Below are 57,671 nucleotides of genomic sequence, written 5' to 3' on the forward strand. Positions count from 1 at the left end.
ACATCTATCAACTGCAATAAAGGCAAGCCGAAAGCAGCCGTTTTTCCGGTTCCTGTTTTTGCTAAAGCAACCAAATCTTCTTTTTGTTGCAATACAACAGGAATCGATTTTTTTTGAATATCTGTAGATACTGTAATTTGTAATGCAGCTAATCTTTCTGTTATACTAGCCTCTATTCCTAAATCGGAAAAACGTTTTGACATAAAAAAATATTTTTGCAAAGATAGTTACACTTTTATTGCTTGTACTACCAATTGACATATATTAATTAGGTGTTTATAGAATCAACCAATCATATAAATATTTTGTATCAAAAGAAAGTTATCTTTCTTTTAAATGCTTAAATACAGCCCTAGTTAAAGGGATGTACATAAAACCACCTATAATAAGTACAATAAAAGCCCTTTGCAATCCAAAATATTCTGCCAAATACCCAATTAAAGGCGGACCTAAGAACATACCCACAGTAGCATAAGTACCTACAATAGCAATAACAATACCTGTTGCATATTTTTTTGCTTTCCCTGCCATGATAAAAGTCATCGGAAACAGACTTGCTACCCCAAAACCTGTCAAACAAAACCCAATTAATGCAATCCAAAAGACAGGAAATAAAACCACTACAGACATACCAGACATAATTAAAACAGCGCTAAAATAATATAGCTTTTTAATACCAAAACGCTCCATTAGCTTGTCTATAATAAATCGAGAGGCAGACATGCAAATCATAAACAATAAATATCCGTAAGTAAATACTTCTACTTTTACCACGTCTTTAAAGTAAACACCATTCCAATCATAAATACCACCTTCGCAAATAGAAGCAAAAAACAACATTAACCCCAGTAACATAATAAACCGATTGGGCTTGCCTAGTTTAAATTTGGTGTTGTTGGTAGATTTATCATTTTTAATTAAATATGGATAAGCTATAAAAACACTTACTAAAGACAACAGTGCTACTATTAAAAAATGAATTTGAACAGAGATTTTTAATTGTAACATTAAAGTAGTAATTAAAACTCCTATAACTCCACCAATGCTCCACAAACCATGAAAAGAGCCTACTATGCGTTTTTCAAACTTTTCTTGTACAGAAATAGATTGCGTATTTATGGTGATGTTGATAATTCTTAAACAAAGAGCGAACAAAAAAAGTGAGAAAATCAACAAATACAAATGACTAGAAAAACCTATCAAAAATAAAGAGATAAAATATCCAATGTATGCAAATTGCTGGGGAATTCTACTATCGTATTTAGAGACTAACCAGCCAGAAAGCGGAATACCAATAATAGCACTTACAGGCATAACCATTAACAAACTACCCAATTCTTGTTCGTTTAATAAAAACTTATCTTTAATGGTTGGTATTCTAGAAGCCCATGAAGAAAAACAAATACCCGACAATAAAAAATAAACTGATAAGGAAATACGCTGTAAACTTCTTTCTTGCATTGTTGCATTTTTAAGGTAGCAAAAGTAATTTTTTTTACATACGTAAACGCTTTTTAACACTAAATATATCAATATAAAAATGCTTTTTAAGCGTTCTGCAAAAACACTATCCTTTTAAAAAACAACAACTTATTTATTTACATTTTAATAATTAAATTTAAAAGTCTGATTTCAAAAAATTAAAATATCTTCGCGCCCGTTATGTGGATGTATTTAGGACTTTTAGCAGCCTTATTTTTAGGCTTGCACAATTTATGTAAAAAACACGCCGTACAAGGCAATGAGGTTTTTCCGGTATTATTAGGTACTATTTCTGCTGGTTTTTTAGTATTATTACCTTTATATGTAGGTTCTCTTTGGCAACCAGATGCCATGAAAGAAATGCAATTATTTGTAGAAAATATTGCTTGGCAAACTCATGGATTCATCTTTATAAAATCGGCTATTATGGCGTCTTCTTGGGTATTGGCTTATCAAGCTTTAAAGCATTTGCCTATTACCATTGTAACGCCTATCCGTTCTGCGGGTCCGTTTTTTACTTTTTTAGGAGCCATTTTTATTTATCAAGAAAAGCCAAATTTTTGGCAATGGATTGGTTTTTTTCTGATTATTTTTTCGGTGATGTTGTATTCTAGAATCGGTAAAAAAGAAGGCATCAATTTTAAAAGAAATAAATGGATTTTCGCTATTATTGGGGCAACTTTTTTAGGAGCTTCTAGTGGTTTGTATGATAAGTTTTTGATACAAAGCTTAACTTTAAATCCGCAAACGTTGCAATTTTGGTTTTGCTTTTATACGGTTTTAATTTTATTGGTGATTTTAAGCATTACTTGGTTTCCTAAAGCCGAAAAACGCAAAGCTTTTAAATGGCGATGGTCCATACCTTTAGTAGGTATTTTATTACAAATTGCCGATTACTTTTACTTTAGAGCATTGCAAGATCCAGAGGCTTTAATTATGTTACTTTCTGCCATAAAACGTAGTCAAATTATTATTGCTGTGGTTATTGGCGGACTTATTTTTAAAGAACAAAACAAGCGTAAAAAACTGATTCCTTTAGCTGGAATTTTAATTGGTGTTTTCTTGATTTTATATACTAAATAAGGTTTGTATATTTTGATAAATTCTGTCAATTCGAGTGAATTTTACGATAGAAAGGAGTAAAATTTATATCGAGAATAAGAATTTTATCTTTTAAATTAGTTCTCGATACAATTTTTCGTTCCTCAAAATCACTCGAACTGACATTGATTTATATTTTCACCTTAAAACACGCAACATATTAAAATTCTTTTAATTACACTTCTTTTCTTAAAACTTCTAAAGGCGGACTCTTTAAAACGGTTCTAATATTGCTCAACCCAATCAATAACACCAATAATGTAATCCCAGGTAAAAACACCAAAAACGGAATTGCAGACGGCATAAAGGGTTCTTTAAATAGCAACGTTGCTAACAATTGACTGCTTATGAGTGATAATAAAATTCCGATTAAACTACCCAACAAGCCTAAATACACATATTCTAACGCTGTTATTTGTACTATTTGTTTGCTTTTGGCTCCTAAAGTTCTTAACAAAACGCTTTCTTTTATTCGTTGATATTTACTATTTCTTACAGAACCAATCAACACTATAATTCCGGTTAAAATGCTAAAAAATGCCATAAAATTGATAATCCAAGAAATTTTATCTAAGATATCTTCTACAATGGTAAAAATCTGACGAATGTCTAAAATAGTGATATTAGGATAATGTTTTACCAAATCTCTTTGTAAATCTGCCGAACTTTCTGCGTCTGGTACATAGGTAGTAATTACGTTAAATTGCGGTGCATTTTCTAAAACACCCTCCGGAAAAACAACCGAAAAATTCAATTGAATATTCCCCCAATTTACTTTACGAACGCTACCAATGGCAGTTTTCATTAAAACCCCTTGTATATTAAAAACAATTTCGTCTCCTACTTTTAAATTGGCATCTCTTGCTATATTATCTGATATTGAAATTAATACAGGTTGATTGGCAGTTACTTTTTCTACCCAATCTCCCTCTAACAATTCTTCTGAGTCTAACAATGTACTTCTATAAGTAGTTCTAAATTCATGATTTAAAATCCATCTTTTTCCTCTAGTTTTAGAAACGGTGTCTTTACGCATATCATTAACCAACTGATCTTTAATTTGATGCATGCGCATGGTAACAATTGGTATGTTATCTATAATTTCTAAATCTTTAGTTGTAATGGTATTTACCACGTCTTCTTTTTGATTGTTTTGTACATCCATTAAAATGATATTGGCATCATTTTTATTGCTATCAATAGATGTCTTTGCCAATAAAATATCTTTTGTAAAATACAGCGTACTAATTAAAAAAGTACCCAAACCAATGGCCACAATTAACACCATAGTTTGGTTGTTAGGTCTGTATAAATTTAACAGACTCTGTCTTTGGGTAAATCCCCATTTTTTAGGAAAATACGTTTTTATTAGTTTCATAAACAAAGTAGCAATACCTGCTAAGATGCCAAAAGCCACCAAAATACCACCTGTAAACACCAAACCATTTACAGCGTCTTTTAACAACCAAAAAGAAAATAAAAACACAAACACTAAAATAGTAGCAAAAGTAAATAAACGTGCTTTTTTAGGTTTCTGTAAATAATCGTCTGTACCTCTTAACACTTCTAACGGAGACACATACCAAGTGCCCAACAAAGGCAATAAAGCAAATAAAACCGACATTAAAACCCCTAAAGTAATTCCCATTATTAAAGGTTGTATGGTAATGGCAATTTGTACATCAAATGGTAAAAACTCTTTTAATATATACGGAAAAGCATATTGCAAACCAATACCGATACTAACACCAATAAGACCACCTACCAAACCAACACCTATTATTTGTAGCAAATAAATGATGAAGGTTTGCTTTCTAGAAGCACCTAAACATTTTAAAACAGCTACGTTTTTTAATTTTTCTTTGATGTAAATATGCACAGAACTGGCAATACCAACACATCCTAAAAGCAAGGCAATAAATGCAGCTAAATTTAAAAAACGACCTACATTATCATACCTTCTACCCAAACGAGCACTTGTACTTGTGTGTGTATCTATATCAGCATTTTCTTTATCTAAAATTGGGTCTAATTCTTTATCTAATAAATCTAAATCCATTTCTGGTGGCGCTACAAAAAAGTATTGATACTCTTTTCTACTCCCCAATTGCAACAATTCTGTTTCTTCTATAAATCGATACGGAATTAAAACTGTAGGTGCTACAGAGGTAGAAATAGCCGTACTACCCGGAATCGATTTTAAAACCCCAACAATCGGAAAAGTGGTTTTACCTAATTTGATAGAATCGCCCGTTTTTAAATTGAATTGTAACAACAAAGTAGCATCTACCAATGCGCCACCTAATTGCTGATACTCTTGTCCTGCCGTTGTTGGGTCTGTTTCTAAAGTTCCGTAAAAAGGAAAATTTCCTTCTATAGCACGTACTTTTACTAATTTGGTTCCTTCGTTTTTTGGAAAAGCCGCCATCGACACAAAATTCACTTCAGAAGCACCAACATTTAAAGAATCGATAATATCCATCACTTTTTTAGAAGGCAACTTTTTACTGTCGATGATAAAATCGGCACCCATTAAAGCTTTAGATTGGCTTTTAATATTGTCTTTTAAATTTTGACTAAATAACTGAATGGAAACCACAGCAGCAATTCCTAAAATGATAGATGCCATAAATAACAGCAATCTAGAAATACTTGCTTTACCATCTCTCCAAGCCATTTTAAAAAGCCATTTTACCGGAGTTTTTAAAGTAGAATTAGGCATGTATTGCGCTTGTTTTTTCGTTTGAAATAATTTTACCACCTTTTAATTTAAGAATTTGCTGGGTTCTGTTGGCCAATTCTAAATCGTGTGTAATAATGATTAAAGTTGTACCAGCTTCTTTGTTTAAATCGAACAATAATTGAATGACTTTTTCGCCAGTTTCTTCGTCTAAATTTCCAGTTGGTTCATCTGCAAATAACACAGAGGGTTTGTTAGAAAAAGCCCTTGCCAATGCCACACGTTGTTGCTCTCCACCAGATAATTGCGATGGATAATGATCAAAACGAGCCTCTAACCCTACTTTTTCTAATAGCTCTTTTCCTATTTTAGTCGCATTCTTTGCTCCTTGTAATTCTAAAGGTACAATTACATTTTCTAAAGCAGTAAGTGTTGGTAATAATTGAAAATTCTGAAAGATAAACCCGACTTCCTTATTGCGTAATTGTGCCAATTCATCTTCATTTAAATCTTGTAAATTGCTACCACATAACTCTATATTACCCGAAGTTGGATAATCTAAACCTGCACACAAACCTAATAAAGTTGTTTTACCGCTCCCAGAAGGCCCAACAATAGAAAAGATACTTCCTTTTTCTACCTCAAATGAAATGCTAGATAGTACAGTTAGTTTTTTAGAACCACTTGTATATGTTTTCTCTAGTTCGTTAATCTTTAATATCTTTGTTACTGTATCCATTTAACCTTTATATTTTACGAAGAATGATAAAACTGAAAAATAAACAATTGCTTTTAAATGCTAAAGGAAGCTACTTAAAAGTTTTCTTAAAGTTTAGCTATCTCTTTTTATTTGTTTTGTTTTCTTGTGGAAATGGAGATACAACTAAGAAAAAAGACACAACCAAAACAAATGTAGAAGAACCAACTAAAACATCTGAAAATAGTACTACAAAAACTATTTTATTTTTTGGTGATAGTTTAACAGCTGGTTATGGTTTAAAGGATGTAAATGATGCATATCCGGGATTAATTCAACAAAAAATAGATTCACTTTCCTTAGATTATACTGTGATAAATTCTGGTGTGAGTGGAGAAACTACTGCTGGCGGTAAAAGCAGAATTGATTGGGTGATAAAAAACCAGAAAGCTGATATTTTTATTTTAGAATTAGGAGCAAATGATGGTTTAAGAGGTGTGCCTTTACAAGAAACTAGAGAAAACTTACAAGCCATTATTGATGCGGTTTTGGTACAAAACCCGGCAACAAAAATTGTATTAACCGGTATGCAATTGCCACCTAATATGGGGATTGATTATACTACGGAATTTAAAACCATTTTTCCGGAATTGGCAAAAAAGAACCAATTACTATTAATTCCGTTTTTACTAGAAAATGTAGGTGGTATTCCTTCTTTAAATCAAGGGGATGGCATTCATCCTACTGCAGAAGGACATCAAATATTGGCAAAAAATGTGTGGGACGTTTTAAAACCGATGATTTTGTAACTTCTAAAAAAAAAACAGCTAAAATACAAAAGCAAATTAATCCCTTACCAATCAGAAATCCGATAAAGCTTTTACCTACCAATCAATAGGAAAATAATCTTTTAAGAATTTACCAGACCAATGTTTCCCTGTGTTAATTCCGTCTATTAACGGATCCATAACCCTGGCTGCACCATCAACAATATCTAAAGGTGGTTGAAAATCGTGTGTTTCTGCTTTCTTTTTAGATAGCTCAGCAGGATCTTCATCGGTAACCCAACCAGTATCAACGGCATTCATATAAATACCAGATTTAGCAAACGTAGAAGCCGATGTATGTGTTAACATATTTAAAGCCGCTTTTGCCATATTGGTGTGCGGATGCCTATCTACTTTTTTAAATCGATGGAATTTCCCTTCCATCGCTGTTACGTTGATAATGTGCTTTATACCCGTATTTTCTTTCATCATTAAATTAGACAAACGATTACACAGTACAAACGGAGCAACCGCATTAACCAACTGTACTTCTACCATTTCTGTAGTTTCTATTTGTCCTAATTTTAAACGCCAACTATTGGTTTTTCTTAAATCTACTTGTTGTAAATCTGCATCTAATTGTCCTTCTGGAAAAACTTCTGACGTTTGTAACGAATTGTCAAAACTATACGGAATTTGAGACAATTCAGCCGAATTACGCAAGCCAATTCCTGGTTCTGGTCCGTGCCAAGTAACTGGCAATACGTTATTTTTATCTGTTTTAGAAGGACCAACACTTAAGCTAGACAATTCTTCTAAACAACTTTCGTGATCTTTTAATAAAATCTGCGCTAATTTTGGTAATTGATCAATCGGCTTCTTTTCATTTTCCATTAAATGAAAATAGAAACCAGACGGACGCCTTACCGTTTGTGCAGCATTATTGATTAAAATATCTAATCGATCGTATTTCTGTTCTATATAATTACAGAAAATTTCTACACTTGGTATGTGTCTTAAATCCAATCCATGAATATGTAATCGATCAGACCAATCTTTATAATCTTCTTCTTTTGCAAATCGGATAGCAGAATCTGCTGGGAAACGTGTAGTTGCCACCACGGTTGCACCAGAACGCAACAACATTAAGGTAATATGATATCCTATTTTAAGACGAGAACCAGTAATTACAGCAACTTGACCTTTTAAATCTGCCGTTTGAAAACGTTTTGCATAATTTAAATCGCCACATTCTTTACACATGGTATCATAAAAATGATGCAGTTTGGTAAAAACCGTTTTACATACGTAACAATTTCTTGGCGATTCTAATTCTGGCGTATCTTCTGGTATGGCTGCTGCACCTAATAATTTAGGAGCCACAAATAAAGCAGCTTCTCTTGCAGAACGAATTCCGGTAGATTTTCTTGCGTGTTTATCACTTTCAATCATTTTACGTTTTGCCGCTTTTTTAGCATCTTTACGTCTGCGCTGAAATTCATCACGATTTGGGCGAGATAATTCTCCTGCAACTTTAAAAAGTGCGACTCTTTGCGCTTCTGGCAACTCAAATAATTGGTTGGTATCCGCTAACAACTTTTGAAGTGTTTGAATACAGTTTTCAACTTCTAGATTCTGTTTTTTATCACACATGGCAAAACAACTTGTATATTTATTAAAAGCTTATTTAAAACAAGCGTTTTATGATAATGCGAAACTAGTTCTTTTTTAACAATTTTAAGTTAAAAATAATCGAACTAATCAATACAAAACCAATAAAATTACATTTATCTTTATAGGTAAAATAAAGATCATTTCAATTCTAAATTACATCAACAAACATATTTAAAATTGAGAAAACAGTTTTTTGATAAAAAATAGTATTATGAAACAAAAAATTGGAATTATTTATGCTTCTGTAGATGGGCAAACAAAAGAAATTTCAGAAAAATTAAATAAAAAATTGAAAGAAGAACACATTAAAACAAAACTCTGTTCTATTGAAAATTTTAATGATGATCTTGCTCAATTTCAAATGTTAATAATAGGTGCAAGCATAAGATATGGCAAACATAACAACCGTGTTTTAGAGTTTATAAACCACAACAAAAAACAACTTAGCCATATTAAAACGGCTTTTTTTTCTGTAAATCTTGTTGCCAGAAAAGCCTCTAAAAATTCACCAAATACAAATCCTTACCTCTGCAAGTTTTTAAAGAAAACAAATTGGACTCCTGATTTTTTAGAAGTTTTTGCCGGTAAATTAGATTATCAATCTTACTCTTGGATGGATCGAATTATGATTCAACTAATTATGAAATTAACAAATGGTCCTACAAAATCTAAAAAACCTATTGTTTATACAAATTGGGATAAAGTAAATCGTTTTGGTTTAAAAATCTGTAAAACTTATAAAACCACCTAAAAACCATTATCAACCACATTAAATTTCCTCAACATTTCTTGATGAATTAAAGGGTGCATTTATTTTTTTACTAAAAAATAACAAACATGATATAAGTCAGATTTTAGCTGAAATAGCTATCGTAATTTTACGATAAGAAACAGCTAAAGAAATTTAAATATCATGACATTAGATAAAGACACAGAGCGTTTAGCAAAAGTAGCCAAAGCTTTAGGACATCCTACTCGCATTCGTATTCTAAAATATCTCGACAACCAATCTCATTGTTTTACAGGAGATTTGGTAGATGTATTGCCGATTTCACAGTCAACTGTTTCTCAACATTTAAAAGAATTAAAAAATGCAGGTTTAATTAAAGGAGAAGTAAAACCGCCTAAAATTAAGTATTGCATAGATCAAAAAAATTGGAAACAGGCTAAAACCTTATTTGAAGATTTTTTTAAATAGAATTTATTATGAATCCGATCTTTTTAATGATCGATAAAAACAAATACAATGAGTAAAGTAATTAAAGTTTTAGGCACAGGTTGCCCTAAATGCAAAGCAATGACACAAGTTGTTACAGATGTAATTTCTAAACACAACATAGATGCAACCGTAGAAAAAGTAGAAGATATTATAGAAATTATGAAATATAATGTAATGACAACACCTGCTCTTTTAGTAGATGATACAATCTGCATTAAAGGGAGAGTTCCTTCTCAAGATGAAGTTTTTACTTTTTTATCTAATAACGAATAAAACAACATCAATTTCTTACAGAAACATAGTAATTCTTAGAAATAACTATAAATTTTAAAAAAATGTTTGATTGGTTACAACACTTTGCGGATTGGTTAATTTTTACTGTTTTTAACATTGATGCAGGAACCAAATTAGGTACTGCATTAAATTTCTTTGTATACGATACCATTAAAATAATGATATTGTTATTTGTAATCGTTTTTATAATGGGAATTGTAAATACATATTTCCCGATAGAGCAGCTTAAAAATTACTTAAACAAGAAAAAACTTTATGGTTTAGAATATGTTTTTTCTGCCATTTTTGGTGCAATCACTCCTTTTTGTTCTTGCTCTTCTGTACCTTTATTTATTGGTTTTGTGCAAGGCGGAATTCCGTTAGGCGTAACTTTCTCTTTTTTAATTACATCACCATTAGTAAATGAAGTTGCTATTGCTATGTTTCTTGGAATGTTTGGCCTAAAAGCCACATTAATTTATGCCTTTTCGGGTATTTTATTAGGTACAATTGGTGGTTGGTTATTGGGTAAAATGAACTTAGAACCTTTACTTTCTGATTGGGTAAAAGAAATTCTTAAACTTAAAATGCAACAAACTTCTTACCAAAAAGAACAACAAACATTTTACCAACGTTTACCAGAAATTACTCGTGCCGCTACAGACATTGTAAAAGGAGTGTTGCTGTATGTAATTATTGGAATTGCTATTGGTGCAATTATGCACGGTTATGTACCAGAAAACTTTTTCAATCAATATTTAGGAGGCGGCCAATGGTGGACTGTTCCGCTTGCTGTAATTCTTGCTGTGCCTATGTATGCTAATGCTGCAGGAATTGTACCTGTTATTCAAGTATTTGTAGCCAAAGGTGTGCCGCTTGGTACTGCTATTGCTTTTATGATGGCAACAGTTGGTTTATCCATTCCGGAAGCTACTTTGCTTAAAAAAGTAATGTCTTTAAAACTAATTACTCTCTTTTTTGCAGTAGTAACTATCTGTATTATTATTTCTGGATACGTATTTAACTTATTATTGTAAACATAAAATTGTAAAAAAAGTAAATACAACTAATAGGCATCTACATCAATAATAAATCGGATAGGTCTAAAATCTTTTACAGCCTCAAACGTATTTCTAATTTTAGTAATTTGATTTTTGGTGTTGGCTAAATTCTGTTTTGGCGGTATTTTAACCACTATGTTTTTTATATACTGATTTCTAATTCTAGAAACAGCCGGTTCTGTTGGTCCTAATACATATTCGCCAAAAGAATTCTGTAGTGCTTTTGCTAACCAATTAACGCCACTGTCTACTTTGTGATAATCTTTATGCTTTAAAGTAATTTTAATCAAACGATAATAAGGTGGATATTTATATTGCCAGCGTTCTTGCAACTGCTCTTTATACATTTCTGCATAATTGGTGGTAGATACTTGTTGTAAAATTTGATGATACGGATTGTAGGTTTGTATGGCTACGTTTCCTTGTTTTTTACTTCTTCCTGCTCGGCCAGATACTTGTACCATCATATCAAAAGCTCTTTCATGCGCTCTAAAATCTGGAAAATTAAGCATAGAATCTGCATTTAAAATTCCTACTAAAGACACGTTTTCAAAATCCAATCCTTTCGATAACATTTGTGTCCCCACCAAAACATCTATTTCTTTGGCTTCAAAAGCACCAATTATTTTCTGATACCCAAATTTACCTTTGGTAGTATCTAAATCCATTCTTCCAATATTGTAATCCGGGAATAATTCTTTGAGTTCTAATTCTATTTGCTCTGTACCAAACCCCTTATTATCTAAGGTATTACTACCACAAGCACCACAACTATTAGGCATTGCGCGTTGGTAGTTACAGTAATGGCAACGCAACTCGTGTCTAAATTTATGATAAGTTAATGAAACATCGCAATTAGGACATTGCGGAGAAACACCACAAGTATTACACTCTACAACCGGAGAAAATCCACGTCTATTTTGAAATAAAATTACTTGTTCTTTTTCATCTAAAGCTTCTTGAATCAATTTTAATAATCGATCCGAAAAATGCCCTTTCATTTCTTTTTTTCGTTGCTTTTCTTTTACATCAATCAATTCTATTTTTGGCAATTGTACATTACCATGACGTCTATTTAAAGATACAAAACCGTATTTTTTTTGCTGTGCATTAAAAGTACTTTCTAAAGAAGGTGTTGCAGAACCTAATAAAATTTTTGCTTTGTGCAATTTAGATAAAACAACCGCAGCGTCTCTGGCATTATACCTTGGCGAAGGTTCAAATTGCTTATAAGATGTCTCGTGTTCTTCATCTACCACAATTAAACCTAAATCTGAAAAAGGTAAAAAGAGAGAAGAACGTGCGCCTAAAACAATTTGTGCTTTGGGCTTATTTTCTAAAACATTGTTCCACACTTCTACCCTTTCATTCATAGAATACTTAGAGTGAAATACCGAAATTTGGTTTCCGAAATAAAACTGTAAACGCGTAATAATTTGCGTAGTTAATGCAATTTCTGGCAAAAGAAAAAGTACTTGTTTACCAGAATCTAAAACTTCTTGTATTAACTTTGTATAAACCTCTGTTTTACCAGAACTTGTAACCCCGTGTAAAAGTGCAACATCTTTTTCTTTAAAGTTTTCTTTAATTTCTAAAAGTGCTTTTTCTTGAAATTCATTTAGTACTTTTAAATCGTTGGTGTCTCCTTTAAATTGAATTCTATCTGTTTGAATATGATAAAATTCGAAAATATTTTTATCTACCAATGATTTTAAAATAGTAGCAGAAACCTTTGCTTTTTCTTCTAATTCTTTTGCTTTAATTGGTTTTTTAGAAGCAGATAATTGAAAAAAAGTTAAAACAGCTTCTCGCTGTTTTTTAGCTCTAGACAATTCTTCTAACAAATTACCCAAAGAATCATCAGAATTATAATTGTCATGCAAACGAACATATTTTACCAATTTGGGTTTGTATTGTTCGTAAATTTCTTCTTTTATGGTAATTGCTTCTTTTTTTATTAGAGCATTTACAATGGGCATTACTTTTTTCTGTCCCAAAATAGCCACCACTTGATGAATGGTTAATTGCGATTGATGCTGTAAAGCTTCAAAAATTAAAAACTCATCATCCGTTAAAAGATTTTCTTCAGTAAAATCTTCGTTTTTATTGATGATTGTTTCGCTTTCTAGCAAAAAAGCAGAAGGTAAAGCAGCTCTATACACATCACCCAAAGAACACATATAGTAGTTAGCAACCCATTGCCAATGTTTTAATTGCAGCTGATTAACCAAAGGTATTTCATCTAAAATTTGATGAATTTCTTTAGCTTCATACAAAGCTGGTTTGGTTTGATGAATGTTTAAAACCAAAGCAGCATACATTTTAGATTTACCAAAAGAAACTGCAACTCGCATTCCTTTTTGTAAAAAATCCGCTTCTTCTTTAGTTACAGAATACGTAAAAGTTTTCTGAATTGGGATGGGTAATATGACGTCTATAAAATGAATAATGCATTTTTTTTATTGATTTCAAAACTACATAAAATTCACTACATTGTAAGTAGAAATTTTAAACAAAACAATTAAATAAAATGGGGAAATTAACCAATTTTTTTGATGCAATATTCAAATCAAAATTAACAAATAAAGAAGTAAACAATACCATTACAAAAATTGATTACATCCCTAGTAATATAGAAATTATAAAAATGCCTAACATTAATAATAAACAATTTAAAGTTTCTAAATGGTTTTGTAAAGTAGGTAATACTGTAAAAAAGGGAGATATCATTTGTGAACTAGATAGTAAAGGCAATACCATTGAATTTGAAAGTTTTATTTCTGGTAAACTCGTTGAAATTACAACAAAAAAAGGCTTCTTAAATTATAAGGAAGAGATTTGTAAAATAGAACGTTTTTAGTTATTTCCAATTAATCTTTATAAACCGATTGTTCTTTACAAAGCCTTTAGGTATTTTATCTAAAACCTCTAACCTTAACGCATCTATTAAATTTTCTTTTGCAAAAGATTGATGTACAACAATACTTACTTCTCTAATTGGTTTGGGTTCTGTAAAATTTATATGAGAACCAACATCATTTTTATTGATTGCCATTTCTGGTACTAATGTAAAACCCCCATAATTGTCTACCATTTTTTTTAAAGACTCTATAGAACCACTTTCAAACTGAATGCTTTTAGGTTTTTTAGTTTGAGAGCATATGTTTAAAACCTGATTTCTAAAACAATGTCCGTTTTTTAACAGCCAAATATTATCTAAAGTTTCTATCTCTTTGGCAGATACTTCTTTTTTATCACTTGAAAAAAGATTCTTTTGTCCATAAAAAACAAACGGCTCATTATACAACTTAATTTCTCTAATAAAAGATTCATTTAGCGGTGTTACTAAAATACCAATATCTATTTCTTTCTTTTTTAATGCAGCAACAATATTTTCTGTCTGCATTTCTTCTATAATAAGTGTTGTTTCTGGATATTTTTCTGAAAAAGAGCCAGAAATTAACGGAATTAAATAAGGAGAGACTGTGGGAATAATCCCTATTTTAAAACTACCTTCCATACTATGTAACTCTGTATTTACCATATTTTTTAACTCATTTACTTCACGTAAAATCATCTTAGATTTGGTAATAAATACTTGTCCTAAATTTGTAGGTTTAAAAGGTGTTTTACTTTTATCAAAAATAGAAAAACCTATTTCGTCTTCTAATTTTTTAACCTGAATTGTAATTGTTGGTTGGGTTACAAAACACTTTTTTGCAGCAGTAACAAAATGCCTATACGTGTCTAATGCAATTACATATTCTAACTGTTGCAGCGTCATTCTATATTAATTTTAGCAATACAATTATATAAACTATTAATTTGATTAATGAGAAGCGCTGATTGATATTTGTACTTTAATTATAAATAAAATCAATTTAAAATGAAAACAAAATTAGTAACACTTATTGCTTTATCCTTTGTCTTTTTAGGATTTTCACAAACAAACAGCAATAAAAAAATAATAACCACAAATGGTGGTGTACCCGTTGGTGACAACCAAAATTCTAAAACAGTAGGCGAATACGGACCTGTTTTACTAGAAGACATCCATTTAGTAGAAAAATTAGCTGCTTTTGATAGAGAAAGAATTCCGGAAAGAGTTGTACACCCAAGAGGAGCGGGTGCTTCTGGTTATTTTGAAGCCACTAAAGACATGTCTGAATTTACAAAAGCAGTGTTGTTTTCTAAAGCAGGAAAAAAGACAGATTTAGCAGTTCGTTTTTCTACTGTAATACATGGTAAAGGTTCGCCAGAAACAGCAAGAGACCCTAGAGGTTTTGCTGTAAAATTTTATACAGAACAAGGTAATTATGATATTGTTGGTAACAATTTACCAATCTTTTTTATTAGAGATGCTATCAAATTTCCAGACATGGTACATTCTTTAAAACCTTCTCCTGTAACCAATAAACAAGATCCTAATCGATTTTTCGATTTCTTTTCTCATGTGCCAGAATCAACACATATGATTACAAGATTGTATACAGATTTAGGAATACCTAAAGGTTACCAATACATGAATGGAAGTAGCGTACATGGTTATAAATGGATTAATAAAGCTGGTAAAGTAACTTATGTAAAATATTCTTGGGTGTCTAAACAAGGCGAAAAAAACTTAACTACAGAAGAGGCTGCCGTACAACAAGGTAAAGATTGGCAACACGCAACTGTTAGTTTACGTAAAGATATAGATGATAAAAATTACCCACAATGGGATTTATACGTACAAATGATTGCTCCAGAAGATTTACATTCTTTTGATTTTTGGCCTTTAGATGCTACCAAAGATTGGCCAGCAGATAAAATTGAAAAAATTAAAATTGGTACAATGACTTTAAACCAAAATCCAGTAAATTATTTTGAACAAGTAGAAAGCATTGCTTTTTCTCCTGGTGCATTAATCCCAGGTGTAGAACCTTCTGAAGACAAATTATTACAAGGTAGATTGTTCTCTTATTTTGATACACAAAGACACAGATTAGGTCCTAATTTTTTACAGTTAGAAATTAATAAACCATTAGAAGAACCAAATAATTATAATTCTGATAGTTGGAACAGTGCTGGCAACAAAAGATTTGAAAACCCAGATGTTAACTACCAACCAAGTAGCAAAGCTTCTTTAACAGAAGATGTGCAATACAAACAATCTGAAACTACACTTGCAAACGTAACAATTACACAAAAGAAAATTTCTAAAACAAATGATTTTGCACAAGCAGGAGATTTTTACAGATCTCTTTCTAAAGATGAACAAGATAATTTAATTAAAAACTTAAGTGGAGATTTAGGTCAGGTTACGGATAAAAACATTCAAATGACAATGATTCGTTATTTCTACAAAGCAGATAGAAATTACGGAATGAGAGTTGCCGCAGCTTTGGGTTTTTCTGCTAAAGATTTTATGAGTCATAAATAAAAAAATCCCCTAATTCTAAAAAGAGGTTGTGTTTTTTACACTTCCTCTTTTTTAAAGAAAAAATTATGAAACAAATTATATTTATTTTAATATTAATAATTACAACAACTACTTCTGGTCAATCTATTTTTGAAGCTTCTAGAAGTGGCGATTTAGAAAAAGTAAAAGCAATTTATACTTTAAATAACAATGCTATAAATACAACAGACAGTAAAGGCTTTACACCATTAATTTTAGCCGTTTATAACAACAACCCAAAAATTGTTGCTTTTTTATTAGAAAAAGAAAGTAATGTAAATGCCAAAGATTTATCTGGCAATACAGCTTTAATGGGTGTTTGCTTTAAAGGTTATACAGATATTGCCAAAACATTGATTAAAAATGGAGCCAATGTAAACCTACAAAACTACAACGGTGCTACTGCCTTAATTTATGCCAGTACTTTTGGGCATTTAGAAATTGTTAAATATTTATTAGATAATAATGCTGATAAAAACCTAAAAGATAACAGAGGAAATACTGCCTTAAAACACGCAGAAATGCAAGGTAATACAGAAATTGCAATGCTTTTAAAATAAAACAACTTTTAGTAATAGTTCTTTTTTAAATTTTTTACCCTAATTAAGTCCAAAATAAAATGTTTGGACTTAATTTGATTTCTATCTTTTTAAATTACATCAATACAAATTATAAAAACTATTTTTACTGTAATTTTATAAAGAGAAATCTTAAATTATTTATGATTAAAATTGCTTCTAAAAAACACTTTTTTATTAATAATAAAACACCTCTTTTAGTTGCAGGTATTTTTCTTTTTATAAATTTAATTCAAGCTTATTTTACTCCATTATTAAATGATGAAAGCTATTATTGGTTGTACTCTAATAATTTACAATGGGGTTATTTTGATCATCCACCTTTTATTGCAATCTTAATAAAATTTTCTACTCAAATATTTCCTTTAGAAATTGGTGTACGGTTTATTAATGTTTTATTAGGTGCATTTACCATTTTTATATGGTGCAAATTAATTGAGCAAGAAACTAAAGCTATTTTAAATAGCAAACTTACTTTTTTATTATTAGGCGGAAGTTTATTTATTAATCTGTATACTTTTCATGCAATACCAGATACTCCTCTACTCTTTTTTGAGGCATTATTCTTTTGGTTATACTCTAAATACTTAAAAAACGATCAATGGAAAACAGTTATACCACTGTCTATTGTAATTGCGTTGTTAATTTATACCAAATACCACGGAGTTTTAATTGTATTTTTCACCTTATTATCTAACCTTAAAATACTTAAACGAAAATCTGCTTACCTAATATTTGCTTTGGTTTTGGCTCTCTTTACTCCGCATATATATTGGCTATTCGAAAATGATTTTCAAACCATAAGATTTCAATTATTTGAAAGAACAGCTTCTGGTTTTAAGTTAAAAAATATTTTAAGCTATGTTGGAGAACAATTAGGTTTAACCGGACCTATTTTTATTTTGCTTTTTAGCATTCTTTATAAAACCAAAAATCAATTTCAAAAAACACTTAAATACAATACTATAGGTGTTTTTATATTCTTTTTAATCAATTCTTTTAGAGTAAATATAAATGCTTATTGGACCGTTATCGCTTGGTTTCCGATGCTATTTTTATGCTACTTATATTTTACCGAAAATAAACCCAAAAAGAGCTATTTAGGTTTGTTGATATTCAACATCACTTTAGTTATTTTTTTGCGATTTGCATTTCTATTTGAATGGAACAAAATTGCTCATTTTAATGACAGAAACCTTAAAGTAATGGCAGCTACTTTAAAAAAAGAAGCCAACGGAGATCAATTAGTATTTTTAAATACTTTTATAGAACCTGCTGCATATATGTTTTACGAAAACGAAAAATGTTTTTCCATCAATAACGTTTTTTATAAGAGAACTCAGTTTAATTATTTAGACACTTATGAAAATTTAGTACAAAATAAACCGGTGCTTTTGGTCGCAAAACATCCTTTAAACAAAGTCGCTAAAAAAATTGATATCCCAAATGGAAAAACTTATTACGTAAATAGAATTGAAAATTTTAAGAGCTATTATACTACTATTAATGTAAAATCATCCGATTTATACGGTATTAAAAAAAGTGGAGAAAATTTAACTGTTAATTATACCGTTGATGCTGATTTGTCATCAGAAGAAAAGCATACAATTGCAAACGATTCGGAAATTTATTTACAATTAAACCTAATTCATACGGAAACAAAAAAATTCTATAGCTATAAAACTTCCTTTACTATTTTAGCAAAAGATCCAACACATTTAGAAATAAAACTACCTACAGAAAAAGGAAAATATAACTGTGTTTTTAGCATTAACCGAAAAAATTATAATTATTTAAACGGATTTAATAGCTTAACGTATTCTATTGATATAGAATAAATTAAATATTTTAGAGGTTACAAAAGTTGGCAAACAAGTTTAGCCCTGATTGCAGCAATTGTTTGAGCTCTTTTTAAGATTGGGTTTCATAAAAAGATATTTTTATGAAGCACATTCTAGCGAAGCGTTAAAAAAGCGAGTGCGGAAAGCAGGAATTAGCTACAAAAAAACAAGTTTACAAGTTTAAAGTAATAAAAAAGCCTCTCAAAATTTGAGAGGCATTTTTTATTATTAAGCTATTTTTTTAGCATTTTTAGCTTTTTGCTTTGTAATTGCAATATCTATTACTTCTTTCATTTCTGTAACATAATGGAAAGTTAAACCTTTTAAATAACTTTCTTTTATCTCTAAAATGTCTTTTTCGTTGTCTTTACACAAAATAATTTCTTTAATATTTGCTCTTTTAGCAGCTAATATTTTTTCTTTAATTCCGCCAACAGGCAATACTTTTCCTCTCAAAGTAATTTCACCCGTCATGGCCAATTTATTTTTAATTTTACGCTGTGTATAAGAAGAAACTAAAGAGGTTAACATAGTTATACCAGCACTTGGCCCATCTTTTGGCGTTGCTCCTTCTGGTACGTGAATATGAACATCATACTTTTCTAACACTTCTGGTTTAATACCAAATTCTTCTGCATTCGATTTTATGTATTTCATTGCAATGGTTGCAGATTCTTTCATAACATTACCAAGGTTACCAGTTATAGAAAGTGCTCCTTTTCCTTTAGATAAAATAGACTCTATAAACAAAATATCTCCACCAACTTGTGTCCAAGCCAAACCTGTAACAACACCTGCAGTATCATTATTTTCAAATTTATCTTTGTTTCTTGGTGTACCTAAAATATCTTCTACTTTTTCTGAAGACAAAGTAATATCATACTCTTCTTCTAAAGCAATAGATTTTGCTGCAAAACGTACCACTTTGGCAATTTGTTTTTCTAAACCACGTACACCAGATTCTCTTGTGTAACCTTCTACAATTTGCTCTATTTGTTTTTTACCTAATTTTAAGTCTTTGGTAGTTAAACCATGTTCTTTTAATTGTTTTGGTAATAAATGTCTTTTTGCTATTTCTATTTTTTCTTCAATAGTATAACCGGTTACATTTATAATTTCCATTCTATCACGCAAAGCCCAAGGAATTTGCCCTAAATTATTAGCTGTTGCAATAAATAAGATTTTAGACAAATCGTAACCTACTTCTAAATAATTATCATAAAAAGCTTCGTTTTGTGCCGGATCTAAAACTTCTAACATTGCAGAAGAAGGATCTCCTTGATGGCTTTGCCCTAACTTGTCTATTTCATCTAAAACAAAAACTGGGTTTGATGTACCTGCCTTTTTTAAATTCTGAATTAAACGACCTGGCATTGCACCAATATATGTTTTTCTATGACCTCTAATTTCGGCTTCATCTCTTAAACCACCTAAAGACATACGTACATATTTACGACCTAATGCTTCTGCTACAGATTTACCTAAAGAAGTTTTACCAACTCCTGGAGGTCCGTATAAACAGATAATTGGCGATTTCATATCGTTTCTTAACTTTAAAACAGCCAAATGTTCTATAATTCTGTCTTTTACTTTTTCTAAACCAAAATGATCTTTATCTAAAACTTTTATGGCGTGTTTTAAATCGAATTTATCTTTAGAGTAAACACCCCAAGGCAACTCTAACAATAACTCTAAGTAGCTTCTTTGAACGCCATATTCTGCTGCTTGCGGATTCATTCTTTTTAATCGATTCAACTCTTTTTCAAAAGTATCGCCAACTTCTTTAGTCCACTTTTTAGTTTTTGCTTGCTTGCGCATTTCTTCTAATTCTTCATCATTAGAAGCACCACCCAACTCTTCTTGAATGGTTTTTAATTGTTGATGTAAATAATATTCTCTTTGTTGCTGATCTAAATCTTCTCTTGTTTTAGACTGAATATCGTTACGTAATTTTAATTTTTGTAGTTCTTTATTTAAGTTTTTTAACGCTAATAAAGCACGTTCTTTTAAGCTACTTTTTTCTAAAATTGTTTGTTTTTGAGCTACAGATAAATCCATATTTGATGAAATAAAATTCACCAAGAAAGAATTGGATTTGATGTTTTTAATAGCAAAAGAAGCTTCGCTTGGTAACATAGGATTTTCTTTAATTACCTCTAAAGCTTGTTCTTTTATTGCATCTATAATAGCATCAAACTCTTTTTTATCATCAACATTTTTATCTTCTATAGCTTCTTTTACAGTTGCTTTTAAATAAGGTTTGTCTTGTATAATTGTATCAATTTCAAAACGTTTTTTACCTTGTATAATTACAGTTGTATTACCATCTGGCATTTTTAAAACACGTAAAATTTGCGCTACAACACCAGTTGTATGAATATCACTTAAAACAGGTTCTTCTACATCTTCATTTTTTTGTGCTACTACTCCAATTACTTTATCGCCTTTATTGGCGTCTTTAATTAATTGTATCGATTTATCTCTACCTGCAGTAATTGGTATTACAACACCAGGAAATAAAACGGTATTTCTTAAAGGCAATATTGGTAATATTTCTGGTACACTTTCTTTATTAATAATCTCTTCGTCTTCTGGCGTCATTAACGGAATTAATTCCGAATCTTCATTCAACATATTTTGAAGCGACAAATTGTCTAAATGCATTACTTTTGGTTTGCTCATTTGTTATATCTCTGTCATACTGACATTAATTTTTAAAGCAATAAAAATCAACATCAATTCGTTATTTATAATTTACTGATAATCAATTATATAAAATGCAATATAATTAATATCATTTAATAGAAAACAATTGTTGTGCCAAGGTTTAAAAGCGTACTTAACACGTAACATAAAGCTTAGTAACTATTACTCCTTTCTTATTATCTAAAACGTAAGAAAGTAATTGTTTTTCTTCTTTTATTTTTAAACAAAAAGGAGGCGCTAAAAGATCTAAACCACTTTTCTTTTTTATTCTAATACCTTGGCCAGAAATAATATCTTTATTTGCTTCAAAATGTCCGTTTGGTATATGTTCAGTTAAAATAATATACTTATAATTTGTTAATTTATCAACTATTTTTTTTACTTCTTTATTAGATAAATGCTGTAACACTTGCCTTAAAATAACACAATCTCCTTCGGGTAAATTATCTACAGCAATATCTAAACATTTAAACTCTAAATTATTGGCTTTAAATTTTTGCTTGTTATAATTTATTAAATCTAAAACAATGTCTACAGCTATGTAATTTTTAACATAAGCCACAAAATGTTTACCAATATTAAAATCTCCGCAACCTAAATCGCAAACAGTAATTGGCTTTTTAAAAGAGGTTAAAAAATGGGTTACCATCTTAATATATGGTGCTATAATATCTGGTTGATGAGAGCCAGAACCAGAATAAAATTGGTCTTTATTTGTACCCCAAAGTTTCATTTTATAAACCTGATCCATTGCATCTTTTGTTGGCCAAGGTTTTTTATTTTTTTTCTTCAAAACAAATTATCATTAAACAACTTCAATTATTTTCTTCATTTTTGTACAAAACAAAATATATGTCTGCAATACAGGTTAAAACAATTACATATAAAAGTTGGAAAAAAGCTGTTGAGATTTCAAATTTAGAAATTAAAATTATTGTAATTCCTAAAACAGGAAGAATAATTTCTTTTGGTTTTATAAATGATGAAAATATATTTTATGAAAACGACCAATTAACAGGAATTGAATTAAAAATTGGAGAATATTTTTATAACAACTCTATAAAACAAGCACCAAATATTGGTGGAAATAGAGTTTTACCTTGCTCAGAAGAATACCATCATTTGATAACAGGTTCTAGACATATTCCCGATCCTTATATTAATGCAAGTGCTTATACTGTTGATTTTTTAGAAAACGGAATTGTTTTAAAAAGTCCGGTTAGCAATCTTTTAGGCATTCAGATTAAAAGAACAATTACTATTTTTAACAAAGGTTGTAAAGTAAATATTTATCAAGAATTGATAAAAAAACAAGCTGCTAAAAATGCCGAATTAGACAAAATTCCTTTAACCATCTGGAGTTTATCAAAAATTAAAACACCCAACATTAGTTATACAAAACTTCATAAAAATAGTATTTTTAAAGATGGGTTTACCATTTCTAAATGGCCAGATGCAAAAAATTATGCCGAAGAAAATACTTCTATCAAAGATGAAATTTTAGCATTAAAATCATCCGAAGAATTTCCTCAAAAAATTGGTACTGATGCAAAAAAATGGGTTGCCGGATATTTAAAAAACACGCTATTTATAGAAGAGTTTACGTTTGATGAAAATGCAACTTATCCAGATAACGGAACTTCTGTTACTATTTTTGGCAATCATTTATTTACCGAATTAGAATGTTTAAGCCCAGAAAAAATACTGTTAGTAGGAGAAAAAATCAATTATAATTTAAGTTGGAATTTGTTAAAAATCAGTAACAAAAAAGAAATAATTAATACCTTACCAAGGTAAGTTATTAAACTTTTAGCAACAAAACCGAGTTTTTTGTTAATTTTTCTTTAAAAAATAAAGGTTCAATTAAGTTTTTTTAGTAATTTTATATTTGTAATTCAACTATTTAAAACAAACCTATAATTTTCTATCGTCCCCTAAATGATAAAAAAGCCTATTACTACTTTATTTAACTATAAAACCCTCTACCCAAAATACGAACATTATTATTATAGAAATATTTTAAAAATGTATGATAAACCAGAAACATATTCTGGCTTAGTAGATTTGTGTTTAAATAAAAAAGAGGTTTTAACAAGTAAAGAAATTTATTTTTCTAGTAATTTAAAGTTTAATTACACCATAAAAAAAGCGAAGAAAAATATTTTTAGTAAAAGAGTTACAATAAAGAAAATAGAAAATACTACAATTTTACTTCATAAAACCAGAATTGGTGGTTATCCTGCTAAATTAGTAATGCACTTTTATCAAAACAACTTGTTTTTATTTAACTATACCTTTTCTAATTTATCTAATAATGATAAAAGCATCATTAAAAATGTTTTAAAAGAAAAGTATTTAAATAATAATACACAGTTTAGTTTTTCTAAAAATAGAATTGTAGATAGCTTAGGTAATCATATATTTATTGAAGATGATGTTTATTTTACAATTAACTACATTTCTTTAACAGATGATTTTTTTAAAATGCTAAATAATATAAAAGAAGAATTAGAAATTAAAAAGAAAGTTAGAAAAGAGCTTCATAAAAAAGAACTTTATAACAACCTATAAAGTTATAGTAGTTTGCAATAAAAAATATTTTTTTCATAAAACTGTCACAAATTAAAAAGTATTTTGTCTATACAATAGAATCGTTTTATTGGAAACTAATCAACCACATATAACCAACCTTATAGAACGCTGCAAAAAGTCAGATAAAAATGCGCAGTTAGATTTGTACAAAGCTTATTATAAAGCAATGTACAATACAGCTCATCGTATTTTAAAAGATAGTTTTGAAGCAGAAGATATTATGCAAGAAGCCTTTTTAACGGTTTTTACAAAAATGCATACTTATAAAGGAGAAGTTACATTTGGTGCATGGTTAAAAAGAATTGTTATCAATAAAAGTTTAACACAATTAAAAAAGAATAATAGGTATAATGAAGTTAAGATGGAAGTGATACCTAATAATGATTTAGAAACAGAAGAAGTTATAGATTATTCTAAATTAAAAGCTAGTAAAGTATTAGATTGTTTACAAAGTTTAAAAGAAAATTATAGACTTGTATTAACATTACATTTAATAGAAGGTTATGATTATGAAGAAATTGCAACAATACTAAACTATACAAATGATAATGTAAGAACAACCGTTTCTAGAGCAAAAAAGAAATTAAAGCAAGTATTACTTGCCGATAGTATAAAAACACAAGCGTATGGAAGATAAATTAAATCAGTTTTTTTCTGAAAACGAATTCGATTTTCTAGAACCACATTCTAGCCATTTAGATCGTTTTGAGCGCAAATTAAATAAACAAAAAAAAGTAGTTAAAACCTCTTGGAAATGGTTATCAGTTGCGGCATCAATAATTTTGGTTCTAGGCTTTTTCTTGGGGAGTAATCATCAAAAAAGTCAATTAGATTTAGCAGATGTTTCTCCTAAAATGGAAGAAGTACAAACTTACTTTGTATCTACTATAAATCAAGAATTAAAAACTTTAGAAAAAAATAGAAATTTAGACACAGAAAGCATTATAGAAAATGCACTTGAAGAATTAGAAGAATTACAAGAAGAATATACAGATTTTGTTAAAGAATTAACTAAAAATGGTAAGCAAAGAGAAATTATAAATGCAATGATTAAAAACTATCAGCAACGCTTACTTATTTTAGAAAACACTTTAGAGCAAATAGAACAAATTAAAAACCTTAACATTAAAAAAGATGAGATTTATATATAAAATCACTTTATTTTTTCTTTTTATTCCGCTCTTAGTTACCGCTAATGATGACAAAAAGAAACACGAAAAAAATAAGGTTATAAAAAAAGTATTTAGTGTAAACCCAAATGCAACCGTATCTTTAAATAATAAATATGGTAATTTAAACATTACAACCTGGGATAAAAACAGTGTAGAAATAGCAGTAACAATTACCGTACAAGGAGACGATTTAGATGATGTAAAAGATAAAATATCTGGTATTGATGTAATTTTTAATGCGAATAAATCTTTTGTAGAAGCAGAAACTATTATAGAAAGTAATAAAAGTAGTTGGACTTCTTGGTTTAAGAGTAGCAAAAACATTAATTACAAAATTAATTACGATGTTAAAATGCCAAAAACTAATTCGGTAGATTTAGATAATGATTATGGTAATATTTATTTAGATAATTTAGACGGAAAAGCTAATATAGATTGCGAATACGGTAAAATAGCAATAGGTAATTTAAATGCTACAAGTAATGTAATTAATCTAGATTACTCTAACAGTTCTACAATACATTACATAAAAAAGGGTACTATTAATATTGATTATTCTAAATTAACTGTTGATATTTCTGAAAACATAAAAGCTGTTGCAGATTATTCTACTTTAAAATTTGATAAAACAGAAACAATTGATTTTAATTGCGATTATGGATCTATTTCTATTGAAGAAGCCATAGACATTAAAGGTAATTCTGATTATTTAACAATGCGTTTTGGTACCGTAAAGAAAAACTTATTAATTAATACAGATTACGGTTCTATAAGTGTTAAAAACTTAGTAAAAGATTTTGAAAATGTAGATATTAACAGCGAATATGCTAGCATAAGAATAAATGTAGATCCTGCTGTTGTTTTTGATTTTGTAATAGATTTACAGTACGCTGGGTTTAGTAGAAATAATGATAAAATAGATTTTTATAAAAATATATCTAAAGCTACATCAAAATATTTTGAAGGCAAATTCGGAAAAGGAAACACAAAATCTAAAATGGTCATTAACTCTCAATACGGAGGAGTTAGTATCAAAGAAAATTAAAAAAAATCAACCAAAACTAAAATTATGAACAAAAAAGTCTTTTTAACTTCCCTAATTTTAATGCTAACATTTACAGTAAAATCACAAAATTGGTTTGGCAGTAAAAAAATAAAAGGAAACGGAAATACAAAAGTTGTTACAAGATCTATTTCTAATTATAATGATATTTCTGTTGGTGGTTCTTTTGATGTTATTCTTGTAAAAGGTAATGAAGGAGAAATTACCATTGAAGCAGAAGAAAATATTATACCTTATATAGAAACAGAAGTATCTGGCAATAACTTAAAAGTTAAGTTTAAAGAAAACACCAATATAAGCACCACAAAAAAAATAACAATTACAGTACCTTATAAAAGTCTAGAAAGTGTTTCTTTAGGTGGCTCTGGTAAAATTTATAGCAATAACACAATAGAAGCTAAAAATTTTAAAGTAAGTATTGGCGGTTCTGGTAATATTAAACTAAACATTAACTCTAACTCTATAAAAGCCTCTATTGGTGGTTCTGGTAGTATTCTTTTAGAAGGCACAACTAAAGAGCTTAATTGTTCTATTGCTGGGTCTGGTAATATTAATGCATATAGTTTATATACAGACATAATAGAAGCTAGTGTTGCAGGTTCTGGTAACATTAAAACAACTGTAAATTCTACAATAAACGCTAAATTAGTTGGTTCTGGTAATATTTATTATAAAGGAAACCCAAGTAATGTAAAAAGTAAATCTGTTGGATCTGGAGATGTAATTGATAAAAATTAAACTCATCTTTCTAACAAATAAAAAAGCCTTAAAAGAAAATTCTTTTAAGGCTTTTTTATTATCTAAGTTTTTTCTTAAACATAAAAATTATTTACTTTTAAAAAACACCACTAAGCTCTTTTAAATCTAAACTATTTTCATCTAATTTTATATTCTTTATCATTTCCATTACCATAGCCGGATTCATGTCTTCACCTAATAACCTTGCTATTCCTACTCCAACTTCATCACCATAACCAAATACAATAATTTCATCTATAGAATCTGTATCTCCAGTATAAAAAACATTAACATTCATCCCTTTTGCTTTTACAGTCATAAGAGATTTATACGCTTCTTCATTTTCTTTAAAAATGGTTTTAAGCGCTGTTTTTTCTATTTCGTAAGCCTCTTTATTATCTTTAATTGGTAAGGCAACAACGTTTACTTTTCTAATACTATTTAAAGTTTCTTTTACTTCTTTAGAAACATCTGTAGATTTTAACTGTAAAATACTTGATGGTACATCAACAGTAATAAAACCTTTTTTTTCTTGACTTTCTACTAAATATCCTTGTAAAGATTTTTTATTATTACATGAAGTTAGCATTAATATGATTGAAAAAAGTGAAAATATTTTAACTATTGTTTTCATTATTCTGTGTGGTTTTGGTTGATTTTTTTTAAAGTTAATATTAAAAACTAACTTATTTTTCTTGTTTACATTTGGCTTATTGTATTGCTTATTTAAGTCTTTAAACTAGCAAACAATTTTATTCTATTTCTTTTAAAATTTCTTTCTTTTCGGCTTCAGAGTAAAATTCAGAATTCTTAAGACTATTCATCAATCTTATTTTAATGTCTTCTGTATTTAATTTTAATTCTTCTTTAGCCCACATAATATTTAGTAATCCTTCAGAAAAGCTAGGGTATTCATCCATTAAAATTTCCCAAATAGTAATTGCTTTTTTGTATTCTTTATCATTATAAAACTCCCATCCTTTGCCGTTTAACACTCCTATAGATGGGCGTAATTGTTGACCATAATGATTTTTGATATTTTTAGAAGCAATTGCTAATTGATGAATATCTTTATTACTGATATCAAAAAATTGATGAATTTGATGACTCCAATACTCAAAGACTTCATATAAAGCCGATGGAATAATTAATGCAGGTGTTGTGTTATGATAAGCATCTTTAAACAATACACCTTTTGTATTAATTAACGGATGATCAACTAACTTTAAAGATGCTTCCATAACTTTAAATTCATCTGGATAATCATTACCAATTCCGTATCTGTAATATTTGGTATGATTACCTTTGTATGAGTTTACTTTTAAAATAGAATCTGCAAGATTAACATTTTTTTGAGTTGTAAAAAAAGGGCTTAAAGATATTACAGCATTTAATTCTGTTAATCTTTTTTCAAATAAATACGTAGTTAAATAACCGTACCTAGAGTGCCCTATTAACAATCTAAATTTATTTGCTTTATACTTTTGTTCTAAAAGAGGTATTAATTCATTAAAAATAAAAAGTTCATTTTCTTTAGCCTGTCCTATAGAGTTTGTTTTTTTATGCAAAGTCTCTTTAGTACGTTTCATTCTATCAGACGCTATGCTTACAATGATTGTTGAAGGCATTTGATCACTAATAGTTAAATAGTCTATTGTATTTATAATAAACTGATGACTTCTTTTATTCTGTTTATCAAAAATTATTGTTAGCGGATAAGTATGATTATTATTTTGTTGCCAATCTTTTGGTACAGTAATACTAATATTTTTATTATATCCTAAATATGATGATGACAGAGTGGTATCTACTAATTTTTTATAGTTTTCATAGCTTTGCGAAAAAACATAGCTTGTAAAAAAAACAAATATTAAAATTAGAGATTTTTTTTGCATTTTATTTTTAATGTTTCGTAAGTATACTAATTACTTATTTTTTTTCATCAACAAAAGTATCTGCTAATTCAGACATTTTATTAATATCTATATTCCCTGTTAAAGAAACAACCACAGCTTCAGAATTTCCTTTTGTTTTTTTGTCAATTCCTTTAACAAACATTAAAACTTCGCTTACAAAATCTTTATTTCTTGTTGTCTTTACATAAATTTTTACACGAGAATCATCTTCTTTAATTCTCATTAACTCTGTTAAACTAGCACTTTTTACTTGAGATTTTACCATCTCATCCATGGTGTTTGCTATAGAAACATCATTTGTAGAAAATACTTTAAACTCTTTTAATTCCTGAATCATTTTAAAGACTTCCATAGCCTCATTTCCTTCAGATTTTCCTGGATTAAATTTTGATAAAATTTCGAATGCATCTTTATTTACAATAATAGCATCTACTCCATTCATGTCTTCTAATTTATCAAAAAATGATTGTGCATTTGCTAGCATTGGTGCTAGTATTAACGCTAATAATATGGTTATTTTTTTCATTGTTTTTTTAACTTTACTTGGTTTTACTAATCTTACTTGGTTTCTTTTAAAATTTTATTTACTGTGTTTTCATAAGTATACAAAGTTGCTACAGCCTGTTCTCCTTTCTTTAAATTTGTAGATAACAACTTTAAACCTTTACTTACTTCTGCATAAAGTGCTTTTGCTTGTTGTTCTTCTTGATACTTTTTATACTCTTGATTACCAATAAATACACTAAATAATAATACTACAGATGCTGCTACAGATACCCATTTTAAGTTCTTTGTCTTTTTAGAATTCTTAGGTTTTAACAGAATGGGTTTTGTATAAGTTTCATCTTTTGTAGTTGTAAAATAATTAAACATATACTCGTACTCTTGCAAATGTGGTGCAACATTACCTCCTGTAAAATAGTTTCTTAAGGTAGTTTCTTCTTGCAAAGTAGTTTCTGCATCTAAATATTTTTGTATTAATTTTTCTATGTTAGCTAACTCCATAGTTATGTTTTTTAATTAATTCTTCTCTTATTGTTTTTCTTGCTCTAGATAAAGCTACCCTTACTGCAGTCGGTTTCATATCTACCATTTTACAAATTTCATCAAAATTATATTGCTCAACATCTCTTAATTGAATAATAATTTTTTGATTTTCGGGTAATTTTTCTATCAATTGGTGCACTTGGTTTACACTGTCTTGATGTTCTATATTTTTATCTAAAGAGGTTCTTGTTTCTTTATAATTACTGTGTATTAATGTTAAGTTACTTGCTTGTTTAGATTTTAATCGATCAAAACAATAATTTTTTGTCATTGTCATTGCAAAGGCTTCTACATTCTTATAATCAGCAATCTTTTCTTTACTTTTCCATAATTTAAAAAACAACTCTTGGGTAGCATCTTCTGCTTCTTCTGTAGAAACCAAAAGCCTTTTTGCTAACCTAAAGACTTTGTCTTTAAATGGTAAAACAACTTTTAAAAAGTCTGATTGATTCATTTTTTAGTTTGGTTGATTTGTTTAGTTTAATTATAATCTTGTTATCAGGCCTACATTATTACGACGAAGCACTATATATTTTGTTACAACAATTTATTAAAATAATACTATTTATATATATATTGCGTTGTAATACACATAAAAACTAAAAAATATGTCTTTAAAATTTTCTGTTAAAACAGTAATAGTATTATTTGTATCTGTATTATTTTTTAATTGTTCTACCAAAAGTGAAGATATTCCTGTAGACATAGAAGTGCAAGATTTTGTTTGGAAAGGTTTAAACGCTTATTACCTTTGGCAAAGTTCTGTACCAGACTTATCAGATACTCGCTTTAGTTCTCAAACAGAACTAAATTCGTATTTAGAAGGGTATACCACACCAGAAGCTTTGTTTAGCGATTTAATTTATACACCAACAGATCGTTTTTCTTGGATTGTAGATGATTATGTGGAACTAGAAAATTCTTTTCAAGGAATTTCTTTGAATAACGGAATGGAGTTTGGCTTAAGATATTATAGTGATGGTTCTACCAATGTATATGGTTATGTAAGATATGTTATACCTGGTTCTGATGCCGAAGCAAATGGAGTAACTCGTGGAATGATTTTTAACCAAATTGATGGTACACAAATAACCGATACAAATTACACTACTTTATTATCTAGCACAACCTACACAATTGGTTTGGCTAACTATAATGCTGGTAGCCCAATTGCAAGTGGTGCTAGTGTTACTTTAACAAAAACAGATCTTACCGAAAACCCTATTTTAGTTACAAATGTTTTTGATGAAGGAACTACAAAAATTGGCTACATTATGTACAACCAATTCTCTAGCTCTTTTGATAGCGAATTAAACACTGCTTTTTCTAATTTTAAAGCAGAAGGTATTACCGATTTAATTGTAGATTTAAGATACAATGGTGGTGGTTCTGTAAATACAGCTACTTATTTAGGAAGCATGATTACTGGTCAATTTAACAACGAAGTTTTTTCTAAACAAGTTTGGAATGAAAAAGCCATGGCTGTTTTTGAAGACGAAGATTTAACCAATTATTTTACAGATCAAATATCAAATACAGACTCTTATGGAGATGTTGTGTTAGAAGAAACTATAAATAGTTTAAATCTTTCTACTATTTATTTTATTGTTTCTGGTAGTTCTGCATCAGCTTCAGAGTTAGTTATTAACTCATTATCTTCTTATATAGATGTAAGAGTTATAGGTACAACTACAGTGGGTAAACAAGTAGGTTCTATTACCTTGTATGATTCTGATAATTTAACAAGAACAGGTACAAACCTAAGTACAAACCATACTTACGCAATACAACCAATTGTTTTAGAAATTACAAATAAAGATGATATTAATTATCCTGATGGAATTATACCTGCAACTACTTTTCCGGGAATATATTTAGCAGAAGAAGATAGTAATTTAGGTATTTTAGGAGAAAAATCTGAGCCTCTTTTAAACAGAACAATTACCTACATTACAACAGGTGCAAAAGGAGTAAGTTCTTCTAAAAACAACCAAGAGTTAAAAGAACTTTTTAATTCTAAAATGTTAAAACCTAACTACAATAACATGTACGTAGATTTTAATTAAAACTAAAAAACTACAACAAACTTAACTGTCCATTAGAATCTGTATCTCCTTTTTGGTTAGGTATTTTTAAATCTAAATTAAATTCAATATTTAATTTTTTAATAAAATATTCTGCTAATAAAGGAGATTCAACTTCTAAATTTTGATGAATAAAAAAGTGAATGTTTTTTAATCCTGTATCTACCCAAACTCTTAATCTTTTAACCCAATCATCTAATCTGCTGTAGTCTGTTAAATGATTTGCCCCTACGTATCTTATAAAAGCTTCATTATTTGTTAATCGCATGTGTAACATATCTCTTCTACCAGCGGTATCAACTAATGTGTTTGCTATTTTATTTTCTTCTAAAAGTTGATAAAATTCTTGTGCAACAACTTTATCTGCAAACCAATCTTTATGCCTAACCTCTATAGATAAAGGTATTTCTTTTGGCCAATTTTCTGCAAAATCTTGTACTCTATTAAAATTAGATGGTCCAAAATTACTATGCAATTGTAAAAAAATAGTCCCCAACTTTTCTTTTAAAGTAATTAGATTATCCAAAGAAAAATTTACAACATCTGTTACATTATTTAAACGTCTAAAATGACTGATTTCTTGGTTTATTTTAGGAAAAAACTTAAAACCATCCGGAGTTTTATTGTACCATTTAGCTAACTGTTCTACAGAATATTGTTTATAAAAAGTAGCATTTAATTCAATAGAATTAAACTGACTCGCATAATACATCAATTCGTCTTTTGTACCTCTAGGGTAAAAACCTTTTAAATCTGCTCTATTCCATTTTGCACAACCAACATAAATAATGGGTTTACTTTCTTTCTCATAAGTATTTAAAAGTTGAAACGTATCGTTATGAGTGTTAGGTAATGTAAAATCTATATTTTCTGGATTATTTACTTTTCCGAATTTCATTTTATAACTTTTCTCCTCCTTTTTCTATCTCTTTATCCGTTAAAACATCGGGTCTAAATTCGCTCATTAACGCTTCTCTTTTAGACTTAGCGTATTTATAACCAGATTTCCACCATTTTCTCATTAAAACTTCATCAAAAACCAAAGCATTTGTAGTTAAAACTGTTGGTGTATAATACAAGTTTAGTTTTACGTTTTTATGATTAGCGGCTAATTTACCAATGGTAATATTATGTCTCTCTACATGTGTTAACATAAAATCGAACACATCAAACAATAAAGAAAACGGGTTTTTAGAAGGCAGTCTATTAAATTGAGTAACTTCTGTTTCTAAAATAATTGCATCAATTTCTGTAGCACCTCTTAATATGGCTTCTCTAATTGGCACTAAAGAACCAAATCCGCCATCGGCATATTGACAATTATTTTTTTCTAACAAACTCATAAAAGGCACATAATTACAAGAACCCCAAATCCAATCACAAAAATCATCATAACTACAATCATTAATAGATTTATATTCTATTTGATTTGCTGTTAAATTAGAAACCGTAACTACAACATCTTTGTTATTGGCTCTAATTTCATGATACATTTCTTTGGTAACTTTCTTTTTTATAAGACTTCTTAAATTTTTACTTTCTCCAAAAGTTTTTCTACCATTTAAAAAGTTCCATAAAGTATTTAAATGTCGGATGCTAACAACTTTTTCTCCGGCTACTTTTTTTATTTTAAAAGGGTTATTACTAAAAATAGTTTTTTGGTTTACGTTGGTGTATAATTCTTTTAAAGCATCTATTTTTCCTAATGCCAAATGAGAAACCATTAAACTACCGGTAGAAGTACCTAAAAACAAATCGTAATCTTTATTTTCTTTCTTCATTAAATATTGTGCAACTCCACCTGCAAATGCTCCTTTACTTCCACCACCAGAAATTACCAATGCTTTTTTCATTATCTAAAAATGATTTGTTTATTTTAGTGCTATAAAAATATCAAAAATGAAAAGAATATCTATATTAATTTTTACTTTCCTTTTAATTATCTCTTGCGCCAAGAAGTACATCCCTAGAAACATTGAGGCTGTAGAAATTGAAGAGTTTAAAATAGATAGCACAAGTATTAGAACCCTACAAGTAGTAGATAAAAATACCGTTTATTACGCAGGTTCTATTGGCGATTTTAGTTTTACAGAAGATTCTGGTAAAACATGGACCACCAAAACAATTAAATATAACGATTCTATTGTTCCTCATTTTAGAAGTTTAGCCAAAAATGGCGATGCTTTTTTTGCGCTTTCAATAGCAAACCCTGCTTTACTTTATAAAATTTCAGACAACAAAACAACATTGGTTTACACAGAAAATAATGAAAAAGTATTTTATGATGCTTTACATTTTTTTGATGACGGTAAACACGGTATTGCTGTTGGTGACCCTACAGAAACTTGTGCTTCTATAATTTTAACTGAAGACGGAGGAAATTCTTGGACAAAAATAGACTGTGCAAAACTTCCTGATTTTGAAGAAGGAGAAGCCTTTTTTGCAGCAAGTAATACAAATATAAAAACATTAGGCAGCACCGTTTGGATTGTTTCTGGTGGTAGCAAAGCACGTGTTTTAAAATCGGAAGATTTTGGTAAAACTTGGCAAACCTACAACACACCAATAATACACGGTAACGGACCACAAGGTTTGTATTCTGTTGATTTTTTTGATGAAAATAACGGAATTATTTTTGGTGGCGACTACTCTAAAGCATTAGAAAACACATCTAACAAAGCCATTACAAAAGATGGCGGTAAAACTTGGACAATTGTTGCACAAGACCAAAACCCTAATTACAAAAGCTGCGTACAATACGTACCAGACACCAACGGACAAGAAATTTTTGCGGTAGGTAAAACAGGGGTTTCTTTTTCTAATGATGGTGGTTTAACTTGGGTAGACGTTTCCAAAGAAGGGTATTTTGCCATACAATTTGTAGATAAAAATACCGCTTGGTTATCTGGCCACAACAAAATAGGTAAACTCGTTTTAAACTAACATGAAAAAAAATATTATTGCATTTGTAGTTACTTTATTCCTATTTATTTCTTGTGATAAACCATCTAAAATCAGTAAAAAATTTAATTGTAATACAACAAAAATTAGCAACCTAGAAGAAGTAAAAGATTTTAAAAACCTATTTTCTGTAGAAATTCCAAAAAATTGGAAAACAAACTTGTATTATGATCATTTTCAATCTTCAATTTATACGGCAGATACTACACAACAATTAACAGAAACATTACTTTTAGATATCACATTTATTAATAAAAGCATTAATTTTGATACCAATTTTAAACTAAAGCAAGAACAAGAAAATCTCTCTAAAAATCTTATCAAAATAAAATCTGAAGAAACAACTTTTATAGAAAAACCTTCTTATTATACAATTTCTAAAGGGAAAAAAGGAAATTACAATTACCAAGTAAGCCATGTTTATATAAAAATAAACGAACAGAATTTTATTCTTGCAAAGGCAGAAATTTATGGCGACTCTTTAGTAAGCGAAAGGTTTTGTAACGCTTTTTCTATGATTGAAAAGATAAAAAACTACAATTAAAATGATAGATAAAAAATATATTACAGACCGATTTATAAAATACATTACTGTTGATACTGAATCTGATCCCAACAACCCTGCTTTTCCGAGTACAGAAAAGCAATGGGATTTAGCTAAAATTTTAGTAGATGAATTGAAGCAAATAGGAATGAAAGAGGTGGATTTAGATGAAAATTGCTACATTATGGCTACTTTACCAAGCAATCTAGATTACGATGTACCTACTATTGGTTTTGTAGCTCATATAGATACCAGTCCAGATTTTACAGGTAAAAATATCAAACCTAGAATTGTAGAAAACTATCAGGGAAACGACATTATATTAAATGAAGCAGAAAACATTGTTTTATCACCCGATTATTTTGATGATTTATTACAATACAAAGGGCAAACAATTATAACTACAGACGGTACTACACTTTTAGGTGCAGATGATAAAGCTGGTGTTACAGAAATTGTAACTGCCATGGAGTATTTAATTCAACATCCAGAAATTAAACACGGTAAAATTAGAATCTGTTTTACACCCGATGAAGAAGTTGGTAAAGGTGCACATTTATTTGATGTTGATAAATTTGGTGCAGAATGGGCTTATACCATGGATGGAAGTCAAATTGGCGAATTAGAATACGAGAATTTTAATGCTGCTGGTGCTAAAGTTACCATTACAGGTAAAATTGTACACCCTGGTTATGCCAAAGGAAAAATGGTAAATTCTATGCTAATTGCTAATGAATATATTGCCGCACTTCCTATAAGAGAAACTCCTGAAAACACAGAAGGTTATCAAGGCTTTTTTCATTTACATGATATGCATGGTAATGTAGAAAAAACTGTTTTAGAGTATATTATTAGAGATCATGATTTAGAATTGTTTGGCAAAAGAAAACAGTTAATGTCTAGAATTGCCAAAGATATTAATGAAAAATATACGCAAGATGTAATTAAAGTAGATATTAAAGATCAATACTTTAATATGAAAGAAAAAATTACACCTGTGATGCATATTGTAGATATTGCAGAAGAAGTAATGAAGGATTTAGAAATTACACCTTTAATAAAAGCAATTCGTGGAGGAACCGATGGATCTCAGCTTTCATTTAAAGGGTTACCTTGTCCTAATATTTTTGCTGGCGGACATAATTTTCACGGTCGTTTTGAATATGTACCCGTAGAATCTATGATAAAGGCAACCGAAGTGATTGTTGGTATTGCTCAAAAAGTATCAGAAAAGTTTAAATAGTTTTTTAACCTGTCAACGTAAATTTATAGAGAGATCTTATTATTCGTTGTTGCACACAATTAACCAAAAACCAAACTAAATTGAAAAACCTGAATTTTGAAACGATATTTAAAGATGCGGAAAAATTTATACGAACTGAAAACGATTCTTACATCCAAACTTATACCGAATTCATTAAATATTTTGACAAAATAAACACTGGAGAAATAAATGAACATAATTTAGTAATTGCAAGTCATTTCGTTTATGGTTGGATGCCAACAATAATTCATCTGGATTTGGAACAAAAAGACAAAGTTTTGTTTTTACTAAATGCTGTGAAAAGTGGACACATTTTGACAGTTAAAGAACTAGAAATTTTAAAAAAGTCAATAAATAACTCTTTGGTTGGAGTTTCTAAACTTTTACATTTCATCAATCCGAGAGATTATGCAATTTGGGACAGTCGAATTTATAGATATTTAACAGAAAAGAAAAGTAGTTACGGAATTGATAAACCACAACTCTATCTAGATTTTTTGAACGGAATAAAAAATATAGCGGAAAATAAAGATTATAGAAAATTGCACGATTTAATTTCTCGAAATTTTGATTATGACATTTATCCAACAAGAGTAATTGAAATAACAATGTTTGAGACTGACCGAAATAGGCAAAGCCGAATGAAAAAATAACTTTGGGCAAAACGTGTATAATTAATTGCTTCTTTTAGCTCACTTGGGAAAATCCTTCGGATTTTCTCCGTTCGTGATTTATTTAGTAAATTAGTTTCTTAACCACGCAACTAAGCATACACAAAACCGCTGGATATTGGTTTTCCCTATTTCATTTAACTATCCCAAAACGACATACTTTTATTTTCTGTAAAAATTCAATATTGCTGAAACTGAGGAGCGTCCAAAGAGTGTAACGTAGTGAAACGGTCTGGACGCGGATCGTGAAAGAGATAGTAGAATTTAAAGAAAATAAAAGAAGTCTAGATTTTTGGTTCTTTTCATCAATGGAAAAGAACAAAGGAATTAAAAGAATTAAGTGTTGGTTTTAAATGATAAGATATAGTTGAGATTTCTCAACTTCGCTTTCACTACGATCGAAATGAAATTAAGCTTGTCAACTCAAATTTATAGAGATCTTATTATTCATTGTTGGATGTTGGTTTTTCCTATTTGATTTAACAATCCCAAAACGACATACTTTCATTTTCTGTAAAAATTCAATATTGCTGAAACTGAGGAGCGTCCAAAGAGTGTAACGTAGTGAAACGGTCTGGACGCGGATCGTGAAAGCGATAGTAGAATTTAAAGAAAATAAAAGAAGTCTAGATTTTTGGTTCTTTTCATCAATGGAAAAGAACAAAAGGATTAAAAGAATTAAGTGTTGGTTTTAAATGATAAGATATAGTTGAGATTTCTCAACTTCGCTTTCACTACGCTCGAAATGATATTCGGCTTGTAAACTCAAACTAGTGGAGAAATCTTTTTTGTCATTTCAATTGCAATGGAGAAATCTTATAATTGCAATACAGAGATAATTTGGCTGTTTCCCTTGTTCTTAAATCGGAATGACATTTGTTTGCGTCTATTAATATTGATTACAGATCGATGTTCAAAAAGGTGTGGTTCCACAATAACTAGAGAATGATCGCCAACTTTTAAACCGCGTAATATTACCTGAGCATCTAACTTATCGGTTTTTATTTTACAATACCAGATGAACGTTTAATTTTTAACGGATTCGTCTCTACATAAACAACTTTTTTACTGTGTGAATAAAGTGCCAATTTTAAGGAATAATAACCAGTATTCTCTAAACAATAAAAAACAGCACTTGCTTTTGTTGCTTTTAAACCCCATTTTATAAGGCTTTTGTAACCTGTTAAATCGTTATTAAACTCTTTGTGTACTTGGGCATGATAACAATAAGCATCAATTGTTTTTTTTGATACATCAATTCCTACTACTTCTTTATAATTTTTCATATTTTTACAATTAGAATGATTAAATATGTTGCAAAAACTACTTCCTTTATCGGGGTTTTATACACCTGGTATTCCAAATGGTTCTTTGCAACTTTATAGCAACAGGAGGACTCGTACTTGTAAAGGAACTGCAACTCTAAAACACGTTATAGTCCTCTGTTACTTAATAAAGATATTTATTACATACTAAAGAAACACGTTGGTAAAAATTAAGAAATGAAATTGTATTTTATCTATTTATTAACAGTTTTTTTACTTATTTCAACTAATTCATTTTCTCAAAAAAAAATTAAAAAAGAGGAATTTTTAGGAAATTGGGTGAAAATTAAAACTGAAATGAAAGATGGAAGCAAATTAATCCCTATTTATAAAGGCTATATAAAACCTTTTGAAATGATCTTTCAAAAAAAGAAATTCTATATAGATTATTATCCTGCACAACACTATAAAAATGCAACTTTTGATTATAAATTAAAAAATAATAAGTTAATAACCTCAAAACACTTTTCCTATAAAATTGAAAAAATCACAAAAGACAATTTGGTTATTAGTGAAGAAATGAAAGGTTTAGAAAGTGATAAACTGAAAAGACACTATTTAATAAAAAAGGAAAATATTATACACAGACAAAAAGAATTAAATAAAAAATCTAAAAATTTAATTGCAAACTTTTTTTTCACACCAAAATTTAAAGATAATATTAAATTGTATTTGAATAATATGTTGATGAAAAGACATATTAATTTAAAATTAAAAGGAAAAATAATACTAGATACAAAAAATAAAAAAGTTGAAACTAAAATAACATATAGAGACACTGAAAAGATATCAATGCAAGAAAATATTTTAGTTAATGCCTTAAATAATTCTTACTCACTTTGGGACATTAAAGGCTTCGAAAATTTTGAAAATATCATAATTAATTTTGTGATAATTATGGACAGAAAAGGAAAGAAATCGTTTGGTATCAAAGTTGGACTTTTAACTAATTCATTTGAACAAGCACTTGGTTTGTATGGACTTACTTATAATCAAATTACAAATGGAAACAAATTTTTGAGTTTAGGAATTAAAAGTATACAAAATAACGAGTTTAAAAAGGCAATTGAATATTTTACTAAATCTTTTGAATCTAATCATACATTAGTTGAATCTATATATAATAGAGCATTTTGCTATTATAAATTAAAAGAATATGATAAAGCTTGTGTAGATTGGAATATTTTGAAAGAATTAGGTCAAAAAAAAGGAGAGAAATTATTTATGGAAAATTGTAAAGTTATTGAATAAAACTTTTACCAACACCATATATAATTTATTGCTGGCTTTTTGCTTACTTACGAAAATCCTCGCTAATTTTCTTTGTCAGTAATTATTTATTAAATTAGTTACTTAAACCACGCAAAAAATCATATATAAACGTTGGTTAGAAGTGGTATCCAAGGGTTAAAATAGTTTTGAATTAAATACAAAAAAAATAAAAGTTATAAAGGCAGAAATCCAAAATTAGGTAAAAGAAATTAACATCAAGAAAAAATCATTTGAAACAAAAATAATGATTTTGAAAATAAAAAAATACATCAGAAGTAAATAACTAATGAATGCTAAAGAAATTGTAAAGAACATAATTATTGATGGAATAAATCAATCGAAGGAATTAATTTGGAAAAGATTATTATTACCAAATTTTGATGTTGAAAATCCGAAAAATAATTTTTTGATTTTTAACACTCCAGAAGATTATAAAAAATATGTTTTAAAACAACTTTTTCATGAAAATGAGTATTATGAAAGAGAATATTATTTCTCAAACAGACTATTGAATGAAGTTGAATATAATAACGTATTTTTTTCAAATCATTTTAAAAATTATGTCGTTGATTATTTAGATTACGAGAAACACTGGAAAATTAGCCATAATAAGATAAATAAAATTGAAAACTATAGAAATATCATCTTAGATCTGATAAATTCTAAATTATTATCTAATACTAACTTTAGTGCATTAAAATTACCTTTAAAACTAAAAGAAAAAATATGGTCACACCATAGTAATTTATATGAATCATACAAAATAATATGGTTAAAATCTCAAACATTAGAAGGTAAAGAGAGTATTTTATATGAATTTGAGCGATGGTGGTTTTATGAATTACATGGAAATTTTAGTCTGAAAAATATTCTTAATATTCGCGAAAGGGCTTTAGATTTAGAATTAAATTATATTGAAAAATGGAAACAATTAATAGATATTCAAGATAAAGAATATCAAGAATGGATAAGTAATAGAAAAATATATCTAAAAAATCAGAAGGTTAGGAAAAAAGAAATTGATCATTTAAAACAAAGCTATCTCCAGGGAAATTCAGACACTATCATTTCGTTATGTAAAAAGGTATTAGAAATATCTGAATATAATTTTAAATTTGATAAAGATTTAGAAATTGATTTTATTTCTAGTACTAATCTTTTATTAGTTGAATATGTTCTTCCAAATTTAGATCACATTCCCAGAATTAAAGAGGTAAAATATTTGAAAACAAAAAAAGAATTCAAGAATATAGAATTACCCAAAAGAGAACTTTTTGAAATTTTTGATGAAACTACCTATAGTATTGTTCTTCGTTCTATTTACGAAATATTTATAAATGATTTAAATTGCTTAATTGATGCTGTAAACTTTAATGGTTGGATAAAGTCAATAAATAAAGCGACTGGTTTAAATGAAAATACTTGCATTATTTCTATTCAAGTTAAGCGTAGTGATTTCATGGAAATTGAGTTAAAAAATATTGAACCTAAAGCCTGTTTTAAATTTTTCAAAGGTATAGGAAGTGCAAAGTTATATAGTATAACAGCTATTCCACCAATACTACACATTCAAAAAGATGATAAAAGATTTGTTGATTCAAAAAATATTGATTTTGATGATACTACAAATCTTGCTCTAATGAATTGGGAAGATTTTGAACATTTAATCCGAGAATTATTTGAAAAAGAATTTTATGACATTAGAGGTCAAGTAAAAGTTACACAAGCTAGTAGAGATGGAGGTGTAGATGCAATTGTATTTGACCCTGACCCAATAAGAGGTGGAAAAATTGTTATTCAAGCCAAAAGATACACTAATACTGTTGGAGTAGCTGCAGTTCGTGATTTATATGGAACAGTAATGAATGAAGGAGCCAATAAAGGTATATTGGTTACAACTTCAGACTATGGTCCAGATTCATATGAATTTGCTAAAGGGAAACCTTTAACTTTACTTAATGGTGGTAACTTACTACACTTATTAGAAAAGCACGGAACAAAAGCAAGGATTAATATAAAAGAAGCTAAAAAAATATTGAATGATTCAATAAATTGAGAAAACAAAAAACTACAACCAACACTGGTAATCCTTGCACAAGCCCATAATAAATAGTATAACTATAAATAAAGACCGCCTTTAGAGGCGGTTTCTATTTTTATATACTTAAAATTGGGGTCCTTTAAAGGCCTAAAAAGCATGTTTATAACCTTGTAAAAGGTATTTTTCAGACTAAAATAAGGCGTATGTACTCCTGTTCTACTTTTAGTACGTTTTTCTATAAATGTAGGTATTCCATGGTTTTGATTTGTAATCTTTGCGCTATAATTATCACTTAAAAATTCCCCCTTTTATACCTTTAAAATTACATTTATATGGCATTCGAGCGGAGTCAAGAACTTATTACTATTGCTTCTCGACTCCGCTCGAAGACCACTACTCGACATACTTTAACTTTGATTAATTTTTATTTTACTTCTAATAAACAAACTTCTAATACCAAAAGTACTTTATCCTAACAGCCTCCGTACGCAGTAAATCACGCAACCTGATGCAGTAGCACATGCAACCTGACGCAGTAGCACATGCGTCCGTATGCAACTTATAAAAGTACTGTATCTTTTGGCACAAACATACTATACTTTTAGTACAAAGTTAGTATACTTTTATACAAACAATAAAGACTTTTTTATAAATATTGTAGTATTTTGATGTAAAAATACTAGTATTATTAGATAAAAGTACTAGTATATTTGTGTAAAACTTGTAGTATATTTGACAAAGACTTAAAAATAATGGTTTTTGCCTTGTTTTACACTTCCTAACCAAATATACAAAAAATGGCTTTACAATACAGAATTACCAAAAGAAATAACAGTATACAAAACAACACGCCTCAATATATTATACAGGCCATTAGCAAGGGTACTATAGACCTAGAAAAATTGAGTGCCGATATTAGTAACGAATGTAGTTTGCATCAAGTAGATGTACAAGCAGTTCTTATTGCATTAGGTATAAAAATGAATTTTTATTTAAAAGATGGTTATGCTATAGACATGGGCGATGTAGGTAAATTTAAAATGGGCTTGCAAAGTATGGCTGCCCCAACACCAGAGGAATTGTCTCCTAAAAAAAATATTAAAAAATTTACCATCAATTTTCAGCCTTCTCGTAAATTAAAGCAAATGTTAAAAGCAGGGGTTAAAGTATATAAAGAAGGGAGTAGGTATTTATAGATTTCTAACATTGCTATTTACTACGCTAACGGTGTTGTATATAAGTAACGGATTTTTATGAACTAATGATTCGGTTTTTACCTGACTCTTATTGTATGCGATCCCTTTTGTTTAAGCATTTAAACTGCTATTTTTTATATCCGTTATTAGCCTTCGTTTTTTTTAATCCTAACCTATATGAAATAAAATCACAGCGTTTGCCGCTTATAAAGGTTTAAATTCAATAGTACCTCTATAATTTTTAATTTAGATAAAAACATAGCTTAGAAATAGTTATTTCCAAAATCTCCACCAAGGATTTCTATGATTTTTTTCTTTTTTCTTTTGATTATTGTTCAGATGGTGTAAAAGGTCTCCTATTGTTCTCTTTTTTTTATGATCATCTATAAAATCAACATTTAAAACATCACCTATCTCCCATTCTAAATCTCCCTTTAAAATCTCAGAGTGCATTAAATAATTTGGCCCAAAAACATCAAAAAAGTCTCTGTATGTATAATTATTTCCCTCTTTTAGAATGTGGTTCAGTGAAATGTCTAAAAATTGATTTCCTGCAGGAGCAAACGCATTTAAGGGTTTTATTATTAAATCATTTGAATTTGCTGCTAAGAATTTCTCTTTATCTACATTTCTAATATCTAATCCTTCCCGACACGCAAATTTTAATAAGAACAACATATCAATATCGGTTTCTGGTGTCATTAATTCTTCAGCGTCTTTAAAACTGAGTTTCTCTAAAATTTTATTTTTTAACTCTAAAAATGTAAACATATGCTTTTGTTTTAATGAAGGCTAACTACTTTTAATCAATATAGATTGTAATTATTACAATGCTAATAATAAGAAAATTGAATACCGCCTTTTTTTATTATGATAAATTAGAATTTTTCCCTTTTACATTTTCAAAAAAAGCATGAAAAATCTTAAAATCCAATTCCATGTTTTCTGTTGGATAATAAGGTTCAGATATTTTTACTTTCTTATTTTCAAAATCTAAAGTTGCCATTACAATGGGTACGTTAGCGCCTTTTGCAATGTAATAAAAACCCGTTTTCCACTTTTCTACTTTTTTACGCGTACCTTCTGGAGAAATACCTAATCTAAACTCTTTTTTAGCATTAAAAACCTTAATAACAGCATCTACTGTATTGTTACTTTTAGATCTATCTATTGGCGTACCACCTAATGCTTTAAAGAAAAAGCCAAAAGGTCCTTTAAATAAAGATGCTTTACCTACAAAATGAATCATAGTACCAGAAGCTAGCCTAGATAATATGGCTATCGGAAAATCTACCCAACTTGTATGAGGAGCTGCAATAACAATATATTTTAAAGGTGTTTTAGGGAAATCGTTTTCTAACTTCCATCCCATAATTGTAAATAATATAAATCTTGCAATTCCTTTCATTGTCTGTTTTAAAAGTGATAAATTTAAGTACTTAATTTGATATGATGAACGATTTGATTATTTACTTCTTAACAGCACTGATTTTTAGTTTTATAGGATTCTTTATAGGGAAAATTTTAACCAAATTAAAGATAGAAAAAGAAAAAACGGCTTTAGAATTTGAAGTAAATCAGCAAAAAGAGGCTATTAAAAATACAGAAATTACTATTGATGATTTACAAAGCGAATTAAGATACATTCAAAAAGAAAAAGAAAATCTAATTTCTGATAGAAGTAAACTAGAAACCCAACTAAATAATACTCAAGAAAAACTAGAAGAAAACAAAAATGAGGTAGCCAAACTACAAGAAAAATTCACCAAAGAATTCGAGAATTTAGCTAACAAAATTTTAGATGAAAAATCAAATAAATTCACGCAACAGAATCAAGAAAATCTAAAAATAATTTTAAACCCACTACAAGAAAAAATAAAAGTTTTTGAAGATAAAGTAGATAAAACCCATAAAGAAAGTATTGATTATCATGCCGCTTTACGTCAGCAAATTTTAGGTTTAAAAGAGCTAAATATGCAAATGAGCAAAGAAACTTTAAACCTTACAAAAGCCTTAAAAGGCGATAATAAAACACAAGGAAATTGGGGCGAATTGGTATTAGAAAGAGTTTTAGAAAAATCTGGTTTAGAAAAAGATAGAGAGTATTTTGTACAACAAAGCTTTACCAATGATGAAGGCAAAAGAGTATTGCCCGATGTTGTGATTCATTTACCTGATCATAAAAAAATGATTGTAGACTCTAAGGTTTCTTTAACTGCTTATGAACAATTTGTAAACGAAGAAGATGAAACTTTAAAAAACGAGTTTTTAAAAGCACACATCAACTCTTTAAAAAGACATGTAGATCAATTATCAGAAAAAAAATACGAAGACATTTATAAAATAGAATCACCCGACTTTGTACTTCTTTTTATTCCTATAGAACCCGCTTTTGCAATTGCTATAAATGCAGACAATCATTTATACAATAAAGCTTTCGAAAAAAATATTGTTATTGTTACACCTACTACGCTACTAGCAACATTGCGTACTATAGACTCTATGTGGAATAATGAAAAACAACAAAGAAATGCTATAGAAATTGCCAGACAAGCCGGTGCTTTATATGATAAGTTTGATGGTTTCTTAAAAGATTTAATAGGGATTGGTAAACGTATAGACGAAAGTAAAAAAGAGTACTCTAACGCCATGAACAAACTTTTTGAAGGTAGAGGAAACTTAATTGTAAGTGTAGAAAAATTAAAGAAAATGGGCGCTAAGGCTAAAAAATCACTTCCTAATAACATTATTGAAAAAGCCAAACAATAGGCTAATTATCTTTTGAGTTAACATCTGCTTTGATGCAGTTAACACACCTCTTTTTTATATCCTAATTTTGTCTTGTAACACAATATCAACCGATTGTAAAAACAGGCAAAAAATCACTTGCTTCCTAATGATTACTTAAATACTTATGAATTGTTAAGGTAATATCGTTTTTATCAAAAATAAAATTGTTGATATCTAAAAAAATAAGATATGTCAGAAAAAAATAAAAGAGTAAGTGCAGAAAATACTACTAAAGGAAATTCTAATGATGAACACGAAAGAGGTTTACATCCTTTAAAAGGAACTGTTTTAAAAGGATACAAAGATAAAAATAGTAGTAAAGAAAGATTAGAAGGAGAACACAAAGACAAGTTAGAAAATCAGGTTCATAGCGCTACAGAAGAGCCAGATAATGAAGTTGCAGATAAAATACAAAACACATAAAAAAAACATACTTATCAGCTAATTAGACATAAGTATTGATAATTAAACTAGAATATTAACTTAAATTTTTAAAATTATGAACAAGGACACAAACGAAGGACAATGGAAACAGATTAAAGGTGAATTTAAAGAAACCTACGGAGAAATCATGAATGATAAATCTGCTGAAGTTGAAGGTAAAAAAGATCAATTAATTGGAAAAATCCAAGAAAAATACGGAAAGACTAAAGATGAAATTACTGAAGAAATCAAAAATTGGTAATATTATTTATTTCCATTTTAAAAGTATCAAAAAAAACACTTTTTTTTGATACTTTTTTTATGCTTTAATTTTTTAATTTATCAACTAATCTACCCACTGTTAAACCTTGCACAATAATAGAAAACACTACTACTACATAAGTTATTGTTAAAAATAAATCTCTATGCATGGTGTCTGATAAACCTAAAGCCAATGCTATAGAAATACCACCTCTTAAGCCACCCCAAGTCATAATTAAATTTGTTTTTGGTACAAAGTCTAATTTCCTTTCAAATATTTTAATCGGTAAAAACAAAGAAATATATCTACAACATAAGACTATTGGTATTGTTATAAGACCTGCAACTATATACTTAACTTTAAAAACCAAGACCAACATTTCCATACCAATTAAAACAAATAAAATTGCATTTAAAAGAATGTCTAAAAGTTCCCAAAATTTATCTACATATTTTTCTGTAATTTCAGACATAGATGAAGCTCTTACCCTATCATTACCAACAATAAGACCCGCAGTAACCATTGCTAAAGGCGCTGATAAATGTAATTTTTGAGCAATAACTGTTCCGCTCATAACTGCTGCAAGCGTAATAATAACTTCTATATGGTAATCATTAATTGATTTTAAAACTTTGTATGTAATCCATCCTAAAAGTAGCCCTAAAGTAACACCACCAAGCACTTCTTGCCCAAATAACTTAAATACATCTAATATGCTTGTGTTTTCTATGCCTGAATTTGCCATTCTAAAAATGGTTAAAAAAACAACAACTCCTACTCCATCATTAAATAAAGATTCTCCAACAATTTTAGTTTCTAATTTTTTAGGAACACCCGCTTTTTTTAAAATACCTAATACCGCAATAGGATCTGTTGGCGATATTAATGCACCAAACAATAAACAGTAAATAAAATCGATATTAAAATTTAAAAGTTTAAGTATTAAAAATACCAAACCACCTACTAAAAAAGTGGATGTTAAAACACCTAATGTAGAAAAGAGTAAAATGGGGCTTCTTTGAATTTTTAATTGCTTAAAATTAGTATGTAAAGCTCCTGCAAATAATAAAAAGCTTAACATTTCATCCAGCAGAAATGTTTTAAAATCGATACTTTTAATTATAAATTTTTCTACATCTAATAAAGTATCATCAACATAACTTAGCATTAAAACTGCCAAAGTAAAAATGATGGTTATAATCATTAATCCAATGGTGTTTGGCAACTTTAAAAAACGGACATTAATGTATCCAAAAATGGCTGAAAGAAAAATTAACGCAGTAGCTATAAAATAAGTATCCATCTAAAATTTTATTAAATATATAAAAAAAACCATCAAGAATAACTTGATGGTTTTTTTAATTTTATAATCTATTTTTTTACATTACAAATAATCTTCTAGAGCTCATCATATCAGAAACTTTTTCTGCTATCGCTTCTAAAGCAACCTCATTAGCTGCATTTGTAATAGCCTCGTCTATAAGACTAACAACTGTAACCATGTCTTCTTCTAATAAACCACGAGTTGTAATTGCAGCAGTACCTACACGGATTCCTGAAGTTACAAATGGAGATTTATCATCAAACGGAACCATGTTTTTATTTACAGTAATATCTGCTTTACCTAAAGCAATTTCTGCATCTTTACCAGAAATATTTTTATTACGTAAATCTATTAACATACAGTGGTTATCTGTACCACCAGAAATAATATTATATCCTTTTGCTACAAACTCTTTTGCCATTGCAGCTGCATTTTCTTTAACCTGAATTTGGTATTCTAAAAACTCATCTGTTAAAGCCTCACCAAAAGCAACCGCTTTTGCTGCAATAACATGCTCTAAAGGCCCACCTTGGTTTCCTGGAAAAACAGCCGAGTTAATTAATGTAGACATCTTTTTTGGTTTTCCATTTTTTAAAGTTTCTCCAAAAGGATTGTCAAAATCTTTACCAATCATAATCATACCACCTCTTGGCCCACGTAAAGTTTTGTGAGTTGTAGTAGTTACAATATGGCAATGAGGTATTGGGTCATTTAAAATACCTTTCGCAATTAAACCTGCAGGATGAGAAATATCTGCCATTAAAATAGCTCCTACAGAATCTGCAATCTCTCTAAATTTTTCAAAATCAATATCTCTAGAATATGCAGATGCACCTGCTATAATTAATTTTGGTTTGTGTTCGTTTGCTTGAGATTCTAAATGATCGTAATCTATTCTACCCGTTTCTTTATCTACTCCATAAAAAACAGGATTATACAATTTCCCAGAAAAATTAACAGGAGAACCATGAGTTAAATGCCCACCATGAGATAAATCAAACCCTAAAACCGTATCACCAGGTTTTAAACAAGCTGCATAAACAGCTGTATTTGCTTGAGAACCTGAGTGAGGTTGAACATTTACATATTCTGCACCAAATAATTCTTTAGCTCTGTCGATTGCAATTTGCTCTATTACATCAACTACTTCGCAACCTCCATAATATCTCTTACCCGGATATCCTTCTGCATATTTATTGGTTAAAATAGAACCTTGAGCCTTCATTACTTCATCACTCACAAAATTTTCTGAAGCGATTAACTCTAAACCATTTAACTGTCTTTCTTTTTCTTCCTGAATAAGATCAAAAATTTGATTATCTAATTGCATTATTGTGTTGTTTTTAAATAATTTTCAAAAATAATAAAAACATGTTTCTTAAGTACATGTTTTAATAATATTTTATTAATTTTTACAAATATTATAATTATCAGAATAAATTAACCTTAAAATTATTTTTTTCGTTCTTTTTTTATTTTATAAATGAAAAAAAAATGTGTAGGTTTGAAAAATAATAAATAGTGTAGTATGATTATAACAGCAAATAACCCTAATAGAAAATCTTGGTTAAAAGTAGCAGAAGATTCAGATTTTCCAATTCAAAATATTCCTTTTGGTGTATTTATAACTAGAGATGATATTATTACAATAGGTAGTAGAATTGGTAACTTTGCAATAGACTTAGGCGCTTTTCATCAACTTGGTTATTTTAAAGGCATTCCTTTAACAGAAGATATTTTTTTACAAGACAATTTAAATGATTTTATTGCAGACGGCCGTAAAACTTGGCGTTTAGTAAGAAATAGAATTGCAGAAATTTTTGATGTTACCAACGGTAGCTTAAGAGATAACCCAAATCATAAAGATAAAATTATCTTTAGAATGGATGAAGTAGAAATGTTATTACCAGTTGCTGTTGGTGATTTTACAGATTTTTCTACAAGTAGAAAACATGCTACAAACTTGGTTTCTTTGTTTAATGGACCTAATGAAACTTTGTCTCCTAATTGGTTACAAATGCCAGTTGGTTACCATGGTAGAAGTTCTTCTATTGTACCTTCTGGAACAAAAATTAGAAGACCTTATGGACAAACAAAACCTAACGAAGGAAGTGTAACCCCTAATTTTGGGCCAACAGAACTATTAGATTTTGAACTAGAAATGGCTTTTATTACTACGGATGCGAATGTTTTAGGTGATAGAATACCTATTGAAGAAACGGAAGAAAATATCTTTGGATTGGTACAATTAAACGATTGGTCTGCAAAAGATATTCAATCTTGGGAGAAAATACCTTTAGGGCCATTTATAGGTAAAAACTTTGCTTCTACGATATCTCCTTGGATAGTAACTTTAGATGCTTTAGAGCCGTTTAGAGTAGAAAACCCTAATAAAACTGAAAAAACCTTACCTTATTTAAAACAACATAAAAAGGGAAGTTATGATATTAATTTACAAGTAGCAATAAAACCAGAAAAAGGAGAAGAAACAGTAGTTGCTAAATCTAACTTTAAATATATCTACTGGACGATGGCACAACAACTAGCGCATCATACTGTAAATGGATGTCCTGTTGAGTCTGGTGATTTAATGGGTTCTGGTACAATTTCTGGGCCAACAGATGATAGTTGTGGTTCTATGCTAGAATTAACATGGAACGGAAAAAATCCTATAAAATTAAAAGACGGTACAGAACGTAAATTTATAAATGATAATGATACCGTAATTATGCGTGCTCATTGTAAAAATGATAAAGTTCGTATTGGTTTTGGTGAATGCGTTGGTAAAATACTACCTGCAAAATAATGATTACCAAAGACTTACTTTATTTTAAATAAAGTTATTATTTAATAAAACTACCAGATTATTTAATAAAATTTATCTGGTAGTTTTTTTTATACCATAAGTTCTTTTTAAAAATTATTGCTTTTAAAAATAATATTACGCAACCTATTACAAATTTTTACATCTATTAAAAAAACAATAGTTATGAAGCTGTTATTTAAGTTTAAAATACTTGTAAGTCTGTTTATAGTATTCATCAATTTTTCTTGTAATAATAAAGATGTACCAGATGGAATTTGGAGTGATAATATTAAATTATCTGCTAAAGATGTTACACTTTCTAGCAATACCGATTCTATTATTATTAATACAGAAGGAGAATGGTGGTGGATTGACGAAATTACTTGGAATGGAAATTTAGTTACTTTTGATGAAATTGATACGAGTTCTAAAGATTTTATAATAGAAGAAACCGAATTTAGTATAGAAAGAAAAAACGCTACTGAAATTCATATTAAAATGACTGAAAATGAAACTAATTCTGAAAAAATATTGTTTATCGGTTTACAAGCAGGAAATTATTTTGACAGTATAATTGTTACTCAATCAGCACCTTAAAAACCTTTACTTGATAAATAAATTTAATTTTGATAAGAATTAATACTAAAAAATGATTAATAAAAAAGCTTGGATTTCTCCAAGCTTTTTTTGTTAATCTTCTAATCCTTCAATATCTAAATCTTCGTTTTCATCAAAAGAATCTTCATCTTCTGCATAATCTTCCATTGTTTGTTCTAAACGATCAGATATTTTTACTAAATAGTCTGTATCATCTGTTTTTACTTCTACAGCTTTTATCGTTTCTCCTTTTGCATTTTTAAAAGAAATAATATCTTCATAATCATATCCGTCAGGATATTTTTCTACCAATAAATCTAAAATATCTTTTGTTAATTTTGCGTATTCTACTATTACCCTTTTCATTATAATAAATTTACATTAAGTTTTACAAGTAATTTTTAAATTTAAAAAAAATAAAATTAAATAAAACTTCTATCTGATTACATTTCTAATAAATAAGCAAAAATTAATGGAGCAACAATGGTAGCATCACTTTCTATGATAAATTTTGGAGTATTAATATCTAATTTACCCCAAGTAATTTTTTCATTTGGTACAGCTCCAGAATATGAACCATAACTAGTTGTAGAGTCCGAAATCTGACAAAAATAACTCCAAAATGGTGTGTCAGTTCTTTCCATATCTTGATACAACATAGGCACAACACAGATAGGAAAATCTCCTGCAATCCCTCCTCCTATTTGAAAGAAACCAATTCCGTTTTCAGAATTATCTGTATACCAATCTGCTAAAAAAGTCATGTATTCGATACCAGATTTCATTGTAGAAGCCTTTAATTCTCCTTTTAAAACATAAGAAGCAAAAATATTACCCATTGTAGAATCTTCCCACCCAGGACAAATAATTGGTAAGTTTTTTTCTGCTGCTGCATACATCCAAGAATCTTTTAAATCAATCTCATAATATTCTTCTAACACACCAGAAAGTAATAATTTATACATGTATTCATGTGGTAAATAACGCTCTCCTTTTGCCTCTGCATCTTTCCATATTTTTACAATATGTTCTTGTATTCTTCTAAAAGCTTCTTCTTCTGGTATACAAGTATCTGTTACACGGTTTAACCCTTTTTCTAACAAATCCCACTCTTCTTGTGGTGTTAAATCTCTATAATTTGGTACACGTTTGTAATGAGAATGTGCTACCAAATTCATAATATCTTCTTCTAAGTTTGCGCCTGTACAAGAAACAATTTGCACCTTGTCTTGGCGAATCATTTCTGCAAAAATCTTTCCTAATTCTGCTGTACTCATTGCTCCTGCTAAAGAAACTAGCATTTTAGAGCCTTTATTTAATTGTGCTTCATACCCTTTTGCTGCATCAACTAAAGCAGCTGCATTAAAGTGTAAAAAGTATTTTTCTATAAAATTTGTAATCGGTTTATTCATTTTTTTATTTTTTGTGAAAACTGAGTTTAAATGTTCTCGATACAATTCGGCCAAAAAGCAGAATCACTCGAACTGACAGCATGTATTATTCATCTTTATTTTACCACTATCTCATCGAGTAAAATTTCTTTTTCAGAAATTTTATATCGAGATGTTTATCATTTTATTTTGATAATTAACACCAACTTTTCGTAATCTCTTTTTTAATTATTTTTTTAAAGTTTTTTAACTTCGAAGATGTCTTTTCTTCTGTCTTTTAAATTGCGCACACTACCAAATTGATTTAAATCTTTTAATAAATCTAGATCTACATCAGCAATTAAAATCATTTCTGTATTGGTGGTTGCTTCTGCTTTAATTCCGTTTGCAGGAAACGAAAAATCGCAAGGCGTAAACACCATAGATTGCGCATATTGAATATCCATATTATTAACTTTTGGTAAATTACCAACACTACCCGCAATAGCAACGTAACACTCGTTTTCTATAGCTCTAGCTTGTGCACAATGACGTACTCTAGAGTAACCATTTTGTGTATCTGTTAAAAACGGAATAAATAAAATATCCATACCTTCTTCTGCCAAAATTCTACTTAGTTCTGGAAACTCTGAATCATAACAAATTAACACACCTATTTTACCACAGTCTGTATCAAAGGTTTTTAGCTCGTTACCACCTTGCATTCCCCAAACTTTTGCTTCATCTGGTGTAACATGTAACTTTTCGTAACGATCTGTTGTACCATCTCTTTTACAGATATAACCCACATTGTACAATAAACCATTTTTAATTTCTGGCATACTACCAGTAATTATATTAATGTTATATGTAATTGCCAATTCAGAAAATTTTTGCACAATTATAGGCGTATATTTAGCCAATTCTCTAATAGCTTCCGATTCTGGTAAATGATTATTATCTGCCATTAAAGGAGCATTAAAAAACTCTGGAAACAAAGCAAAATCTGCCCTGTAAGCAGAAACTGCATCTACAAAATATTCTGCTTGTTGCATCAATTCTTCTAAATCTTTATACAAACGCATTTGCCACTGAATTAAACCTAAACGCACTACTTTTTTCTTTGTAGCTGCTTTTTTAGACTTTTTTTCGTAGTAAATATTATCCCATTCTAACAAAACTGCAAATTCGCCAGAATTTTCATCTCCTTCTAAATATCCTTTTAAAATTTTAGAAGGATGAAAATCATTAGATATTTGAAAATTTAAAACCGGATCGTGAATTTCTTTACGTTTTACCTTTTCTATATATTCTTTTGGAGATAATGTTGTTGCATGTTTATGGTAATTAGGTATTCTACCACCAAAAGCAATGCCTCTTAAATTTTGCTTTTCTACCAACTCTTTTCTGTAATCATACAACCTTCTACCTAAGCGTAAACCTCTGTATTCCGATTTTATAAAAACATCAATTCCGTATAAAACATCTCCATTATTATCATGCGTATCAAAAGTATAATTACCCGTAATATCTTTATACGTATGCTGATCGTTAAAGCTATCATAATCTAATTTAATAGACAATGCACAACCTGCTAACTCTCCATTTATTTTAATAACTACCTGGCCTTCTGGAAACTTTTTAATTAATGTTTTAATATGACTTTCTTTCCAATAAGCATCTGGCATACTAGAATATGCCTGAATCATAGCAGCTTTTAACTCTTTATAATCGTTTAAAGTTAAAAACTGCAATTCTATATTCTCTATATTTTTAATCATTTTAAAAGACTAAAAATCGTCATCATTTTTAAATTTTGATAATTTACTAAATGGATTTTCTTCAACATCATCATCTCCATTATCATAAGTATCATCATTAGATGCAAACTTGTAGCTTAACATTTTATAGAACAATTTTGCTGCTAAAAAATCTGATGACTTATCATTTTCATTAGGGCATAATTCTACCATATCAAAACCAACTACATTTTTTTGCTCAAAAACTTGTTTTAAGAATTCTAATGTTTCGTAATAAAACAATCCACCTGGTTCTGGCGTACCTGTAGATGGCATAATAGACGGATCTAAAGCATCTAAATCAAACGTAATAAAAACATTATCAGTTAATTGATCAATTACATCTTCCATCCAATCTTCATTTACAGCCATATCGTGCGCAAAGAAAACTTTATCCAAATTCATTTCTCTTTTTTCAGAAATATCCATACTTCTAATACCTACTTGTACTAAATTAGTAGTAGAATTGGCTTCGTAAACGGCACAAGCATGATTGCATTTTGTACCCTCGTACTCTTTTCTTAAATCTGCATGCGCATCTATATGTAAAACTGTTAAGTTATTAAAACACTCGTTAAAAGCTCTAATTGTACCAATAGAAATTGAATGTTCTCCACCAAAAACAGTTACAAATTTATTTCTATTAATAAACTTTTTTGTAACATCATGTACCACATCTACCATGGCTTCTGGCGATGCGTTTTCTGTAATAGCTTCTGCTAAAAAAACACCTTCTTTGTAAACTTCAGAATCTGTTTCTATATCATATAACTCCATATTTTCAGAAGCATTTAAAAAAGCTTTTGGGCCTTTATCTGCTCCTTTTTGCCAAGTGCTTGTTCCATCATAAGGAACAGGAATTATAACTATTTTTGATGTTGATAGGTTTCCATACTCGTTAGGGATACCTGCATATGTTTTACTTGTATTCATTTTATTTTTTTTGAAGTTAAAAAACTTCTTCTTTTATTAATTTTTCTGATTCAATTTTACTTTCTGTTATTTCTCCGTAGCCTAAAATAGAAAGTAACTCGCTACTTTTTTGTTGTTCTTTAAATATTCTAGTGACTAAGTTTCCGTCTTCATCTCTATCAATAATTAAATGTTTTGGATGCGGAATTAAACAGTGTTGCAAACCGCCAAAACCACCCACAGATTCTTGATATGCACCTGTATTAAAAAAGCCGATAAATAACGGATTTTCTTTTTCGTAAACAGGTAAATAAATTCCGTTTATATGTTGTTCAGAATTGTAATAATCATCACTATCACAAGTCAATCCACCTAATAAAACACGTTCATATTGCTTATTCCATTTATTAATTGGCAACATTATAAAACGTTTATTAATTGCCCAAGAATCTGGCAAAGTTGTTATAAATGAAGAGTTTATCATATTCCAACGTTCTCTGTCATTTTGCTTTTTCTGATATAAAACTTCATAAATAGCTGCTCCAGACTCACCAACAGTAAAGCTTCCAAATTCTGTAAAAATATGAGGCACATCTACACCAGCTTCATCACAAGCTTGTTTAATTTGGTTGATAATTTCATCAATCATGTACTCGTAATCATACTCAAAACCCAAAGAATTTTTTATAGGAAAACCACCACCAATATTTAAACTATCTAAACTTGGGCATACTTTTTTTAGGTTGATATAAACGTTTAAACATTTCATCAACTCGTTCCAATAATATGCGTTGTCTTTAATACCTGTATTGATAAAAAAGTGCAACATTTTTAAATCTACTTGTTTATTGCCGGCAATTTCACGCTCGTAAAACGAAACAATATTTTTATAACCTATTCCTAAGCGCGAAGTATAAAACTCAAATTTTGGTTCTTCTTCTGATGCAATTCTAATACCAACATTTATTTTTTTATCAGTTTCGTCTAATAAAAGATTTAACTCTTCATAATTATCAATGATTGGAATTACGTTTTGATGACCAGAATTTATTAAACCTCCAATATTTTTTATGTATTGATCGCGTTTAAATCCGTTACAAATAACAAACGTATTGTCTTTTATTTTGCCTTCTTTTTTAAGGTTGTTTACAATATCAATATCAAAAGCAGATGATGTTTCTATATGAATATCGTTTTTTAAAGCTTCATTTAAAATGTGTTTAAAGTGCGAGCTTTTAGTACAATAGCTATAAAAATAGTTACCTTTATAGTTATGTTTATCCATACTATTTTTAAACCATCCTTTTGCTTTATTGATGTTTTCTGATATTTTTGGTAGGTAAGTAAATTTTAATGGAGCTCCGTATTTAGTAGCTAATTCCATTAAATTAATGCCGTGCCAAAATAATTTATTGTTTTCTGTTTTAAATTCCTCTTGAGGAAAATCGAATGTTTGTTCGATTAAATCTATGTATTTAGTGTTCACTTGTATTTTTAAATTAATTGTATGATAAATCCGTCTATACTAAAAACATATTAATATTTTAGCATAGAAATTATAAGCCTATAAGAAGGTTATTATCACTGTAATATTTGCAAGTAAACTACATGCAACTTTGAGAAAAGCTGCAATTCTTGAAGAAAAGAAAACGGAGATACCTTAATTTTTTCGTTGCATTTCCAAAATGCGATGTAACCTTCATTCTCCGATAAAGAGTTACTTCCGAAATAAGAAAAACTAAACATTTTACTTAACAATAAGTGCGGTAAATGTAAATTATTTTTTGATACAAAAAACAAAATCATAAAAAAAATGATTTTTTTTTATGATTTTGTTTTTCCCTTTAATTATAAGGGTTTCAAGGTCTTTCGCTTTTAATATTAAGTATATTTTATCTAAATTTAGTAAAAAGCAGAAAGTTAAAAGCAAAAAAAAACGCTAAATAATTAGCGTTTCTTTTATAAATATTTATTCTTCTATAG

56 protein-coding genes (1 of these 56 running past the window's edge) are annotated in these 57,671 nt (G+C 29.0%); 29 read left to right on the forward strand and 27 right to left on the reverse strand.

Translation table 11 applies throughout. The annotated features are described in order from the left end of the window. Positions 1–203: DEAD/DEAH box helicase (locus KI686_RS10565; RefSeq protein WP_237589258.1), on the reverse strand; the 203-nt coding region annotated here is incomplete at its 3' end. Between the two features lie 118 nt (positions 204–321). Further along, positions 322–1,461 (reverse strand): MFS transporter, encoded by a 1,140-nt coding sequence (locus KI686_RS10570; RefSeq protein ID WP_237589259.1) that lies wholly within the window; start codon positions 1,459–1,461, stop codon positions 322–324. A gap of 201 nt (positions 1,462–1,662) precedes the next feature. On the opposite strand from KI686_RS10570, the gene KI686_RS10575 reads away from it, so the two are divergent. Then, positions 1,663–2,565, forward strand: a complete 903-nt coding sequence (locus KI686_RS10575; protein WP_237589260.1) for an EamA family transporter — start codon at positions 1,663–1,665, stop codon at positions 2,563–2,565. A gap of 193 nt (positions 2,566–2,758) precedes the next feature. Here the strand turns inward: KI686_RS10575 and KI686_RS10580 are convergent, their stop codons facing one another. Beyond that, entirely contained in the window at positions 2,759–5,260 is a 2,502-nt protein-coding gene (locus KI686_RS10580) for an ABC transporter permease (RefSeq protein ID WP_237589520.1), read from the reverse strand. Positions 5,261–5,297: 37 nt separating this feature from the next. Then, on the reverse strand, positions 5,298–6,002 hold the full coding sequence (locus KI686_RS10585; protein ID WP_237589261.1) for an ABC transporter ATP-binding protein: 705 nt from the start codon (positions 6,000–6,002) through the stop codon (positions 5,298–5,300). A gap of 23 nt (positions 6,003–6,025) precedes the next feature. Between KI686_RS10585 and KI686_RS10590 the strand changes: the two genes are divergently transcribed. Next, positions 6,026–6,769 carry an arylesterase gene (locus KI686_RS10590; RefSeq protein ID WP_237589262.1) on the forward strand — a complete coding sequence of 248 codons (744 nt, stop codon included), beginning with the start codon at positions 6,026–6,028 and terminating at the stop codon, positions 6,767–6,769. 75 nt (positions 6,770–6,844) lie between these two features. Here the strand turns inward: KI686_RS10590 and KI686_RS10595 are convergent, their stop codons facing one another. Beyond that, positions 6,845–8,380, reverse strand: a complete 1,536-nt coding sequence (locus KI686_RS10595; protein ID WP_237589263.1) for an SDR family NAD(P)-dependent oxidoreductase — start codon at positions 8,378–8,380, stop codon at positions 6,845–6,847. 232 nt (positions 8,381–8,612) lie between these two features. Between KI686_RS10595 and hemG the strand changes: the two genes are divergently transcribed. The 4 genes from hemG (at position 8,613) to KI686_RS10615 (ending at position 10,930) form a co-directional block, all read left to right on the forward strand. Further along, the gene (gene hemG, locus KI686_RS10600) at positions 8,613–9,152 is read left to right on the forward strand and encodes a menaquinone-dependent protoporphyrinogen IX dehydrogenase (RefSeq protein WP_237589264.1); all 540 of its coding nucleotides are present in this window, start codon (positions 8,613–8,615) and stop codon (positions 9,150–9,152) included. Between the two features lie 162 nt (positions 9,153–9,314). Further along, positions 9,315–9,599: an ArsR/SmtB family transcription factor gene (locus KI686_RS10605; protein WP_237589265.1), complete on the forward strand. Its 285-nt coding sequence runs from the start codon at positions 9,315–9,317 to the stop codon at positions 9,597–9,599. Between the two features lie 48 nt (positions 9,600–9,647). Further along, the gene (locus tag KI686_RS10610) at positions 9,648–9,893 is read left to right on the forward strand and encodes a thioredoxin family protein (protein WP_237589266.1); all 246 of its coding nucleotides are present in this window, start codon (positions 9,648–9,650) and stop codon (positions 9,891–9,893) included. Between the two features lie 62 nt (positions 9,894–9,955). Next, positions 9,956–10,930 carry a permease gene (locus tag KI686_RS10615; RefSeq protein WP_237589267.1) on the forward strand — a complete coding sequence of 325 codons (975 nt, stop codon included), beginning with the start codon at positions 9,956–9,958 and terminating at the stop codon, positions 10,928–10,930. A gap of 29 nt (positions 10,931–10,959) precedes the next feature. Here KI686_RS10615 and priA read toward each other — a convergent pair whose 3' ends face one another. Then, complete coding sequence (gene priA, locus KI686_RS10620) at positions 10,960–13,404, reverse strand: replication restart helicase PriA (RefSeq protein WP_237589521.1); 2,445 nt, start codon at positions 13,402–13,404, stop codon at positions 10,960–10,962. Positions 13,405–13,484: 80 nt separating this feature from the next. Here priA and KI686_RS10625 point away from each other — a divergent pair, with 80 nt between their 5' ends. Beyond that, positions 13,485–13,814, forward strand: a complete 330-nt coding sequence (locus tag KI686_RS10625; RefSeq protein ID WP_237589268.1) for a biotin/lipoyl-containing protein — start codon at positions 13,485–13,487, stop codon at positions 13,812–13,814. Here the strand turns inward: KI686_RS10625 and KI686_RS10630 are convergent, their stop codons facing one another. Continuing rightward, positions 13,815–14,738: a hydrogen peroxide-inducible genes activator gene (locus tag KI686_RS10630; protein ID WP_237589269.1), complete on the reverse strand. Its 924-nt coding sequence runs from the start codon at positions 14,736–14,738 to the stop codon at positions 13,815–13,817. A gap of 102 nt (positions 14,739–14,840) precedes the next feature. On the opposite strand from KI686_RS10630, the gene KI686_RS10635 reads away from it, so the two are divergent. The 3 genes from KI686_RS10635 (at position 14,841) to KI686_RS10645 (ending at position 18,810) form a co-directional block, all read left to right on the forward strand. After that, entirely contained in the window at positions 14,841–16,376 is a 1,536-nt protein-coding gene (locus KI686_RS10635; protein ID WP_237589270.1) for a catalase, read from the forward strand. 65 nt (positions 16,377–16,441) lie between these two features. Continuing rightward, positions 16,442–16,954 (forward strand): ankyrin repeat domain-containing protein, encoded by a 513-nt coding sequence (locus KI686_RS10640; RefSeq protein ID WP_237589271.1) that lies wholly within the window; start codon positions 16,442–16,444, stop codon positions 16,952–16,954. A 161-nt stretch (positions 16,955–17,115) separates the two neighbouring features. Continuing rightward, positions 17,116–18,810 (forward strand): ArnT family glycosyltransferase, encoded by a 1,695-nt coding sequence (locus KI686_RS10645; RefSeq protein ID WP_237589272.1) that lies wholly within the window; start codon positions 17,116–17,118, stop codon positions 18,808–18,810. 231 nt (positions 18,811–19,041) lie between these two features. Here the strand turns inward: KI686_RS10645 and lon are convergent, their stop codons facing one another. Together lon and KI686_RS10655 are read right to left on the reverse strand one after the other, a co-directional pair. Continuing rightward, complete coding sequence (gene lon / locus KI686_RS10650; RefSeq protein ID WP_237589273.1) at positions 19,042–21,495, reverse strand: endopeptidase La; 2,454 nt, start codon at positions 21,493–21,495, stop codon at positions 19,042–19,044. Positions 21,496–21,652: 157 nt separating this feature from the next. Continuing rightward, a complete protein-coding gene (locus tag KI686_RS10655; RefSeq protein WP_237589522.1) occupies positions 21,653–22,270 on the reverse strand; it encodes a methyltransferase domain-containing protein in 618 nt (205 codons plus the stop codon). Between the two features lie 101 nt (positions 22,271–22,371). Between KI686_RS10655 and KI686_RS10660 the strand changes: the two genes are divergently transcribed. The 6 genes from KI686_RS10660 to KI686_RS10685 all read left to right on the forward strand — a co-directional run bounded on the left by KI686_RS10660 (position 22,372) and on the right by KI686_RS10685 (position 27,084). Further along, complete coding sequence (locus KI686_RS10660; RefSeq protein WP_237589274.1) at positions 22,372–23,316, forward strand: hypothetical protein; 945 nt, start codon at positions 22,372–22,374, stop codon at positions 23,314–23,316. Positions 23,317–23,457: 141 nt separating this feature from the next. Continuing rightward, positions 23,458–24,090: a hypothetical protein gene (locus tag KI686_RS10665; RefSeq protein ID WP_237589275.1), complete on the forward strand. Its 633-nt coding sequence runs from the start codon at positions 23,458–23,460 to the stop codon at positions 24,088–24,090. Between the two features lie 88 nt (positions 24,091–24,178). After that, positions 24,179–24,748, forward strand: a complete 570-nt coding sequence (locus KI686_RS10670) for an RNA polymerase sigma factor (protein ID WP_237589276.1) — start codon at positions 24,179–24,181, stop codon at positions 24,746–24,748. Continuing rightward, on the forward strand, positions 24,738–25,262 hold the full coding sequence (locus tag KI686_RS10675; protein WP_237589277.1) for a hypothetical protein: 525 nt from the start codon (positions 24,738–24,740) through the stop codon (positions 25,260–25,262). Before KI686_RS10670 ends, KI686_RS10675 begins: the two co-directional genes overlap by 11 nt. Next, positions 25,246–26,328, forward strand: coding sequence for a DUF4097 family beta strand repeat-containing protein (locus KI686_RS10680; protein ID WP_237589278.1), 1,083 nt, complete (start codon positions 25,246–25,248; stop codon positions 26,326–26,328). Before KI686_RS10675 ends, KI686_RS10680 begins: the two co-directional genes overlap by 17 nt. A 24-nt stretch (positions 26,329–26,352) precedes the next feature. Next, a complete protein-coding gene (locus tag KI686_RS10685; RefSeq protein ID WP_237589279.1) occupies positions 26,353–27,084 on the forward strand; it encodes a head GIN domain-containing protein in 732 nt (243 codons plus the stop codon). A gap of 97 nt (positions 27,085–27,181) precedes the next feature. Here KI686_RS10685 and KI686_RS10690 read toward each other — a convergent pair whose 3' ends face one another. The 5 genes from KI686_RS10690 to KI686_RS10710 form a co-directional block, all read right to left on the reverse strand. Beyond that, positions 27,182–27,718, reverse strand: a complete 537-nt coding sequence (locus KI686_RS10690) for a GFO_1091 family lipoprotein (protein ID WP_237589280.1) — start codon at positions 27,716–27,718, stop codon at positions 27,182–27,184. A gap of 118 nt (positions 27,719–27,836) precedes the next feature. Then, on the reverse strand, positions 27,837–28,979 hold the full coding sequence (locus tag KI686_RS10695; RefSeq protein ID WP_237589281.1) for an alpha/beta hydrolase-fold protein: 1,143 nt from the start codon (positions 28,977–28,979) through the stop codon (positions 27,837–27,839). A 34-nt stretch (positions 28,980–29,013) separates the two neighbouring features. Beyond that, a complete protein-coding gene (locus KI686_RS10700; protein WP_237589282.1) occupies positions 29,014–29,526 on the reverse strand; it encodes a GFO_1090 family protein in 513 nt (170 codons plus the stop codon). Between the two features lie 32 nt (positions 29,527–29,558). Further along, positions 29,559–30,005 (reverse strand): PG0215 family putative anti-sigma factor, encoded by a 447-nt coding sequence (locus KI686_RS10705; RefSeq protein ID WP_237589283.1) that lies wholly within the window; start codon positions 30,003–30,005, stop codon positions 29,559–29,561. Then, positions 29,992–30,501, reverse strand: a complete 510-nt coding sequence (locus KI686_RS10710) for a GFO_1088 family ECF-type sigma factor (protein ID WP_237589284.1) — start codon at positions 30,499–30,501, stop codon at positions 29,992–29,994. The genes KI686_RS10705 and KI686_RS10710 overlap by 14 nt, the downstream gene beginning before the upstream one ends. Positions 30,502–30,655: 154 nt before the next feature. Here KI686_RS10710 and KI686_RS10715 point away from each other — a divergent pair, with 154 nt between their 5' ends. Beyond that, on the forward strand, positions 30,656–32,113 hold the full coding sequence (locus KI686_RS10715; protein WP_237589285.1) for a GFO_1087 family putative carboxy terminal peptidase: 1,458 nt from the start codon (positions 30,656–30,658) through the stop codon (positions 32,111–32,113). A gap of 10 nt (positions 32,114–32,123) precedes the next feature. On the opposite strand, the gene KI686_RS10720 is transcribed toward KI686_RS10715, so the two are convergent. Further along, the gene (locus KI686_RS10720) at positions 32,124–33,029 is read right to left on the reverse strand and encodes a DUF72 domain-containing protein (protein WP_237589286.1); all 906 of its coding nucleotides are present in this window, start codon (positions 33,027–33,029) and stop codon (positions 32,124–32,126) included. Position 33,030: 1 nt separating this feature from the next. Next, positions 33,031–33,984 carry a patatin-like phospholipase family protein gene (locus tag KI686_RS10725; RefSeq protein WP_237589287.1) on the reverse strand — a complete coding sequence of 318 codons (954 nt, stop codon included), beginning with the start codon at positions 33,982–33,984 and terminating at the stop codon, positions 33,031–33,033. Positions 33,985–34,030: 46 nt separating this feature from the next. Here KI686_RS10725 and KI686_RS10730 point away from each other — a divergent pair, with 46 nt between their 5' ends. The 4 genes from KI686_RS10730 (at position 34,031) to KI686_RS10745 (ending at position 37,553) form a co-directional block, all read left to right on the forward strand. Next, the gene (locus tag KI686_RS10730; protein ID WP_237589288.1) at positions 34,031–35,074 is read left to right on the forward strand and encodes a WD40/YVTN/BNR-like repeat-containing protein; all 1,044 of its coding nucleotides are present in this window, start codon (positions 34,031–34,033) and stop codon (positions 35,072–35,074) included. A gap of 1 nt (position 35,075) precedes the next feature. Further along, positions 35,076–35,636: a hypothetical protein gene (locus KI686_RS10735; RefSeq protein ID WP_237589289.1), complete on the forward strand. Its 561-nt coding sequence runs from the start codon at positions 35,076–35,078 to the stop codon at positions 35,634–35,636. A 1-nt stretch (position 35,637) separates the two neighbouring features. Continuing rightward, positions 35,638–36,879 carry a peptidase T gene (gene pepT, locus KI686_RS10740; RefSeq protein ID WP_237589290.1) on the forward strand — a complete coding sequence of 414 codons (1,242 nt, stop codon included), beginning with the start codon at positions 35,638–35,640 and terminating at the stop codon, positions 36,877–36,879. An 80-nt stretch (positions 36,880–36,959) separates the two neighbouring features. Beyond that, complete coding sequence (locus KI686_RS10745) at positions 36,960–37,553, forward strand: hypothetical protein (RefSeq protein ID WP_237589291.1); 594 nt, start codon at positions 36,960–36,962, stop codon at positions 37,551–37,553. A gap of 1,019 nt (positions 37,554–38,572) precedes the next feature. On the opposite strand, the gene KI686_RS10750 is transcribed toward KI686_RS10745, so the two are convergent. Then, a complete protein-coding gene (locus tag KI686_RS10750) occupies positions 38,573–38,857 on the reverse strand; it encodes an IS110 family transposase (protein WP_237589292.1) in 285 nt (94 codons plus the stop codon). Positions 38,858–39,073: 216 nt separating this feature from the next. Here KI686_RS10750 and KI686_RS10755 point away from each other — a divergent pair, with 216 nt between their 5' ends. From KI686_RS10755 to KI686_RS10765, 3 genes are all read left to right on the forward strand, one after another. After that, positions 39,074–40,147, forward strand: coding sequence for a tetratricopeptide repeat protein (locus KI686_RS10755; protein ID WP_237589293.1), 1,074 nt, complete (start codon positions 39,074–39,076; stop codon positions 40,145–40,147). 307 nt (positions 40,148–40,454) lie between these two features. After that, on the forward strand, positions 40,455–42,224 hold the full coding sequence (locus KI686_RS10760; RefSeq protein WP_237589294.1) for a restriction endonuclease: 1,770 nt from the start codon (positions 40,455–40,457) through the stop codon (positions 42,222–42,224). A 782-nt stretch (positions 42,225–43,006) separates the two neighbouring features. Beyond that, the gene (locus KI686_RS10765; RefSeq protein WP_237589295.1) at positions 43,007–43,405 is read left to right on the forward strand and encodes an HU family DNA-binding protein; all 399 of its coding nucleotides are present in this window, start codon (positions 43,007–43,009) and stop codon (positions 43,403–43,405) included. Between the two features lie 273 nt (positions 43,406–43,678). On the opposite strand, the gene KI686_RS10770 is transcribed toward KI686_RS10765, so the two are convergent. Further along, positions 43,679–44,176, reverse strand: coding sequence for a hypothetical protein (locus tag KI686_RS10770; protein WP_237589296.1), 498 nt, complete (start codon positions 44,174–44,176; stop codon positions 43,679–43,681). A gap of 97 nt (positions 44,177–44,273) precedes the next feature. Further along, positions 44,274–44,813 (reverse strand): 1-acyl-sn-glycerol-3-phosphate acyltransferase, encoded by a 540-nt coding sequence (locus KI686_RS10775; protein ID WP_237589297.1) that lies wholly within the window; start codon positions 44,811–44,813, stop codon positions 44,274–44,276. Positions 44,814–44,857: 44 nt separating this feature from the next. Between KI686_RS10775 and KI686_RS10780 the strand changes: the two genes are divergently transcribed. The 3 genes from KI686_RS10780 to KI686_RS10790 all read left to right on the forward strand — a co-directional run bounded on the left by KI686_RS10780 (position 44,858) and on the right by KI686_RS10790 (position 46,880). Continuing rightward, the gene (locus KI686_RS10780) at positions 44,858–46,174 is read left to right on the forward strand and encodes a DNA recombination protein RmuC (protein ID WP_237589298.1); all 1,317 of its coding nucleotides are present in this window, start codon (positions 44,858–44,860) and stop codon (positions 46,172–46,174) included. A gap of 210 nt (positions 46,175–46,384) precedes the next feature. Continuing rightward, positions 46,385–46,618 carry a hypothetical protein gene (locus tag KI686_RS10785; RefSeq protein WP_237589299.1) on the forward strand — a complete coding sequence of 78 codons (234 nt, stop codon included), beginning with the start codon at positions 46,385–46,387 and terminating at the stop codon, positions 46,616–46,618. 76 nt (positions 46,619–46,694) lie between these two features. Then, a complete protein-coding gene (locus KI686_RS10790; protein WP_237589300.1) occupies positions 46,695–46,880 on the forward strand; it encodes a CsbD family protein in 186 nt (61 codons plus the stop codon). A 64-nt stretch (positions 46,881–46,944) separates the two neighbouring features. On the opposite strand, the gene KI686_RS10795 is transcribed toward KI686_RS10790, so the two are convergent. Both KI686_RS10795 and glyA read right to left on the reverse strand, forming a co-directional pair. Further along, complete coding sequence (locus tag KI686_RS10795) at positions 46,945–48,183, reverse strand: cation:proton antiporter (RefSeq protein ID WP_237589301.1); 1,239 nt, start codon at positions 48,181–48,183, stop codon at positions 46,945–46,947. 76 nt (positions 48,184–48,259) lie between these two features. Further along, complete coding sequence (gene glyA / locus KI686_RS10800) at positions 48,260–49,534, reverse strand: serine hydroxymethyltransferase (protein ID WP_237589302.1); 1,275 nt, start codon at positions 49,532–49,534, stop codon at positions 48,260–48,262. Positions 49,535–49,732: 198 nt separating this feature from the next. Between glyA and fahA the strand changes: the two genes are divergently transcribed. Together fahA and KI686_RS10810 are read left to right on the forward strand one after the other, a co-directional pair. Then, positions 49,733–51,010, forward strand: a complete 1,278-nt coding sequence (fahA, locus tag KI686_RS10805) for a fumarylacetoacetase (RefSeq protein ID WP_237589303.1) — start codon at positions 49,733–49,735, stop codon at positions 51,008–51,010. 183 nt (positions 51,011–51,193) lie between these two features. Continuing rightward, entirely contained in the window at positions 51,194–51,607 is a 414-nt protein-coding gene (locus KI686_RS10810) for a hypothetical protein (RefSeq protein WP_237589304.1), read from the forward strand. 93 nt (positions 51,608–51,700) lie between these two features. Here the strand turns inward: KI686_RS10810 and KI686_RS10815 are convergent, their stop codons facing one another. The 6 genes from KI686_RS10815 to KI686_RS10840 form a co-directional block, all read right to left on the reverse strand. Then, a complete protein-coding gene (locus KI686_RS10815) occupies positions 51,701–51,973 on the reverse strand; it encodes a hypothetical protein (protein WP_237589305.1) in 273 nt (90 codons plus the stop codon). A gap of 77 nt (positions 51,974–52,050) precedes the next feature. Continuing rightward, positions 52,051–53,019 carry a deoxyhypusine synthase family protein gene (locus KI686_RS10820; RefSeq protein WP_237589306.1) on the reverse strand — a complete coding sequence of 323 codons (969 nt, stop codon included), beginning with the start codon at positions 53,017–53,019 and terminating at the stop codon, positions 52,051–52,053. Positions 53,020–53,234: 215 nt separating this feature from the next. Beyond that, on the reverse strand, positions 53,235–54,758 hold the full coding sequence (locus KI686_RS10825; RefSeq protein ID WP_237589307.1) for a carbon-nitrogen hydrolase family protein: 1,524 nt from the start codon (positions 54,756–54,758) through the stop codon (positions 53,235–53,237). 9 nt (positions 54,759–54,767) lie between these two features. Then, positions 54,768–55,709 (reverse strand): agmatinase, encoded by a 942-nt coding sequence (gene speB, locus KI686_RS10830; protein ID WP_237589308.1) that lies wholly within the window; start codon positions 55,707–55,709, stop codon positions 54,768–54,770. A 16-nt stretch (positions 55,710–55,725) separates the two neighbouring features. Then, the gene (locus KI686_RS10835; protein ID WP_237589309.1) at positions 55,726–57,174 is read right to left on the reverse strand and encodes a type III PLP-dependent enzyme domain-containing protein; all 1,449 of its coding nucleotides are present in this window, start codon (positions 57,172–57,174) and stop codon (positions 55,726–55,728) included. A 483-nt stretch (positions 57,175–57,657) separates the two neighbouring features. Continuing rightward, a protein-coding gene (locus tag KI686_RS10840; protein ID WP_237589310.1) for a DEAD/DEAH box helicase crosses the window boundary here: on the reverse strand, positions 57,658–57,671 show its end. Its footprint extends 1,537 nt past the window's final position; only the last 14 of its 1,551 coding nucleotides appear in the window; its start codon lies beyond the right edge, outside the window — the gene reads right to left on this strand; its stop codon occupies positions 57,658–57,660.

This window comes from Polaribacter sargassicola, from assembly GCF_021991835.1.
In the GTDB taxonomy this organism is placed as follows: Bacteria; Bacteroidota; Bacteroidia; order Flavobacteriales; family Flavobacteriaceae; genus Polaribacter; species Polaribacter sargassicola.

Bases quoted from the DNA above. Each gene is read 5' to 3' on its own strand.
- KI686_RS10780 (WP_237589298.1), top strand. From the start codon at position 44,858: ATGAACGATTTGATTATTTACTTCTTAACAGCACTGATTTTTAGTTTT.
- KI686_RS10810 (WP_237589304.1), top strand. From the start codon at position 51,194: ATGAAGCTGTTATTTAAGTTTAAAATACTTGTAAGTCTGTTTATAGTA.
- KI686_RS10640 (WP_237589271.1), top strand. From the start codon at position 16,442: ATGAAACAAATTATATTTATTTTAATATTAATAATTACAACAACTACT.
- glyA (WP_237589302.1), bottom strand. From the start codon at position 49,534: ATGCAATTAGATAATCAAATTTTTGATCTTATTCAGGAAGAAAAAGAA.
- KI686_RS10735 (WP_237589289.1), top strand. From the start codon at position 35,076: ATGAAAAAAAATATTATTGCATTTGTAGTTACTTTATTCCTATTTATT.
- pepT (WP_237589290.1), top strand. From the start codon at position 35,638: ATGATAGATAAAAAATATATTACAGACCGATTTATAAAATACATTACT.
- KI686_RS10715 (WP_237589285.1), top strand. From the start codon at position 30,656: ATGTCTTTAAAATTTTCTGTTAAAACAGTAATAGTATTATTTGTATCT.
- hemG (WP_237589264.1), top strand. From the start codon at position 8,613: ATGAAACAAAAAATTGGAATTATTTATGCTTCTGTAGATGGGCAAACA.
- KI686_RS10700 (WP_237589282.1), bottom strand. From the start codon at position 29,526: ATGAAAAAAATAACCATATTATTAGCGTTAATACTAGCACCAATGCTA.
- KI686_RS10635 (WP_237589270.1), top strand. From the start codon at position 14,841: ATGAAAACAAAATTAGTAACACTTATTGCTTTATCCTTTGTCTTTTTA.
- KI686_RS10775 (WP_237589297.1), bottom strand. From the start codon at position 44,813: ATGAAAGGAATTGCAAGATTTATATTATTTACAATTATGGGATGGAAG.
- KI686_RS10815 (WP_237589305.1), bottom strand. From the start codon at position 51,973: ATGAAAAGGGTAATAGTAGAATACGCAAAATTAACAAAAGATATTTTA.
- KI686_RS10825 (WP_237589307.1), bottom strand. From the start codon at position 54,758: ATGATTAAAAATATAGAGAATATAGAATTGCAGTTTTTAACTTTAAAC.
- KI686_RS10770 (WP_237589296.1), bottom strand. From the start codon at position 44,176: ATGTTTACATTTTTAGAGTTAAAAAATAAAATTTTAGAGAAACTCAGT.
- KI686_RS10790 (WP_237589300.1), top strand. From the start codon at position 46,695: ATGAACAAGGACACAAACGAAGGACAATGGAAACAGATTAAAGGTGAA.
- KI686_RS10665 (WP_237589275.1), top strand. From the start codon at position 23,458: ATGATAAAAAAGCCTATTACTACTTTATTTAACTATAAAACCCTCTAC.
- KI686_RS10695 (WP_237589281.1), bottom strand. From the start codon at position 28,979: ATGCAAAAAAAATCTCTAATTTTAATATTTGTTTTTTTTACAAGCTAT.
- KI686_RS10625 (WP_237589268.1), top strand. From the start codon at position 13,485: ATGGGGAAATTAACCAATTTTTTTGATGCAATATTCAAATCAAAATTA.
- KI686_RS10690 (WP_237589280.1), bottom strand. From the start codon at position 27,718: ATGAAAACAATAGTTAAAATATTTTCACTTTTTTCAATCATATTAATG.
- KI686_RS10570 (WP_237589259.1), bottom strand. From the start codon at position 1,461: ATGCAAGAAAGAAGTTTACAGCGTATTTCCTTATCAGTTTATTTTTTA.
- KI686_RS10765 (WP_237589295.1), top strand. From the start codon at position 43,007: ATGGCTTTACAATACAGAATTACCAAAAGAAATAACAGTATACAAAAC.
- KI686_RS10720 (WP_237589286.1), bottom strand. From the start codon at position 33,029: ATGAAATTCGGAAAAGTAAATAATCCAGAAAATATAGATTTTACATTA.
- speB (WP_237589308.1), bottom strand. From the start codon at position 55,709: ATGAATACAAGTAAAACATATGCAGGTATCCCTAACGAGTATGGAAAC.
- KI686_RS10820 (WP_237589306.1), bottom strand. From the start codon at position 53,019: ATGAATAAACCGATTACAAATTTTATAGAAAAATACTTTTTACACTTT.
- KI686_RS10760 (WP_237589294.1), top strand. From the start codon at position 40,455: ATGAATGCTAAAGAAATTGTAAAGAACATAATTATTGATGGAATAAAT.
- KI686_RS10615 (WP_237589267.1), top strand. From the start codon at position 9,956: ATGTTTGATTGGTTACAACACTTTGCGGATTGGTTAATTTTTACTGTT.
- KI686_RS10725 (WP_237589287.1), bottom strand. From the start codon at position 33,984: ATGAAAAAAGCATTGGTAATTTCTGGTGGTGGAAGTAAAGGAGCATTT.
- KI686_RS10705 (WP_237589283.1), bottom strand. From the start codon at position 30,005: ATGGAGTTAGCTAACATAGAAAAATTAATACAAAAATATTTAGATGCA.
- KI686_RS10605 (WP_237589265.1), top strand. From the start codon at position 9,315: ATGACATTAGATAAAGACACAGAGCGTTTAGCAAAAGTAGCCAAAGCT.
- KI686_RS10660 (WP_237589274.1), top strand. From the start codon at position 22,372: ATGTCTGCAATACAGGTTAAAACAATTACATATAAAAGTTGGAAAAAA.
- KI686_RS10610 (WP_237589266.1), top strand. From the start codon at position 9,648: ATGAGTAAAGTAATTAAAGTTTTAGGCACAGGTTGCCCTAAATGCAAA.
- lon (WP_237589273.1), bottom strand. From the start codon at position 21,495: ATGAGCAAACCAAAAGTAATGCATTTAGACAATTTGTCGCTTCAAAAT.
- KI686_RS10730 (WP_237589288.1), top strand. From the start codon at position 34,031: ATGAAAAGAATATCTATATTAATTTTTACTTTCCTTTTAATTATCTCT.
- KI686_RS10750 (WP_237589292.1), bottom strand. From the start codon at position 38,857: ATGAAAAATTATAAAGAAGTAGTAGGAATTGATGTATCAAAAAAAACA.
- KI686_RS10645 (WP_237589272.1), top strand. From the start codon at position 17,116: ATGATTAAAATTGCTTCTAAAAAACACTTTTTTATTAATAATAAAACA.
- KI686_RS10755 (WP_237589293.1), top strand. From the start codon at position 39,074: ATGAAATTGTATTTTATCTATTTATTAACAGTTTTTTTACTTATTTCA.
- KI686_RS10680 (WP_237589278.1), top strand. From the start codon at position 25,246: ATGAGATTTATATATAAAATCACTTTATTTTTTCTTTTTATTCCGCTC.
- KI686_RS10585 (WP_237589261.1), bottom strand. From the start codon at position 6,002: ATGGATACAGTAACAAAGATATTAAAGATTAACGAACTAGAGAAAACA.
- KI686_RS10710 (WP_237589284.1), bottom strand. From the start codon at position 30,501: ATGAATCAATCAGACTTTTTAAAAGTTGTTTTACCATTTAAAGACAAA.
- KI686_RS10580 (WP_237589520.1), bottom strand. From the start codon at position 5,260: ATGGCTTGGAGAGATGGTAAAGCAAGTATTTCTAGATTGCTGTTATTT.
- fahA (WP_237589303.1), top strand. From the start codon at position 49,733: ATGATTATAACAGCAAATAACCCTAATAGAAAATCTTGGTTAAAAGTA.
- KI686_RS10685 (WP_237589279.1), top strand. From the start codon at position 26,353: ATGAACAAAAAAGTCTTTTTAACTTCCCTAATTTTAATGCTAACATTT.
- KI686_RS10675 (WP_237589277.1), top strand. From the start codon at position 24,738: ATGGAAGATAAATTAAATCAGTTTTTTTCTGAAAACGAATTCGATTTT.
- KI686_RS10630 (WP_237589269.1), bottom strand. From the start codon at position 14,738: ATGACGCTGCAACAGTTAGAATATGTAATTGCATTAGACACGTATAGG.
- KI686_RS10795 (WP_237589301.1), bottom strand. From the start codon at position 48,183: ATGGATACTTATTTTATAGCTACTGCGTTAATTTTTCTTTCAGCCATT.
- KI686_RS10785 (WP_237589299.1), top strand. From the start codon at position 46,385: ATGTCAGAAAAAAATAAAAGAGTAAGTGCAGAAAATACTACTAAAGGA.
- KI686_RS10590 (WP_237589262.1), top strand. From the start codon at position 6,026: ATGATAAAACTGAAAAATAAACAATTGCTTTTAAATGCTAAAGGAAGC.
- KI686_RS10655 (WP_237589522.1), bottom strand. From the start codon at position 22,270: ATGGATCAGGTTTATAAAATGAAACTTTGGGGTACAAATAAAGACCAA.
- KI686_RS10575 (WP_237589260.1), top strand. From the start codon at position 1,663: ATGTGGATGTATTTAGGACTTTTAGCAGCCTTATTTTTAGGCTTGCAC.
- KI686_RS10595 (WP_237589263.1), bottom strand. From the start codon at position 8,380: ATGTGTGATAAAAAACAGAATCTAGAAGTTGAAAACTGTATTCAAACA.